This window comes from Mycobacterium sp. NGS49, from assembly GCF_059812565.1.
In genome coordinates this window covers 1-57671 of the sequence record NZ_JCALCX010000022.1, presented here as the reverse complement: position 1 = coordinate 57671, position 57671 = coordinate 1, and the positions used below count along the sequence as shown (strand labels likewise).

Annotated in this window: 54 protein-coding genes, 2 pseudogenes and 2 riboswitches (1 of these 58 running past the window's edge); of the genes and pseudogenes, 38 read left to right on the top strand and 18 right to left on the bottom strand. The window is 67.1% G+C overall.

Annotation, left to right across the window (positions count from 1 at the left end; translation table 11 throughout):
- The 3 genes from AC5Y7D_RS21730 to AC5Y7D_RS21720 all read left to right on the top strand — a co-directional run.
- Window positions 1-249 carry the final stretch of a PPE family protein gene (locus AC5Y7D_RS21730; RefSeq protein WP_499927577.1) on the top strand. The gene continues 1158 nt to the left of window position 1, outside the view, so only the last 249 of its 1407 coding nucleotides appear in the window; its start codon lies off the left edge, out of view; its stop codon occupies window positions 247-249.
- Entirely contained in the window at window positions 246-572 is a 327-nt protein-coding gene (locus AC5Y7D_RS21725; RefSeq protein ID WP_499927575.1) for a DUF732 domain-containing protein, read from the top strand. Before AC5Y7D_RS21730 ends, AC5Y7D_RS21725 begins: the two co-directional genes overlap by 4 nt.
- Window positions 573-659: 87 nt before the next feature.
- The gene (locus AC5Y7D_RS21720; RefSeq protein WP_499927574.1) at window positions 660-1385 is read left to right on the top strand and encodes an MgtC/SapB family protein; all 726 of its coding nucleotides are present in this window, start codon (window positions 660-662) and stop codon (window positions 1383-1385) included.
- Here the strand turns inward: AC5Y7D_RS21720 and AC5Y7D_RS21715 are convergent, their stop codons facing one another.
- Together AC5Y7D_RS21715 and AC5Y7D_RS21710 are read right to left on the bottom strand one after the other, a co-directional pair.
- On the bottom strand, window positions 1386-2552 hold the full coding sequence (locus AC5Y7D_RS21715; protein WP_499927645.1) for an NAD(P)/FAD-dependent oxidoreductase: 1167 nt from the start codon (window positions 2550-2552) through the stop codon (window positions 1386-1388).
- An 8-nt stretch (window positions 2553-2560) separates the two neighbouring features.
- A complete protein-coding gene (locus tag AC5Y7D_RS21710; protein WP_499927572.1) occupies window positions 2561-3460 on the bottom strand; it encodes an alpha/beta hydrolase fold domain-containing protein in 900 nt (299 codons plus the stop codon).
- Between the two features lie 81 nt (window positions 3461-3541).
- Between AC5Y7D_RS21710 and AC5Y7D_RS21705 the strand changes: the two genes are divergently transcribed.
- The 5 genes from AC5Y7D_RS21705 (at window position 3542) to AC5Y7D_RS21685 (ending at window position 8204) form a co-directional block, all read left to right on the top strand.
- A complete protein-coding gene (locus tag AC5Y7D_RS21705) occupies window positions 3542-4495 on the top strand; it encodes a sterol desaturase family protein (protein WP_499927570.1) in 954 nt (317 codons plus the stop codon).
- A gap of 103 nt (window positions 4496-4598) precedes the next feature.
- Window positions 4599-5258, top strand: coding sequence for an Rv1815 family serine proteinase (locus AC5Y7D_RS21700; protein WP_499927568.1), 660 nt, complete (start codon window positions 4599-4601; stop codon window positions 5256-5258).
- A 164-nt stretch (window positions 5259-5422) separates the two neighbouring features.
- The gene (locus AC5Y7D_RS21695; RefSeq protein WP_499927567.1) at window positions 5423-6112 is read left to right on the top strand and encodes a TetR/AcrR family transcriptional regulator; all 690 of its coding nucleotides are present in this window, start codon (window positions 5423-5425) and stop codon (window positions 6110-6112) included.
- 101 nt (window positions 6113-6213) lie between these two features.
- Window positions 6214-6714, top strand: a complete 501-nt coding sequence (locus AC5Y7D_RS21690; RefSeq protein ID WP_499927565.1) for a VOC family protein — start codon at window positions 6214-6216, stop codon at window positions 6712-6714.
- Entirely contained in the window at window positions 6711-8204 is a 1494-nt protein-coding gene (locus AC5Y7D_RS21685; protein ID WP_499927563.1) for an FAD-binding protein, read from the top strand. The genes AC5Y7D_RS21690 and AC5Y7D_RS21685 overlap by 4 nt, the downstream gene beginning before the upstream one ends.
- On the opposite strand, the gene AC5Y7D_RS21680 is transcribed toward AC5Y7D_RS21685, so the two are convergent.
- Together AC5Y7D_RS21680 and bacA are read right to left on the bottom strand one after the other, a co-directional pair.
- Window positions 8201-10870 (bottom strand): PE family protein, encoded by a 2670-nt coding sequence (locus AC5Y7D_RS21680; protein WP_499927561.1) that lies wholly within the window; start codon window positions 10868-10870, stop codon window positions 8201-8203. The genes AC5Y7D_RS21685 and AC5Y7D_RS21680 overlap by 4 nt on opposite strands.
- Before the next feature lie 180 nt (window positions 10871-11050).
- Window positions 11051-12979, bottom strand: coding sequence for a vitamin B12 ABC transporter pemease/ATP-binding protein BacA (bacA, locus tag AC5Y7D_RS21675; protein ID WP_499927559.1), 1929 nt, complete (start codon window positions 12977-12979; stop codon window positions 11051-11053).
- Window positions 12980-13084: 105 nt separating this feature from the next.
- On the opposite strand from bacA, the gene AC5Y7D_RS21670 reads away from it, so the two are divergent.
- From AC5Y7D_RS21670 to AC5Y7D_RS21610, 13 genes are all read left to right on the top strand, one after another.
- A complete protein-coding gene (locus tag AC5Y7D_RS21670; RefSeq protein ID WP_499927643.1) occupies window positions 13085-14728 on the top strand; it encodes an acetolactate synthase in 1644 nt (547 codons plus the stop codon).
- A 34-nt stretch (window positions 14729-14762) separates the two neighbouring features.
- On the top strand, window positions 14763-17099 hold the full coding sequence (gene secA2 / locus AC5Y7D_RS21665) for an accessory Sec system translocase SecA2 (RefSeq protein ID WP_499927557.1): 2337 nt from the start codon (window positions 14763-14765) through the stop codon (window positions 17097-17099).
- Window positions 17100-17229: 130 nt separating this feature from the next.
- The gene (locus AC5Y7D_RS21660) at window positions 17230-17820 is read left to right on the top strand and encodes a CDP-alcohol phosphatidyltransferase family protein (protein ID WP_499927556.1); all 591 of its coding nucleotides are present in this window, start codon (window positions 17230-17232) and stop codon (window positions 17818-17820) included.
- The gene (locus AC5Y7D_RS21655; RefSeq protein WP_499927555.1) at window positions 17813-18736 is read left to right on the top strand and encodes a DUF881 domain-containing protein; all 924 of its coding nucleotides are present in this window, start codon (window positions 17813-17815) and stop codon (window positions 18734-18736) included. The genes AC5Y7D_RS21660 and AC5Y7D_RS21655 overlap by 8 nt, the downstream gene beginning before the upstream one ends.
- On the top strand, window positions 18733-19065 hold the full coding sequence (locus AC5Y7D_RS21650; protein ID WP_083111365.1) for a small basic family protein: 333 nt from the start codon (window positions 18733-18735) through the stop codon (window positions 19063-19065). The genes AC5Y7D_RS21655 and AC5Y7D_RS21650 overlap by 4 nt, the downstream gene beginning before the upstream one ends.
- Window positions 19066-19080: 15 nt before the next feature.
- Window positions 19081-19905 (top strand): DUF881 domain-containing protein, encoded by an 825-nt coding sequence (locus tag AC5Y7D_RS21645; RefSeq protein WP_499927553.1) that lies wholly within the window; start codon window positions 19081-19083, stop codon window positions 19903-19905.
- A 25-nt stretch (window positions 19906-19930) separates the two neighbouring features.
- Entirely contained in the window at window positions 19931-20335 is a 405-nt protein-coding gene (gcvH, locus tag AC5Y7D_RS21640; protein WP_499927551.1) for a glycine cleavage system protein GcvH, read from the top strand.
- Window positions 20336-20602: 267 nt separating this feature from the next.
- The gene (gene garA / locus AC5Y7D_RS21635) at window positions 20603-21064 is read left to right on the top strand and encodes a glycogen accumulation regulator GarA (RefSeq protein WP_499927641.1); all 462 of its coding nucleotides are present in this window, start codon (window positions 20603-20605) and stop codon (window positions 21062-21064) included.
- On the top strand, window positions 21061-21798 hold the full coding sequence (gene ftsR, locus AC5Y7D_RS21630; RefSeq protein WP_499927550.1) for a transcriptional regulator FtsR: 738 nt from the start codon (window positions 21061-21063) through the stop codon (window positions 21796-21798). Before garA ends, ftsR begins: the two co-directional genes overlap by 4 nt.
- 72 nt (window positions 21799-21870) lie before the next feature.
- A complete protein-coding gene (locus AC5Y7D_RS21625; RefSeq protein ID WP_499927548.1) occupies window positions 21871-22365 on the top strand; it encodes a bifunctional nuclease family protein in 495 nt (164 codons plus the stop codon).
- A 274-nt stretch (window positions 22366-22639) separates the two neighbouring features.
- A complete protein-coding gene (locus tag AC5Y7D_RS21620; protein WP_499927547.1) occupies window positions 22640-23254 on the top strand; it encodes a MerR family transcriptional regulator in 615 nt (204 codons plus the stop codon).
- A 31-nt stretch (window positions 23255-23285) separates the two neighbouring features.
- Window positions 23286-23383: riboswitch (glycine riboswitch) on the top strand.
- A riboswitch (glycine riboswitch) is annotated at window positions 23384-23508 on the top strand.
- Window positions 23509-23539: 31 nt separating this feature from the next.
- Window positions 23540-26383 carry an aminomethyl-transferring glycine dehydrogenase gene (gene gcvP / locus AC5Y7D_RS21615; RefSeq protein WP_499927545.1) on the top strand — a complete coding sequence of 948 codons (2844 nt, stop codon included), beginning with the start codon at window positions 23540-23542 and terminating at the stop codon, window positions 26381-26383.
- A 349-nt stretch (window positions 26384-26732) separates the two neighbouring features.
- Window positions 26733-28337 (top strand): sodium bicarbonate transporter family protein, encoded by a 1605-nt coding sequence (locus AC5Y7D_RS21610; RefSeq protein WP_499927543.1) that lies wholly within the window; start codon window positions 26733-26735, stop codon window positions 28335-28337.
- Between the two features lie 70 nt (window positions 28338-28407).
- Here the strand turns inward: AC5Y7D_RS21610 and AC5Y7D_RS21605 are convergent, their stop codons facing one another.
- From AC5Y7D_RS21605 to AC5Y7D_RS21565, 9 genes are all read right to left on the bottom strand, one after another.
- Window positions 28408-29262: a haloalkane dehalogenase gene (locus AC5Y7D_RS21605; protein ID WP_499927542.1), complete on the bottom strand. Its 855-nt coding sequence runs from the start codon at window positions 29260-29262 to the stop codon at window positions 28408-28410.
- Between the two features lie 9 nt (window positions 29263-29271).
- A complete protein-coding gene (locus AC5Y7D_RS21600; protein WP_499927540.1) occupies window positions 29272-31266 on the bottom strand; it encodes a substrate-binding domain-containing protein in 1995 nt (664 codons plus the stop codon).
- A gap of 59 nt (window positions 31267-31325) precedes the next feature.
- Window positions 31326-33512: a malate synthase G gene (locus AC5Y7D_RS21595; protein WP_499927639.1), complete on the bottom strand. Its 2187-nt coding sequence runs from the start codon at window positions 33510-33512 to the stop codon at window positions 31326-31328.
- Window positions 33513-33806: 294 nt separating this feature from the next.
- Entirely contained in the window at window positions 33807-34859 is a 1053-nt protein-coding gene (locus AC5Y7D_RS21590; protein ID WP_499927538.1) for a hemolysin family protein, read from the bottom strand.
- Window positions 34856-36211 carry a hemolysin family protein gene (locus AC5Y7D_RS21585; protein ID WP_499927536.1) on the bottom strand — a complete coding sequence of 452 codons (1356 nt, stop codon included), beginning with the start codon at window positions 36209-36211 and terminating at the stop codon, window positions 34856-34858. Before AC5Y7D_RS21585 ends, AC5Y7D_RS21590 begins: the two co-directional genes overlap by 4 nt.
- A 7-nt stretch (window positions 36212-36218) precedes the next feature.
- Complete coding sequence (locus tag AC5Y7D_RS21580) at window positions 36219-37655, bottom strand: GuaB1 family IMP dehydrogenase-related protein (protein ID WP_499927534.1); 1437 nt, start codon at window positions 37653-37655, stop codon at window positions 36219-36221.
- A 9-nt stretch (window positions 37656-37664) separates the two neighbouring features.
- The gene (gnd, locus tag AC5Y7D_RS21575) at window positions 37665-39137 is read right to left on the bottom strand and encodes an NADP-dependent phosphogluconate dehydrogenase (protein ID WP_499927533.1); all 1473 of its coding nucleotides are present in this window, start codon (window positions 39135-39137) and stop codon (window positions 37665-37667) included.
- Between the two features lie 87 nt (window positions 39138-39224).
- On the bottom strand, window positions 39225-40175 hold the full coding sequence (locus AC5Y7D_RS21570; protein WP_499927531.1) for a M56 family metallopeptidase: 951 nt from the start codon (window positions 40173-40175) through the stop codon (window positions 39225-39227).
- A 14-nt stretch (window positions 40176-40189) separates the two neighbouring features.
- Window positions 40190-40606 carry a BlaI/MecI/CopY family transcriptional regulator gene (locus AC5Y7D_RS21565; RefSeq protein WP_499927529.1) on the bottom strand — a complete coding sequence of 139 codons (417 nt, stop codon included), beginning with the start codon at window positions 40604-40606 and terminating at the stop codon, window positions 40190-40192.
- A 309-nt stretch (window positions 40607-40915) separates the two neighbouring features.
- Here AC5Y7D_RS21565 and AC5Y7D_RS21560 point away from each other — a divergent pair, with 309 nt between their 5' ends.
- From AC5Y7D_RS21560 to AC5Y7D_RS21530, 7 genes are all read left to right on the top strand, one after another.
- Window positions 40916-41317 (top strand): PaaI family thioesterase, encoded by a 402-nt coding sequence (locus tag AC5Y7D_RS21560; RefSeq protein WP_499927527.1) that lies wholly within the window; start codon window positions 40916-40918, stop codon window positions 41315-41317.
- Between the two features lie 71 nt (window positions 41318-41388).
- Complete coding sequence (locus tag AC5Y7D_RS21555) at window positions 41389-41691, top strand: urease subunit gamma (protein ID WP_499927525.1); 303 nt, start codon at window positions 41389-41391, stop codon at window positions 41689-41691.
- Window positions 41688-42002: an urease subunit beta gene (locus AC5Y7D_RS21550; RefSeq protein ID WP_499927523.1), complete on the top strand. Its 315-nt coding sequence runs from the start codon at window positions 41688-41690 to the stop codon at window positions 42000-42002. Before AC5Y7D_RS21555 ends, AC5Y7D_RS21550 begins: the two co-directional genes overlap by 4 nt.
- Window positions 41999-43720 (top strand): urease subunit alpha, encoded by a 1722-nt coding sequence (locus AC5Y7D_RS21545; RefSeq protein ID WP_499927521.1) that lies wholly within the window; start codon window positions 41999-42001, stop codon window positions 43718-43720. The genes AC5Y7D_RS21550 and AC5Y7D_RS21545 overlap by 4 nt, the downstream gene beginning before the upstream one ends.
- Window positions 43720-44355, top strand: coding sequence for an urease accessory protein UreF (locus AC5Y7D_RS21540; RefSeq protein ID WP_499927520.1), 636 nt, complete (start codon window positions 43720-43722; stop codon window positions 44353-44355). Before AC5Y7D_RS21545 ends, AC5Y7D_RS21540 begins: the two co-directional genes overlap by 1 nt.
- Before the next feature lie 11 nt (window positions 44356-44366).
- On the top strand, window positions 44367-45041 hold the full coding sequence (gene ureG / locus AC5Y7D_RS21535) for an urease accessory protein UreG (protein ID WP_499927518.1): 675 nt from the start codon (window positions 44367-44369) through the stop codon (window positions 45039-45041).
- The gene (locus tag AC5Y7D_RS21530) at window positions 45041-45679 is read left to right on the top strand and encodes an urease accessory protein UreD (protein WP_499927517.1); all 639 of its coding nucleotides are present in this window, start codon (window positions 45041-45043) and stop codon (window positions 45677-45679) included. The genes ureG and AC5Y7D_RS21530 overlap by 1 nt, the downstream gene beginning before the upstream one ends.
- Here AC5Y7D_RS21530 and AC5Y7D_RS21525 read toward each other — a convergent pair.
- From AC5Y7D_RS21525 to AC5Y7D_RS21515, 3 genes are all read right to left on the bottom strand, one after another.
- A complete protein-coding gene (locus AC5Y7D_RS21525) occupies window positions 45676-47067 on the bottom strand; it encodes an NAD(P)/FAD-dependent oxidoreductase (protein WP_499927515.1) in 1392 nt (463 codons plus the stop codon). The genes AC5Y7D_RS21530 and AC5Y7D_RS21525 overlap by 4 nt on opposite strands.
- Before the next feature lie 149 nt (window positions 47068-47216).
- Window positions 47217-48137 (bottom strand): LLM class F420-dependent oxidoreductase, encoded by a 921-nt coding sequence (locus AC5Y7D_RS21520; protein ID WP_499927513.1) that lies wholly within the window; start codon window positions 48135-48137, stop codon window positions 47217-47219.
- Between the two features lie 34 nt (window positions 48138-48171).
- Entirely contained in the window at window positions 48172-48849 is a 678-nt protein-coding gene (locus AC5Y7D_RS21515) for an SDR family oxidoreductase (protein ID WP_499927511.1), read from the bottom strand.
- A 135-nt stretch (window positions 48850-48984) separates the two neighbouring features.
- Between AC5Y7D_RS21515 and modA the strand changes: the two genes are divergently transcribed.
- The 7 genes from modA (at window position 48985) to AC5Y7D_RS21480 (ending at window position 54572) form a co-directional block, all read left to right on the top strand.
- Window positions 48985-49752: a molybdate ABC transporter substrate-binding protein gene (modA, locus tag AC5Y7D_RS21510; RefSeq protein ID WP_499927509.1), complete on the top strand. Its 768-nt coding sequence runs from the start codon at window positions 48985-48987 to the stop codon at window positions 49750-49752.
- Between the two features lie 6 nt (window positions 49753-49758).
- Complete coding sequence (locus AC5Y7D_RS21505; protein ID WP_499927507.1) at window positions 49759-50553, top strand: ABC transporter permease; 795 nt, start codon at window positions 49759-49761, stop codon at window positions 50551-50553.
- A gap of 6 nt (window positions 50554-50559) precedes the next feature.
- Window positions 50560-51666, top strand: coding sequence for a sulfate/molybdate ABC transporter ATP-binding protein (locus tag AC5Y7D_RS21500; RefSeq protein ID WP_499927506.1), 1107 nt, complete (start codon window positions 50560-50562; stop codon window positions 51664-51666).
- Between the two features lie 84 nt (window positions 51667-51750).
- A complete protein-coding gene (locus tag AC5Y7D_RS21495; RefSeq protein WP_499927504.1) occupies window positions 51751-52767 on the top strand; it encodes an alanine and proline-rich secreted protein Apa in 1017 nt (338 codons plus the stop codon).
- Window positions 52768-52847: 80 nt separating this feature from the next.
- The gene (locus AC5Y7D_RS21490) at window positions 52848-53147 is read left to right on the top strand and encodes a GlsB/YeaQ/YmgE family stress response membrane protein (protein WP_499927502.1); all 300 of its coding nucleotides are present in this window, start codon (window positions 52848-52850) and stop codon (window positions 53145-53147) included.
- Between the two features lie 86 nt (window positions 53148-53233).
- Window positions 53234-53512 (top strand): GlsB/YeaQ/YmgE family stress response membrane protein, encoded by a 279-nt coding sequence (locus AC5Y7D_RS21485; protein ID WP_499927500.1) that lies wholly within the window; start codon window positions 53234-53236, stop codon window positions 53510-53512.
- Between the two features lie 31 nt (window positions 53513-53543).
- A complete protein-coding gene (locus tag AC5Y7D_RS21480; protein ID WP_499927498.1) occupies window positions 53544-54572 on the top strand; it encodes a zinc-binding alcohol dehydrogenase family protein in 1029 nt (342 codons plus the stop codon).
- Here the strand turns inward: AC5Y7D_RS21480 and AC5Y7D_RS21475 are convergent.
- Both AC5Y7D_RS21475 and AC5Y7D_RS21470 read right to left on the bottom strand, forming a co-directional pair.
- Window positions 54569-55303 (bottom strand): CPBP family intramembrane glutamic endopeptidase, encoded by a 735-nt coding sequence (locus AC5Y7D_RS21475; RefSeq protein WP_499927497.1) that lies wholly within the window; start codon window positions 55301-55303, stop codon window positions 54569-54571. The genes AC5Y7D_RS21480 and AC5Y7D_RS21475 overlap by 4 nt on opposite strands.
- Window positions 55304-55313: 10 nt before the next feature.
- A pseudogene (locus AC5Y7D_RS21470) lies at window positions 55314-55496 on the bottom strand (MOSC domain-containing protein); the annotation flags it as partial.
- Window positions 55497-55555: 59 nt separating this feature from the next.
- On the opposite strand from AC5Y7D_RS21470, the pseudogene AC5Y7D_RS21465 reads away from it, so the two are divergent.
- The 3 genes and pseudogenes from AC5Y7D_RS21465 to AC5Y7D_RS21455 all read left to right on the top strand — a co-directional run.
- Window positions 55556-55705 (top strand): annotated as a pseudogene (locus AC5Y7D_RS21465) (IS3 family transposase); the annotation flags it as partial.
- A gap of 163 nt (window positions 55706-55868) precedes the next feature.
- Complete coding sequence (locus tag AC5Y7D_RS21460) at window positions 55869-56099, top strand: integrase core domain-containing protein (protein ID WP_499927496.1); 231 nt, start codon at window positions 55869-55871, stop codon at window positions 56097-56099.
- 250 nt (window positions 56100-56349) lie between these two features.
- On the top strand, window positions 56350-57671 hold a 1322-nt coding region (locus AC5Y7D_RS21455; RefSeq protein WP_499927638.1), incomplete at its 3' end, for a beta-ketoacyl [acyl carrier protein] synthase domain-containing protein.

The following is a 57671-nucleotide window of genomic DNA, read 5'->3' as shown; positions in this document are numbered from 1 at the left end:
CTCAGCGGCAGCGGTGCCCGTGCCCGCGCCAACGGCGGGAAAGGCCACGTCGAGCCGGTCAAGCTGGACAGCGTGATCGCGAAACTGCAGAAGGAACCCGACTCGGTCAAGCACTGGAATGTCGACAAGGACGGCCTCGACGCCCTGCTCGACAAGTTGTCGAAAGAGCCCGGGATCCACGCGGTGCATGTCTCGAACAAGGACAAGCCCAAGGTGACGTTGCCCGATGCGCAGTTGGGCGGCACATGAGACCGGTGCTGGCCGTGGCCGCAGTCGTCGCCGCGATCGGTTTCGCCGCCCCGGCGCAGGCAGAGCCCGGTGGCGACGATGCCGCGTTTCTCGCCGCACTGGCCAACGCGGGCATCACCGTTCCCAACCCGCCGCAAGCCATCACGTCCGCCCAAGCGGTGTGCGGATTGATGCGCAACGGCGAAACCGGTCTGCAGGTGCTGACCGACGTGCGGAATCAGAACCCCGGGCTCACTCTGGATGGCGCCGCCCTGTTCACCGCCATCGCGTCGAACACATATTGTCCCGAGCACCTGGGTCAAAACGAGGGCGGCTACTTCTAGCGGCAACCCGGTTTGCCTGGTCGCCACTTCGTGTTAACCCGATTCTGGTTGGCTGCCGTAGCGTTCCGATTCGGAGAGGAGTTGCGCGTGCACACGCTGACCATCGCCGAATTCGCGCTGCGCCTGGCCGTCGGCGTCGGATGTGGCGCGCTGATCGGACTGGAGCGTCAGTGGCGGGCCCGCATGGCGGGATTGCGCACCAACGCCCTGGTTGCGACCGGCGCCACCCTGTTCGTGCTGTACGCCGCGGCCACCGAGGACAGCAGCCCCACCCGGGTCGCCTCGTACGTGGTGTCCGGTATCGGATTCCTCGGCGGCGGTGTCATCCTGCGCGAGGGCGCCAACGTCCGGGGGCTCAACACTGCGGCCACCCTGTGGTGCTCGGCCGCCGTGGGCGTGCTGGCGGCCTCCGGCCACCTGGTGTTTGCCCTGATCGCCACCGGCACCGTCATTGCCATCCATCTGCTGGGACGCCCGCTGGGCCGGCTCATCGACCACGACAACTCCGGCGAGGAGGACGAGGGACTCGAGCCCTACCAGGTCCAGGTCGTCTGCCGCCCCAAGTCTGCGAAGTATGCCCGCGCCCAGATCGTGCAGCACACCAGCAGCAACGACATCATCCTGCGCGGCATTCACACCGGACAGTCAGACGACAACGTCGCATTGACGGCGCACGTGCTGCTGGGCGGTCACTCGCCGGCCAAGCTGGAACGACTGGTGGCCGAATTGTCGCTGCAACCCGGCATTTACGCGGTGCACTGGTATGCCGGCGAGCAGACCGGCCCGATCATCCCGTCCGGCCAGTCCGACTGATCAGGGCCGGGCCTGTACTTTCGGTGCGGCCGCCGCCAGCAGGTCGGCACGCCGGGCCGTCAGGGGCGGGTAGATGCGCCTGGTATTGATGGTCCGCTTGGTGTCCTTGGCCCGCTCGCCTTGACTCACCACAATCCGATCCCAGCCCTCGGTGTACACCGCGCCCGCCGGCCCGAGGTCGAGAACCGTTACGTACCAAGGGATCCGGAGCGCCAGCAGCGGTTTGTCGAACAGGTCGCTGATCACGTTGTAGCCCGCATACCGGCCCATCGGCCGCCCATGCTGACACGACATCACCGACAGATGCTCGTCATCCATCCGCGCCACGGCCACGTCGCCGGCGGCGAACATCGCCGGCACCCCGATCACCCGCAGAAAGTCGTCGACCGCGACGCGCCCGAACCGGTCGCGGGTCACCGGCAACTGCTCGGTCAGCGCATTGGCCCGCATCCCGGCACACCACACCACGGCGGCGGTGTCCAACCGCTCACCCGAGGTCAGTGCGACACTGGCCGGCCCGACGGCCGTCACTCCCGTGCCGGTTCGAACCTCAACTCCGTTGTCCGACAACGCTTTCTCAATCACCGGCCGCGCCGAGGCGCCCATGTCGGAGCCGACCAGCGGGTTGTGGTCGACCAGCACCACCCGCGGCGTCAGGCCGAGGCGACGCAGCCGATGTGGCAACTCACAGGCGGTCTCGAGACCGGTCAGCCCGGCCCCGACCACCACAACGGTGGCCTCCGGCGACCCACCCGCCAACGCTTGAATATGCCGCTGCAGCCGCATGGCGCCGTCGTAGGTGTCGACATCGAACCCGTACTCGTGCAGACCCGGCAGGTCGGGTTTGTTCACCCGGCTGCCGGCGGCGAGGACCAGGCGGTCATACCGGTAGGTCACCCCGGCCGACGTGGTAACCGTGCGGGCGTCGGAGTCGATGCCGGTGACTTCGGCGGTGACATGCGCGACGCCCACCGGATCGAGCAGCTCGGCAAGCGGGATACGACAGCTACGCAGATCGTCCTCGTAGTTACGCACCCGGATGTCGTGGAACGGTTGAGTGCTGAGCACCGTGACGTCCACCGTTCCCGGCGTGACACCGAGTTCTTCGAGTCGGCGCGCAGCACCCAGCGCGGTCCACAAACCGGCAAAACCGGAGCCGATCACCAGAACCCGGGTTACGCCGACAGCACGTCGCGGATCTGGCCGATCGTCGTCTTGGCCTTGTGTCCGGGCAGGAGCATCCACGTGTGCATGCCTCCTTCGAGTTCGTACCAGCCGATGTCCAGCCCGTGAGCGCTGGCGCGCCTGCGGAAGGCTCGGGCGTCGGGGTTGAGTACATCATGGGTTCCGGTGAAGACCGTCAGTCGCGGCAGCCCCTCCAGCGGCCCCACGCAGGGGCTGAGTAGGGGAGTGTCGAGCGGATCGCCGCCGGCGTAGCGGATGCCGGCGGCACGCAGGTCGTCGAGGTTGAGGAACGGGTCGATCTTCGCGACGGCCGGCACGTCGGGGTCCGGCAGTCCGAGATGCATCCACGGGGAGAGCAGTACGGCATCGGTCGGCTGCGGCAAACCCGCGTCGCGCACGGCATGGCACAGCGCGAACGCCATCCCGCCACCGGCCGAATCGCCCATGAACGCGATCGAGCTCGGGTCTCTGGTCTCCAGGATGCGGCGGTAGAGCTGCAACAGGAATGGAAACACCTGACGGTAGTTGTGTTCGGGGGCGATCGGGTAGATCGGCACCGTGACCGTGCGCTGCAGCACGGTGGCCAACCGTGCGATGGCCGGCCAGTGGAAATGCGGCAGCAGATCCAGCACATAGGCGCCGCCGTGCAGATAAATCAGGTGCCCGGCGTGTTCGCGGGGTTCGACGTGACGCGGGCTGACCTGGTAGACGGGCCGACCGTTGAGGTCCTCGCGCACCACGTCGATCTTCTTGAGCACCAGCTTGGACGGCTGACCGCAGTAGGGCGGCCGGGGATTGGCGGCCCAGCTGGCCAGCTTCGCCGGTGGGAACATCCGATTCCGCAGGCCCGATGCCCGAAGCAGGCGCTGCGTCACATGATGTTTGCGCACCGGGCGCACCATCGTTCTCACCAGGGCCTGCCCTGGCATAACTCGGCACGGGCAGACGCGGCTATCAGTAATCTGTCTGGTGTGAGTGCTATGACGGGCTTCTTTGCGGGGCTCCCCCCGGAACTGCGGGATCCGGTACTGTTCGCCATTCCCTTCTTCCTCTTACTGTTGAGCCTGGAGTGGACCGCGGCCCGCAAGCTGGAGAAGCTCGATGCCGCTGCTGCCAAGACCGCGCCGCAGGACAGGCCGTCGTCTGGCGCCTACCTCACCCGCGATTCCATGGCGAGCATCTCGATGGGTTTGGTGTCGATTGCCACGACTGCCGCCTGGAAGACGTTGGCGCTGTTGGGATATGCCGCAATATATGCCTACGTTGCTCCGTGGCACCTCCCTGCGACCAAGTGGTACACGTGGGTCGTCGCGATCGTGGGTGTCGACTTGCTTTACTACGTCTACCACCGCGTCGCCCACCGCATCCGGCTCATTTGGGCTACCCACCAGGCGCATCACTCAAGCCAATATTTCAATTTCGCCACCGCGCTGCGCCAGAAATGGAACAACAGCGGCGAGATCCTGATGTGGTTGCCGTTGCCGCTGCTGGGGCTGCCGCCTTGGATGATCTTCTTCAGCTGGTCGCTGAACCTGATCTACCAGTTCTGGGTGCATACCGAGCGCATCGACAAGCTGCCGCGGTGGTACGAATTCATCTTCAACACCCCGTCGCACCACCGGGTGCACCACGGCATGGACAAGATGTACCTGGACAGAAACTACGGCGGCATCTTCATCATCTTCGACCGCATGTTCGGCAGCTTCCAGAAGGAACTGTTCCGTCCGCACTACGGGCTGACCAAGCAGGTGGACACCTTCAACATCTGGAAGCTGCAGACCCGCGAGTACCTGGCGATCGCCCGCGACGTCCGGTCCGCCACCCGGCTGCGTGACCGGCTGGGATATATCTTCGGGCCACCCGGTTGGGCACCGCGAAACGCCAGTCAAACCGAGGAGATCGCGCCTGTCACGGCGTCGCGGTAACGCGGCGGCCACCCGGCGCGAAATCCTCTACGGGGTTATCAATCCGTAACCTCGATAGGGGAGGTCGGCACTGTGTCGGCCCGAGACGGATCGGAGTCCGATAATGCGCCGGCCGGTGTTGCGTTCAGTTGCCGCATCCCTGATGTTCGCGGCGTCGGTTTCGGCGCTGGCGCCGGCAACCGCCGGCGCGGATCCCACGGTGGTCTACCCCGGCATGGAGATTCACCAGGACAACCGGGTCTGCACGCTGGGATTCGTCGATGTCCGGACACACATGGCGTACACCGCAGGGCACTGCCGGGGCGGCGGCACCGTAACGGATCAGGCCAACAACGTCATCGGACACATGACCGCCTTCCGCGACAACACGCCGACGGGTTCGACCGTCGCCACCGATCAGATAATCGCCGACTACGAGGCGATCGCTTTGGCCGACAACGTCACGGTGAGCAACGTTCTGCCGGGTGGACGCCAATTGCGCTCCGGCCCGGGCACGGTATCCCAGGGACAGGCCGTCTGCCATTTCGGCATCATCACCGGCGAGAGCTGTGGAACGGTGCAGAGCGTCAACAACGGTTGGTTCACCATGACCAACAGTGTCCAGACCCAGCAGGGTGACTCGGGGGGGCCGATCTACCTGGCCGGAGAAGGCTCCGGCCAGATCGTCGGGATCTTCAACAGCGTGTGGGGCACCCTGCCCGCTGCGGTTTCCTGGCAGTCCGTCAGCCAACAGGTTCGCGAGGACGCGGGATTCAATCCCTAGCGCGTCACGTCTACGCCGAACCCCCGCTGACCGTAATCAAATTCTGAATTGTTTCAGCCGCAAACGCCTTACCTGACTGCCGGGGAATTCTGGCGATGACGGGGCTCCCTAACGCATCAGCCGTAAGGCAAGAGCGGTGATCTCGCCCGTGCCAGAATTGCCGCGTGGGTAAACGCCACGAGTCGCGCGAGCAGATCGAGGAAAAGATTCTCGAACTCGGGCGTCGCCATCTTATTGAGCGCGGCGCGGCCGGTTTATCGTTACGCGCTATTGCCCGGGAGCTGGGCCTGGTTTCCTCGGCCGTCTACCGGTACGTGGCAAATCGGGACGAACTGCTGACCCTGCTGCGCGTCGATGCTTATTCGGACCTGGCCGAGGCGGTGCGACGCACCCGGGAGAACACCGGCGGCGACACCTGGTCCGACGATGTCCTGGCCATCACGCACGCGGTGCGCGCCTGGGCGGTCGCCAACTCCGCGCGCTGGGCGTTGCTGTACGGCAGTCCGATCCCCGGATATCACGCGCCGCCCGACCGCACGCTGGGAGTCGGCACTCGCGTGGTCGCCGATCTGTTCGACGCGATCGCGGCGGGCATCACCACGGGCGACATCATGCTCACCAGTGATGCGGCGCCGCAGCCGATGGCGTCGGATTTTGAACGGATCCGGCACGAGTTCGGCTTTCCCGGCGACGACCGGGTGATGGCCAGATGTTTCCTGTTGTGGGCGGGTGTGCTGGGTGCCATCAGCATGGAAGTGTTCGGCCAGTACGGCGCCGATACGGTGACCGACCCCAAAAGCGTGTTCGACACCCAGGTGCGGCTGCTGATCGACCTGTTCGCTCCGCCGAACTAGAACATGTTCACCCGGTCGCGACCGACCGGTCCGGCCAGTGCAGCGGCAAAGTGTTTCCCCGTTCTTTCTGCCGGACGCGAGCTGCGATAGTCTGCCAGACGATGAACGTTGTCGTTGCGTCACCGATCCAGATCGCCTGGGTTACGCCAGACCTCGACGCCACAGAAATGGCTCTCACCGGGCTATTAGGAGCTCGCAAGTGGGTGCGGATACCTGATGTGCACTTCGGCCCGGAATCGTGTCTGCTACGCGGGGAACCCGCCGATTTCGTTGCGAGCATTTCGCTGAGCTATCTCGGAGACATGCAGCTCGAGCTGATTGCTCCGGTCCGCGGAGAGAATATCTATAGTGAATTTCTGCGTGATCACGGCCCGGGTCTGCACCACATCTGCATGGAGGCCGAAACGCCGGAGCGGTTCGAGGCCGCACTGACCGACGCGGCCGAACACGGGGCCCAGGTGGTGCAACGGGGCGTGATGCCCGGCGGAATCCATTTCGGCTACATCAGCGCGCCCCAGGCAGGCATTCCGTTCGTGGAGATCGCGTACCTCTCACCAGAGATCAAGGCGTTCTACGACTACATAAAGCAGGAGCAGCAGTGAGCACCGAAATCCCGCCGACGGCCAATGCGGACACGGTGCGGTCGTGGTCGGACGAGGTCGACGTGCTCGTTGTCGGCTTCGGTATCGCCGGCGGATGTGCGGCGGTCAGTGCGGCCGCCGCCGGCGCCCGGGTCCTGGTGCTGGAACGGGCCGCCGCGGCGGGTGGTACCACGTCGATGGCAGGAGGCCACTTTTACTTGGGTGGCGGCACCGCGGTTCAGCAGGCCACCGGTCACTCCGACTCGCCGGAGGAGATGTACAAGTACTTGGTCGCGGTGTCCCGCGAACCCGAACTCGAGAAGATCCGCCGCTATTGCGAGGGCAGTGTCGAGCACTTCAACTGGCTTGAGGCACTTGGCTTTCAGTTCGAGCGGAGTTTTTACCCGGGCAAGGTGGTGGTGCCGCCGGGCACCGAGGGCCTGAGCTACACCGGTAACGAAAAAGTGTGGCCGTTCTGCGAGCAGGCCAGGCCCGCGCCGCGCGGGCATTCCGTGCCGGTACCCGGCGAGTTGGGCGGTGCCGCCATGGTGATCGACCTGCTGGTCAAACGCGCCGACGAACTCGGCGTGCAGGTCCACTACGAGACGGGTGTCACCCACCTGATCGTGGACGACAACGCGGCGGTCGTCGGCGCGGGCTGGAAGCGTTTCTCCGACACCGGAGCCGTGCGGGCGAAGGCCGTCGTCATCGCGGCCGGTGGCTTCGCGATGAATCCCGAGATGGTCGCCGAGCACACACCGGCGCTGGGACAGCCGCGACGCACCAAGCATCACGGTCTGGTGGCGCCGTACATCCTCGGTAACCCCCACGACGACGGGCTCGGCATCCGGTTGGGCATGTCGGCCGGCGGCGCCACGAAGAACCTGGACGAGCTGTTCATCACCGCGGCGGCCTATCCGCCGGAGATCCTGCTGACCGGGGTCATCGTCAACAAAAAGGGCAAACGGTTTGTTGCGGAGGACTCGTACCACTCACGCACCTCGGCGTTCGTGCTGGAGCAGCCGGAGCAGACCGCATATCTGATCGTCGACGAATCGCACATGCAGATGCCCGAAATGCCGCTCATCAAATTTCTGGACGGATACGAGACCATCGCCGAGATGGAGACGGCCCTGGGTATCCCCGCGGGCAATCTCGCCGAAACGCTGAAACGCTACAACGATTCCGCGGGCAAGGGCGAAGATCCGGATTTCCACAAGCAACCGGAATATCTTGCGCCACAAGATAAGAGCCCCTGGGCGGTGTTCGATCTGTCGCTGGGACGGGCAATGTACTCGGGCTTCACCATGGGCGGGCTGACGGTCACCCTCGACGGCCAGGTGCAGCGCGCTGACGGCAGCGTCATTCCCGGGTTGTACGCGGCCGGGGCGTGCGCCTCCAACATCGCTCAGGACGGCAAGGGGTACGCGAGCGGGACGCAACTCGGTGAGGGGTCCTTCTTCGGCCGACTCGCCGGAGCGCACGCGGCCCGGCGGGCCGTGGGCGGCTAAGTCTTACCCGTCAGCCCGTCGTTCCCGAACAGCAGCCCGGCGGCGCCGCCGACGCCGGCGGTTCCCGCAGTCAGGCCGAGCCCGGCGTTGCCGCCATTGCCGCCATCGCCGACCACGACGCCATTGCCGCCGTCGCCGGCGTTTCCACCCTTGCTGCCCGCGCCCGTGGAGGTGCTGGTCCCGCCGGCTCCGCCGTCACCGCCCGAGCCGAACAGCCCGGCCTTGCCGCCAGCCCCGCCCGCCCCGCCCGTGCTGGTGATACCTTCGAAAGCCCCACTGGCACCACCGATCCCGCCAGCGCCACCGGAGCCGGAGAGCAAGCCGGCGTCGCCGCCGGCACCGCCAGACCCACCGCCGGTGAAGCCGAACCCGCCGGCTCCGCCGCCACCGCCGCTACCGAATAGCAGTCCAGCGCTGCCGCCAGCACCGCCAGACCCACCGCCGGTGAAGCCGAACCCGCCGGCTGCGCCGCCACCGCCGTGGCCGAAGAGCAGCCCGGCGTCCCCGCCGGCCCCGCCGGCCCCTCCCAGCCCGTTAAAAGAAGCCCCGCCGGGCCCGCCGGGCCCGCCCGCGCCGACAAGCACGCTGAAACCGCCGGCGCCGCCCGATCCGCCCGTCGCGCCGGACGCGGTGGCTAGCCCGCCGGAGCCGCCGGCGCCACCGGCAACGAACAGCGCACTGCCCCCGGCGCCCCCGGTCCCGCCGGTGGCGCCAGCTCCTCCGGCGCCGGCGGCGCCGGCCAGAAACACCCCGGTGCCGCCGGCCCCGCCAGTGCCCCCGCCCCCGGTCCCGCCGAAGCCGCCGCGACCACCCGCGCCGCCGCCACCCAACAGCCCACCAGCCCCGCCCAGCCCGCCTGACCCGCCGGTCAAACCCGCGGCGCTCAGCCCACCAGCGCCGCCAGCACCACCGCTGCCCGACAGCAACCCACCGGTCCCTCCGGTCCCGCCGGCCCCGCCGGCGACCGTGCTCGTATTCCCGCCGGCACCGCCAGCCCCGCCGAGGCCGAACAGCCCGGCCGTGCCGCCAGGCCCGCCGGGCAGGCCGGGCAGGCCCGACCCCCCCGCCCCGCCGTTACCCAGCAACAGTCCACCGGCCCCCCCGGGGGCTCCGGATCCCGGGGCCGCGTTGGCGCCGTTGCCGATCAACGGACGCCCGACCAACGCCTGAACCGGCGCATTGATCAAGTCGAACGCAGGCTGCAGCGGTGACGGCCCGCCATTGATACCGGGAATTCCGGCGTTGAGCCCCAGTCCCGCGTTGCCGCCATTGCCAGCACTGCCGAGCAGCACGGCGGTACCCCCCATTCCGCCGGCGCCGCCGATGCTGCCCGCACTCGTGGTGGTACTGGTCCCGCCGGCCCCGCCGTCACCACCGGTGCCGATAAGCCCCGCCTTGCCGCCAGCGCCACCGGCCCCGCCCGTTGTCACACCCGCGCCGAATGACCCGGCGGCCCCACCGGCCCCACCGGCCCCGCCGGAGCCGAAGAACAAACCCGCGTTGCCACCGGCCCCGCCAGCCCCGGCGTGGTCGGCGGCATCCCCGCCAATGCCGCCGGCGCCGCCGCCACCGGTGAGCAGGCCGCCGGCGCCGCCGGGCCCGCCGGCCCCGCCAGTAATGCCGAAGCCTCCGGCGCCTCCGCTGCCGCCGTTGCCGAAGAGCATGCCGCCAGCTCCGCCGGGCCCGCCTGCCCCACCGGTGTTGCCCACCCCGCCATCGCCGCCGGTCCCGCCAGCGCCGAAGAGAATGCCACCCTGCCCGCCCGTCCCGCCGACTCCGCCGGCAATTTGGAGACCAGCACCGCCTGCGCCGCCGTTGCCGCCCACGCCGAACAACACATTGCCGCCGGCCCCCCCGGACCCACCGGCGTCACCGAACCCGCCGACGCCGCCGCCCCCGGCCATGAAAACCCCAGCGCCGCCACTCCCGCCGACCCCGCCGAGCCCTTTAGCTACCGCGGCGGTCCCGCCGACTCCGCCCATACCGCCCGCACCGAACAGCCCGCCTGACCCGCCCGCCCCGCCGGCGCCTCCGGTCATCCCGGTGACGGTGGTCAGCCCGCCGGGACCACCGGCCCCGCCATCGCCCCACAGCAGCCCGCCGGTCCCGCCGGCCCCGCCGGCGCCGCCAGAGGCCGCGTTAGAGTCCCCGCCCGCGCCGCCCGCACCGCCGGCGCCGAACAGCCCGGCTGCCCCTCCGGCACCGCCCGTCCCGCCCGGTGCTCCGGATCCGCCGGCCCCGCCGTTGCCCCACAACAGTCCCCCGGCCCCCCCGGCCGCCCCGCTGCCCGGAGCCCCGCTGGCGCCGTTGCCGATCAACGGCCGCCCCAACAACGACTGAAATGGCGCGTTGACCACATCGAGCACACCCTGCAGCGGCGCGGCCGCAGCCGACTCCGCAACCGCATAGGCCGCCGCCCCCGCAGTCAGAGTCTGCACGAACTCACCGTGCAAGCCTGCCGCCCGCAGACTCTGCGCCTGATAGGCCTGACCATGCCGAGAGAACACCGCCGCAATTGCCGACGACACCTCATCGCCACCCGCCGCCACCAGACCCGTCGTGGCAGCCGCCGCGGCCGCGTTCGTTGCTGCAACAGCCGAACCGATACCAGCCAACTCCTGCGCCGCCGCCGCCAGCAGCTCCGGCGCCACGAACACGAACGACATCTGACACTCCTGTCGAGTCAGCACCGGCCACGTCGTCGCGCAGCCGAAAGCGACAACGCCGCCGTGACATTACGCGCCCTTTTTTACGTTTATGTAAGCGGATTCGGTCGGCCGACACGTCAGATGATGCATGCTCGACACAGCGCCGAAACGCACGCGGCGGCAGCCGCGGGCCCGCTGCTAAGGGCGGTCGGAGGTCACGGCCTTCGTCTCCACCGGCCCCAGCCGCCACTGCGCTTCGCCGAGCAGTTCCAGGTGCCGCTCGTGGTGTTGTTCCACGGCTGGACGGTGGCTGACGCTGACCACGATGGTGTCCGGCAGCTCGCTGCGCACCAACTGGTACAGCGCGTACTCCAGTCCCGGATCCAATGCCGAGGTGGACTCGTCGAGGAAAACCGCCTTGGGCCTGGTGAGCAGAATCCGCGCGAACGCGACCCGCTGCTGTTCGCCCGGAGACAGCACCTTGGCCCAGTCCTGATCTTCATCCAACCGCGAAATCAGAGGCGCCAGAGCCACTTTGGTCAACACCTCGTGCAGCTCGCCGTCTGTGACGTCCTCGGTGGCCAGCGGGTAGCACACCACCGAACGCAGGTCACCCAGCGGAACATAGGGCAACTGGGAAAGGAACATCGTTTCGTTGTCGCCGCCCGGGCGGTGCAGAGTGCCGGTGGCGAACGGCCACAATTCGGCGAGACTGCGCAACAGGGTGGTCTTGCCGGAGCCGGAGCGCCCGGTGATCACCAGCGATTGTCCCGTTTCCAACCGCACGTCCAGTGGGTCGATCAACCGGTCGCCATCGGGCTTGCGAACTTCCACATTGTCGATCTGCACCGAACCGTCGGTGCTCGCCAGGGCGAGCACCGACGGCAGCGCGCGGCCCTGTTCGTTGGCTTCGACCAGGCCGTACAGTCGGATGATCGCGGCGCGGTAGGACGCGAATTGATCGTAGGCGTTGCGGAAGAACGACAGCGAGTCTGAGATATTGCCGAACGAGGACGCCGTCTGGCTGACGTCACCGAAATCGATCGCCCCGGCAAACAACCGCGGCGCCTGGATCAGCCACGGCAACGGCACGATCGCCTGACTCACCGCCAGGTTCCAGCCGTAAAAGCCGACACTGCGGTTGACGTACTTCAGGTAGTTGTCGATGACCGGCGCGAATCGTTTGCGCAACTGGGCCCGTTCGGCGCGCTCACCGCGGTAGAAGCCGACCGCCTCGGCGGCATCGCGCAGGCGCACCAGCGCGTACCGGAATGCGGCGTTGAGCTTCTCGTTGCGGAAGCTCAGCCAAATCAGGGGACGCCCGATGATGAACGAGATGATGGTGGCGATCAGCACGTAGATGATGACCGTCCAGAACATCACGCGCGGGAAGGAGATCCCGAAGAAGGTCAGCGTGCCGGAGAGGTTCCAGAGGATCGCGGTGAAGGAAACCACCGAGATGACCGACTGCACCGCGCCGAACAACAGGATGCTTCCGGTTCCGGTGCCCGGCTGATTCGGGCCGGCACCCGTGCCGGCGGTGAAGATGTCGATGTCCTGCTGGATGCGCTGATCGGGGTTGTCGATCGTTTCGTCGATGAACAGGTCCCGGTAGTAGGCCCGGCCGTCCAGCCAGTCACCGGTGAGGTGGTCCGTCAGCCACACCCGCCAGGCGACGATGAATCGTTGCGTCAGGTAGATGTCGGCCATCACCCGGGCGACGTGGATCACCGCCATGATGCTGAAGATCCCGATGGACATCCAAAAGCCGTGCACCCCAGAGTTTTTGACGGCATCATTGTCACCGGCGGCACCCTGGAAGGCCTTCTGCAGGGCGGTGTACATGTCGTTGCCCTGATAGCTGAACAACACGTTCAGCCGAACCGCCATCACCACGGACAGCAGCAGGACGCCGAACATCAGCCACACCCGGACGCTGTGCCGACCGGTGAAGTATCGCCCGGTGATCCGCCAGAACTGCCGGCCCCACGGGGTCAGGAACCGAAACAGCACCAGCGCGGCCAGGACACAGAACGCGCTGATCGTCCACGCGATGGCGGTCCACCGCAGCGAATCCACCAGCGCGTGGGACCAGTCGATCGACGGTGTAAAGGGCTTCGGACCCACGGCCTTGTCTCCTCACAGTCGAGGTGTTCTGAGCGACGGAGCAACAGAAATCCTCCGGCGAAGGTACCCGAAGCGGGATGGCTAGGCTTTTTCGATATGACCGAGATGACCCCGCCAGCCGCCCCTACCGAAACCATGCACGCCGGCCGGCTCATCGCCCGTCGGCTCAAGGCCAGCGGCATCGACACGCTCTTCACGTTGTCGGGTGGCCACTTGTTCTCGATCTACGACGGCTGTCGCGAAGAGGGCGTCCGGTTGATCGACACCCGCCATGAACAGACCGCGACGTTCGCCGCCGAAGGCTGGTCCAAGGTGACCCGGGTGCCCGGTGTGGCCGCCCTGACCGCCGGCCCGGGGATCACCAACGGGATGAGCGCCATGGCGGCGGCACAACAGAACCAATCCCCACTGGTGGTGCTCGGCGGCCGGGCGCCGGCGCTGCGCTGGGGGATGGGTTCGCTGCAGGAGATCGACCATGTGCCGTTCGTGGCGCCGCTGACCCGCTTCGCCGCCACCGCACAATCCGCCCACGACGCGGGCGTGCTTGTCGACCGGGCCCTGCAGGCGTCGGTCGGTGCCCCGTCGGGCGTGGGATTCGTCGACTTCCCAATGGATCACGTGTTTTCGCTGTCCGACGACGACGGCCGGCCCGGCGCACTGCGCGAGCTCCCGAAGCCGCCCACCGTCGATGCCGATGCGCTGGACCGCGCAGTCGACCTGTTGACCAGGGCCCAGCGACCGGTGATCATGGCCGGCACCAACGTGTGGTGGGGACGAGGCGAGACCGCGTTGCTCGGACTTGCCGAGCAGTTGAGCATCCCGGTGCTGATGAACGGGATGGCGCGCGGTGCGGTGCCGGCCGATCACCCGCTGGCCTTCTCCCGGGCCCGCTCGAAAGCACTGGGCGGAGCCGACGTGGCGCTAATCGTGGGGGTACCGATGGACTTCCGGCTCGGCTTCGGCGGGGTTTTCGGGGCGGACACCCAGCTCATCGCGATCGACCGGGCCCGCCCCGAACGGGCCCATCCGCGTCCGGTAGCGGCCGAGCTCTACGGCGACCTCACCGAGATCCTGTCGGGGCTGGCTGCATCGGGTACGTCCGAACATCAGGAGTGGCTCGATGGGCTTCGGGCGGTCGAGACGTCCGCGCGCGATCAGGAGAAGGCCGAACTCGCCGAGGACCGCATCCCGCTGCATCCGATGCGCGTGTACGCCGAGCTGGCTCCGCTGCTCGACCGCGACGCCATCGTCGTCATCGACGCCGGCGACTTCGGGTCCTACGCCGGCCGGGTGATCGACAGCTACCAGCCGGGGTGCTGGTTGGACAGCGGCCCGTTCGGCTGCCTCGGTTCGGGTCCCGGCTATGCACTGGCGGCCAAACTCGCACGGCCGGAACGCCAGGTGGTTCTGCTGCAGGGCGACGGCGCATTCGGCTTCAGCGGCATGGAGTGGGACACCTTGGTGCGGCACCAGGTGCCGGTGGTGTCGGTAGTGGGCAACAACGGCATCTGGGGGCTGGAGAAACACCCCATGGAGGCGTTGTACGGATACTCGGTCGTCGCCGACCTGCGCCCGGGCACGCGCTACGACGAGGTGGCACGCGCGCTGGGCGGCCACGGCGAGTTGGTGTCGGCGCCGGCCGAGCTCCGCCCAGCGCTCGAACGCGCCTTCGCCAGCGGGCTGCCGGCCGTGGTCAACGTCCTCACCGACCCGGCCGTCGCCTACCCGCGCCGATCAAACCTGGCCTGATCGGACCGGTCCGCAGTTCGCGTACCGTTGGGCTGTGCCGAAGACCACCCGCTCCCAGCCCGGACGGCTGAGCAGCCGCTTTTGGCGCCTGCTCGGTGCCACCACCGAAAAGAACCGCAGCCGCTCGATGGCCGTGGTCACCGATTCGGAAGAGTACGAGAAGGAAGCCGCGGATCTCAGCGACGAGAAGCTGAGGAAGGCCGCCGGGCTGCTCAATCTGGACGATCTGGCCGACTCCGCCGACATTCCGCAGTTCCTCGCGATCGCGCGCGAAGCGGCCGAGCGCGCGACCGGACTGCGACCGTTCGATGTGCAGTTGCTCGGGGCGCTGCGCATGCTGGCCGGCGACGTGATCGAGATGGCCACCGGTGAAGGCAAGACGCTGGCCGGCGCGATCGCGGCCGCGGGCTACGCGCTGGCCGGCCGGCACGTGCACGTGGTGACCATCAACGACTACCTGGCCCGCCGCGACGCGGAGTGGATGGGGCCGCTGATCGAGGCGATGGGACTCACGGTCGGCTGGATCACCGCCGAGTCGACGAGTGAGGACCGCCGGGCGGCCTACGACTGCGACGTCACCTACGCATCGGTGAACGAGATCGGTTTCGACGTGCTGCGCGACCAGCTGGTTACCGACGTCGAGGACCTGGTGTCGCCGAACCCGGATGTCGCGTTGATCGACGAGGCCGACTCGGTGCTGGTCGACGAGGCCCTGGTACCGCTGGTACTCGCCGGCACCACACACCGGGAGACCCCGCGGCTGGAGATCATCAAGCTGGTCGGCCAGCTCGTCAACCACAAGAACGCCGAGGACTACTTCGCCACTGACGCCGACAGCCGCAACGTCCACCTGACCGAACTCGGCGCCCGCAAGCTCGAGAAGGCGCTCGGCGGCATCGACCTGTACTCCGAGGAACACGTCGGCACCACGCTCACCGAGGTCAACGTGGCCCTGCACGCCCATGTGCTGCTGCAGCGCGACGTCCATTACATCGTGCGCGACGACGCGGTGCACCTGATCAATGCGTCCCGCGGCCGTATCGCCCAGTTGCAGCGCTGGCCGGACGGCCTGCAGGCCGCCGTCGAGGCCAAGGAGGGCATCGAGACCACCGAAACCGGCGAGGTGCTCGACACCATCACGGTGCAGGCGCTGATCAACCGCTACACCACGGTGTGCGGCATGACCGGCACCGCGTTGGCCGCCGGCGAGCAGCTGCGGCAGTTCTACAAGTTGGGGGTCTCGCCGATCCCGCCGAACACCCCCAATATTCGCGAGGACGAGTCCGACCGCGTCTACATCACCGCCGCCGCCAAGAACGACGCGATCGTCGAGCACATCGCCGAGGTGCACGAGACCGGCCAGCCGGTGCTCGTCGGGACCCGTGACGTCGCGGAATCCGAAGAACTGTACGAGCGGCTGACGCGCCGCGGCGTTCCGGCGGTGCTGCTGAACGCGAAGAACGACGCCGAGGAGGCCGAGGTGATCGCCGAGGCCGGTACCTACGGCTCGGTCACCGTTTCGACCCAGATGGCCGGGCGCGGCACCGACATCAGGCTGGGCGGGTCCGACGAATCCGACCACGACCGGGTCGCCGAACTGGGCGGGCTGCATGTGGTCGGCACCGGCCGGCATCACACCGAGCGACTGGATAACCAGCTGCGCGGACGGGCGGGACGCCAGGGCGACCCCGGTTCGTCGGTGTTCTTCTCGAGTTGGGAAGACGACGTGGTCGCGGCCAATCTCGACAGCAACAAGCTGCCCACCGAAACCGACGAGGACGGCCGGATCCTCAGCCCAAAGACAGATGGCCTGCTCGACCACGCGCAGCGCGTCGCCGAAGGCCGACTGCTCGATGTGCACGCCAACACCTGGCGTTACAACCAGCTGATCGCCCAGCAGCGCGCAATTATCGTCGATAGGCGAAACACCCTGCTGCGCACCGCGACTGCGCGCGAAGAGCTGGAGGAACTGGCCCCCAAGCGCTATAAGGAACTGCGCGAGGAGCTTTCTGAGGAACGGCTGGAGGAGATCTGCCGGCTGATCATGCTGTACCACCTGGACCGTGGTTGGGCCGATCACCTGGCTTACCTGGCCGACATCCGGGAAAGCATCCACCTGCGCGCGCTGGGCCGGCAGAACCCCCTCGACGAGTTCCACCGGATGGCCGTGGACGCGTTCGCATCGCTGGCCGCGGACGCTATCGAGGCCGCTCAGCAGACGTTCGAGACGGCGAACCTGCTCGAGGACGAGCCGGGTCTGGACCTGTCCAAATTGGCGCGCCCGACGTCGACATGGACCTACATGGTCAACGACAACCCATTGTCCGACGACACGTTGTCCACCCTGAGCCTGCCCGGCGTGTTCCGCTGAGTCGTCGTCACCGACGGTGAAGCCAGCTTCACGCTCGCGTCCGACGGTGAAGCCAGCTTCACGCTCGACCGGATTCCTGCGCCGCTCCCGTTGTGCGGAGCACCCGGTCATCCGGCTAATGTCACGGCACATGGAGCCAGTGCTCACGCAGAACCGGGTGCTGACGGTGCCCAACGTGCTGAGTGTCATCCGCCTTGGGCTCATTCCGGTGTTGGTCTACCTGATGCTGGTGACCCACACCTACAGCTGGGCGGTGGCGATCCTGATGTTCAGCGGCGTTTCGGACTGGGCGGACGGCAAGATCGCCCGCCTGCTGAATCAGCAGTCGCGGCTGGGCATGCTGCTCGATCCTGCGGTCGACCGGCTCTACATGGTCACGGTGCCGATCGTCTTCGCGATCAGCGACATCGCTCCGTGGTGGTTCGTGCTGACTCTGCTGGCCCGCGACGCGGCACTGGCCGGGACGCTGCCGCTGCTGTGGAGCCGCGGCCTGTCGGCGCTGCCGGTCACCTATGTGGGCAAGGCTGCGACTTTTGCGCTGATGTCCGGATTTCCGCTGGTCTTACTGGGCCAGTGGGACGCCCTGTGGAGCCGCTTGGTGCTGGCCTGCGGCTGGGCGTTTCTGATCTGGGGCATGTACATGTACCTGTGGGCGTTCGTGCTGTACGTCGTGCAGATGGTCCTGGTGATGCGCCGGATGCCGAAGGTCGGGCATGGCTGATCCGGATCGGATGCTCGGCGGGTATGACCCCAACGCCGGCTACAGCACGCACGCGGCCCGCCCACAGCGCATCCCGGTGCCCTCGCTGTTGCGGGCGCTGCTGTCCGAGCATCTCGACCCCGGGTACGCCGCGGCGGCCGCCGAACGCCGGGCCCGCACCGCGCCGCCGAGCGGACGCGACCGGGCCCTTGGCTGGATGTGGCAGGCGCTGGCCGCGACCTTGGTGGCGGCCGTGTTCGCAGCTGCGTTAGCGCAGGCACGCTCGGTCGCTCCCGGCGTACGCTCCGCGCAGCAACTGCTGGCCACCAACGTGCGCCTGACCGAGGCTACGGCCACCCGGCTGGCCCAGCAGCGCAGCGCGTTGTCGGCGAAGGTCGACGAGGTACAGCGGCGGGCCCTGGCTGAGAATGCCGAGGGCCAGCGCCTGCTGAACCTTCTGGATGCACTCAGCCTCGCGGCGGCCAGCACCCCGGTGAGCGGCCCCGGACTCACGGTGACCGTGACCGATCCGGGCGCCGGCCCCAATCTCTCCGACGCCTCCAAGCAACGGGTCAGCGGCAGTCAGCAGATCATTCTCGACCGCGACCTGCAGCTCGTCGTCAATTCGCTGTGGGCCAGCGGCGCCGAGGCCGTCTCGGTGGACGGCGCCAGGATCGGGCCCAACGTCACCATCCGGCAGGCCGGCGGAGCGATCCTGGTCGACAACAATCCGACCACCAGTCCGTACACCATTCTTGCGGTTGGTCCGCCCAAGTCGATGCGCGACGCCTTCGATCGCAGTCCCGGATTGCGTCGGCTTAGGCTGCTGGAGGCCTCCTACGGGGTGGGCGTCAGCGTCGACCCGGGCGACAGTCTGGTTTTGCCCGCGGGAGCGAATCGGGACGTCAAGTTCGCCAGAGAGATTGGGCCCAAGTGATCGGAATCGCCGCACTGGCCATCGGCATCGTCCTGGGTCTGGTGTTCCATCCCAGCGTCCCCGAGGTCATCCAGCCCTATCTGCCGATCGCGGTGGTTGCCGCACTGGATGCGGTGTTCGGCGGGCTGCGCGCTTACCTGGAACGCATTTTCGACCCGAAGGTGTTCGTCGTGTCGTTTGTCTTCAATGTTCTGGTCGCGGCTTTGATCGTTTACGTCGGCGACCAACTCGGCGTCGGCACCCAATTGTCGACCGCGATCATCGTCGTGCTGGGAATCCGGATCTTCGGCAACGCCGCCGCGCTGCGGCGCCGGCTGTTCGGAGCCTGACGGAATGAGGTGCAGGTGACCCAGGATTCCCCGGAACCGCCGGCAGCGAAGCCTGCGCAGCGCGGCCGGCATGAACTGCCGGGGAACCGGCCGCGTCCGGGCATCAGGCCATTGCGCCGGACCGGCCTGCGGGCGATGTTGAGCGGCGGCAGGTCCCGGCTGATATTCGGCACCCTGGCGGCGTTGCTGTGCCTGGTGTTGGGTGTCGCGATCGTCACCCAGGTGCGGCAGAACGAGTCCGGCGACTCCCTGGAGACCGCTCGCCCCGCAGACCTGCTGGTCCTGCTGGATTCGCTCCGGCAGCGCGAAGCGACATTGAGCACCGAAGTCGCCGACCTGCAGAACACCATTAATGCGTTGCAGGCGTCGGGCAACACCGATCAGGCCGCCATCGAAAGCGCACAGGCCCGACTGGCCGCGTTGTCCATTCTGGCCGGGGTGGTCGGGGCAACCGGCCCAGGTGTCACGGTGAAGATCGAGGACCCCGGACCGGGAGTGGCGCCGGAGGTGTTGCTCGACGTGATCAACGAGTTGCGCGCCGCCGGCGCCGAGGCGATCGAAATCGACGATGCCCGCCAGTCCGTGCGCGTCGGAGTGGACACCTGGGTGACCGGTTCGGCGGGTGCCTTGACCATCGACAGCAAGGCGTTCGCGCCGCCGTATTCGCTTCTGGCGATTGGTGATCCGCCCACGCTCGCCGCGGCCATGAACATCCCCGGTGGCGCGGAGGACAGCGTCAAGCGGGTGGGTGGACGCATGACGGTGCAACAGGCCGACCGCCTCGAGGTGACCACCTTGCGACAACTGAAACCGCACCAATACGCTCAGCCCGGCAAGTGAACGACGCGACCAGAACAGGATCACCGTGACCGATATCCCGTCCGATCTGCACTACACCGCCGAACACGAGTGGGTTCGCCGCAGCGCGGAAGACACCGTCCGGGTCGGGATCACCGATTTCGCTCAGTCGGCGCTCGGCGACGTCGTATTCGTGCAGCTGCCCGACGTGGGCACCGAGGTCAGCGCCGGCGATTCCTTCGGCGAAGTCGAATCGACGAAATCCGTGTCGGATCTCTACGCCCCGGTGTCGGGCAAGGTGTCGGCCGTCAACGCAGATCTGGACAGCACTCCGCAGCTGTTGAACTCCGATCCGTACGGCGCAGGCTGGTTGCTGGAGCTGCAGGTCGACGGCGCCGATGCCGCCGCACTCGATGAAGCGCTCGCGGGCCTGCTCGACGCGCAGGCGTACCGCGGCACGCTGACCGAATGACGATTGCTAAGGTCCCGAAAGCGTTGCGTGGCACGATGCGCGACCGCGTGGGGGATCCGGCATGGCTATAGGAGAAGCCGGGATGTCGGGCTTAGGATCCTGCAGTGGTCGGCACACGGCCGACACGTGCGCGGTACGGTCAAGACATCGGTTATTTCAAGCAGTGGGCAGCAGCGCAGTAGCAGCGGTAGATCCGAGTGGGCGGCCGGCCGAACGGCCCGGTCAGACAACGCCACAGCGGCCAGTGAGGAGCAGCGGGTGACGGGAATGGATAACGACCAGAATGACGAAGTCACCGTGGAGACGACCTCAGTCTTCCGCGCCGACTTCCTCAACGAACTGGACGCGCCCGCTCAGTCGGGCAGCGAGAGCTCCGTGTCCGGGGTGGAGGGACTCCCGGCGGGTTCGGCGTTGCTGGTCGTCAAACGCGGACCCAACGCCGGGTCCCGCTTCCTGCTGGATCAGGCCATCACCTCCGCCGGTCGGCATCCCGACAGCGACATCTTCCTCGACGACGTGACGGTCAGCCGTCGGCACGCCGAATTCCGTTTGGAAGGCGGCGAGTTCAACGTCGTCGACGTCGGTAGCCTCAACGGCACCTACGTCAATCGTGAACCGGTCGATTCGGCCGTGCTGGCCAACGGCGACGAGGTGCAGATCGGTAAGTTCCGTCTGGTCTTCCTCACCGGCCCCAAGGGTGACGACGACGGGGGATCCGGGGGCCAGTGAGCGCGCCCGATAGCCCCGCGCTCGCCGGGATGTCGATCGGGGCGGTCCTGGATCTGCTGCGACCGGACTTTCCCGACGTCACAATCTCCAAGATTCGTTTCCTGGAGGCCGAGGGGCTGGTGACGCCGCAACGGGCGGCGTCGGGTTATCGGAGGTTCACGGCGTACGACTGTGCGCGACTGCGCTTCATTCTCACCGCTCAGCGGGACCATTACCTGCCCCTGAAGGTGATCAGGGCTCAGCTGGACGCCCTGCCCGATGGGGAGCTGCCGGCATTCGGATCTCCCTACGGGGTACCGCGATTGGTGTCGGTGTCCGACGGCGCCGGATCCGAAGCCGGCTCCGAATCGGTGGCACCGACTCGCATCCGGCTCAGTCGCGAGGACCTACTGGAACGCTCCGGAGTCGACGACGAGTTGCTGACCGCCCTGCTGAAGGCGGGCGTGATCACCACCGGGCCGGCGGGGTTCTTCGACGAACACGCCGTGGTGATCCTGCAGTGTGCGAGGGCGCTGGCCGACTACGGCGTCGAACCCAGGCACCTGCGGGCGTTCCGTTCTGCGGCCGACCGGCAGTCGGACCTGATCGCCCAGATCGCCGGGCCTCTGGTCAAGGCGGACAAGGCCGGTGCGCGCGACCGTGCCGACGACTTGGCGCGAGAGGTCGCCGCGCTCGCAATCACGTTGCACACCTCACTGATCAAGTCCGCCGTTCGCGACGTTCTGCACCGCTGAGGACTAGACTTCCTTCGACAGCTGGTATCCGGCGGAACGAGTCAAAGCAGCGCGTGCGGAGGGCAGACGCAGATGGGTGAAGTTCGTGTTGTCGGCATTCGCGTCGAGCAGCCGCAGAACCAGCCGGTGTTGTTGCTGCGCGAGGCAAATGGTGACCGCTACCTGCCGATCTGGATCGGCCAGTCGGAGGCCGCGGCGATCGCGCTCGAGCAGCAAGGGGTAGAGCCGCCCCGGCCGCTGACTCACGACTTGATCAGGGATCTCATTGCCGCGCTTGGGCATTCGCTCAAGGAGGTGCGAATCGTGGATCTGCAGGAAGGCACCTTCTACGCGGACCTGATCTTCGATCGCGACATCAAGGTGTCCGCCCGGCCTTCGGATTCGGTGGCGATCGCGCTGCGGGTAGGGGTGCCGATCTACGTCGAGGAGGCAGTGCTCGCCCAGGCCGGTCTGCTGATTCCGGACGAGAGCGACGAAGAATCCGGCAGTGCCGTCCGCGAAGACGAGGTGGAGAAATTCAAGGAATTTCTTGACAGCGTCTCACCGGACGACTTCAAGGCGACCTGAATCGAACTCCTGGTCCGGTACGGCCGCGCACAACTACCCGGTCCGGGTCACGGATGCGTCTCATATCACACAACGGATTGTCGACACGCCTGGCAGATATCACCCACTGACCAAGCCGCCAGCCATACTTTGGTGACGAGTTGATGATCGACCCAGAGCACGGCAGCCACCGAACAGCGTATGCTCTCTAACACTCGCAGCTGAGATAACGTGGCTGTTGGGGCAGCCAATGCCGCAGCTACTGACAACAGCGCGATCGGCGAGAGGAAGCACCGTGAGCGAGCAGCCACGTCAAGGACAGCTGGATCTTGCTGACCACCCGGCCACCGCGCCGAAAGGCGTGCCCGATCCTGTGCAGCCCGGCCTGTTCCCCGACGATTCCGTGCCCGACGAGCTGGTGGGTTACCGCGGACCGAGCGCCTGTCAGATCGCCGGCATCACCTACCGCCAGCTGGACTACTGGGCCCGCACCTCGTTGGTGGTGCCCTCCATCCGCAGCGCGGCGGGATCGGGCAGTCAGCGCCTCTACTCCTTCAAGGACATCCTGGTCCTCAAGATCGTCAAGCGGTTGCTGGACACCGGGATCTCGCTGCACAACATCCGGGTCGCGGTTGACCACCTGCGCCAGCGGGGGGTCCAGGACCTGGCCAACATCACCCTGTTCTCCGACGGCACCAGCGTCTATGAGTGCACGTCGGCCGAAGAGGTCGTCGACCTGCTGCAGGGCGGCCAGGGTGTGTTCGGCATCGCCGTGTCGGGAGCGATGCGCGAGCTGACTGGCGTCATCGCCGACTTCCCCGGTGAGCGGGCCGACGGGGGCGAGTCGATCGCCGCGCCGGAGGACGAGCTGGCCTCGCGCCGCAAGCACCGCGACCGCAAGATCGGCTGACTCGACAGCAGAGGTAAACTGGACCGCGCATCGCACTCGCGCGGGAGAGTTCCGTGGCCGCCAGCTACGGACGCCGAAGGAGCAATACCTCTCCGTCAACCTCTCAGGCACCCGGACCGCCCGAGACAACGATGCCTCTGGAAAGTGGCTCGACCGGGCACCGGTCATGAAACACAGCCCGCCGATGGGGAAAGGCGCTTCGCGCGCCGAATCTCTCAGGCGCCCGTTGCACGGGTGAAGACAGAGGGAGAGGACCCGTCGTCCTCTCATGTCAGGAGTAGCTCCGTGTCCGACCATTCCACGTTCGCACACCGGCACATAGGTTTGGACAGCTCCGCCGTTGCGACCATGCTCGACGTCATCGGCGTCGACTCGCTCGACGATCTGGCGGCCAAGGCGTTACCCTCCGGCATCCTCGACAGGCTGACCGGCACCGGTATCGCCCCGGGCCTGGACCGGCTGCCGCTTGCCGCCAGTGAAGCCGAGGCGCTGGCCGAGCTGCGCGCGCTGGCGGACAGCAACTCCGTCGCGGTGTCGATGATCGGGCAGGGCTACTACGACACGCTGACCCCGCCGGTCCTGCTGCGCAACATCATGGAGAACCCGGCCTGGTACACCGCCTACACGCCGTACCAGCCCGAGATCAGCCAGGGCCGGCTGGAAGCGCTGTTGAATTTTCAGACGATGGTCACCGACCTCACCGGCCTCGAAGTCGCCAACGCGTCGATGCTCGACGAGGGAACGGCCGCCGCCGAGGCGATGACGCTGATGCACCGCGCCTTCCGCGGGAAAGGTGCCGGCGGCCGCCTGGTCGTCGACGAAGACGTATTCGCCCAGACCGCCGCGATCCTGTCCACCCGGGCCACGCCGCTGGGCATCGAGATCGTCACCGCCGACCTGCGCTGCGGTCTTCCGGATCTGCCGGACGGAGGCGACTTCTTCGGGGTGATCGCTCAATTGCCCGGTGCCAGCGGTCGGATCACCGACTGGAGCGCGCTGGTGCGCCAGGCGCACGATCGTGGGGCGCTGGTGGCCATCGGGGCCGACCTGCTGGCGCTGACGTTGCTGACCCCGCCCGGCGAAATCGGCGCCGACGTGGCGTTCGGCACCACCCAACGGTTCGGCGTGCCAATGGGATTCGGCGGCCCACACGCCGGATACCTGGCGGTGCACACCAAGCACGCCCGGCAGCTGCCCGGGCGGCTGGTCGGGGTATCGGTGGACAGTGACGGCACGCCGGCCTACCGCCTGGCATTGCAGACCCGCGAACAGCACATCCGCCGCGACAAGGCGACCAGCAACATCTGCACCGCGCAGGTGCTGCTGGCGGTGATGGCCGCCATGTACGCCAGCTACCACGGTGCCGAGGGTCTGACCGACATCGCGCGCCGGGTGCATTCCCACGCCGAGACGATCGCCGGCGCGCTGGGTGAGGCGCTGGTGCACGACACCTATTTCGACACCGTGCTGGCGCACGTTCCCGGCCGCGCCGACGCGGTGGTGGCCGCGGCTAAGGCCGCTGGAATCAACCTCTGGCGAGTCGACGCCGACCACGTCTCGGTGGCGTGCGACGAAACGACGACCGACGCCCACGTCGCGGCGGTACTGGACGCCTTCGGGGTGTCGGCGGTTGAGCCTGCACACGCCGAAATCCATTCGCGCACATCGGATTTCTTGACGCATCCGGCGTTTCACCGGTATCGCACCGAGACATCGATGATGCGCTACCTGCGCATGCTGGCGGACAAGGACATCGCCTTGGACCGCAGCATGATTCCGCTCGGCTCCTGCACGATGAAGCTCAATGCCGCCGCTGAGATGGAATCGATCACCTGGCCGGAGTTCGGGCGCCAGCACCCGTTCGCCCCGGCCTCCGACACCCCCGGCCTGCGCCGGTTGATCGCTGACCTGGAAGGTTGGCTGGTCGCCATCACCGGCTACGACGCCGTCTCGCTGCAACCCAACGCGGGTTCGCAGGGCGAGTACGCGGGCCTGCTCGCGATCCACGACTACCACGCCAGCCGCGGCGAACCGCACCGGGACATCTGCCTGATCCCGTCCAGCGCGCACGGCACCAACGCCGCCTCGGCGGCGCTGGCCGGGATGCGGGTGGTGGTGGTGGGCTGCCTGGAGAACGGCGACGTCGACCTCGCCGACCTGCGCGCCAAGGTCAGCGAACACGCAGACCGGCTGTCGGCGCTGATGATCACCTACCCGTCCACCCACGGCGTCTACGAGCACGATATCGCCGAAATCTGCGCCGCCGTACACGACGCCGGCGGACAGGTCTACGTCGACGGCGCCAACCTCAACGCACTAGTCGGCCTGGCCCGGCCGGGCAAGTTCGGCGGCGACGTCAGCCATCTGAACCTGCACAAGACGTTCTGCATCCCGCACGGCGGCGGCGGTCCGGGCGTCGGGCCGGTGGCGGTGCGCTCACACCTGGCGGAGTTCCTGCCCGGCCACGTGTACGCACCCGAGTTGCCGCAGGGACACCCGGTGTCCGCCGCGCCCTACGGGTCGGCGTCGATCCTGCCGATCAGCTGGGCCTACATCAGGATGATGGGCGGCGAGGGCCTGCGGGCCGCGTCTCTGACCGCGATCGCCTCGGCCAACTACATTGCCCGGCGCCTCGACGAGTACTTCCCGGTGCTCTACACCGGGGAGAACGGCATGGTCGCCCACGAGTGCATCCTGGACTTGCGCGGTATCACCAAAGCAACCGGTGTGACGGTCGACGACGTGGCAAAGCGACTGGCAGACTACGGCTTTCACGCACCGACCATGAGCTTCCCGGTGGCCGGCACGCTGATGGTGGAGCCCACCGAGAGTGAGAGCCTGGCCGAGGTGGACGCGTTCTGTGACGCGATGATCGGGATTCGGGGCGAGATCGATCGCGTCGGGTCCGGGCAGTGGCCGGTGGACGACAACCCGTTGCGCGGGGCACCCCACACCGCCGAGTGCCTGGTGACCTCGGAGTGGAGTCACCCGTATACGCGGGAGGAAGCCGCCTACCCGTTGGGCAAGGCATTCCGGCCCAAGGTGTGGCCGCCGGTGCGTCGCATCGACGGCGCGTACGGCGACCGCAACCTGGTCTGCTCGTGCCCGCCCGCGGAGGCGTTCGCATGAGATCCCTATGTCAAGCCGCCTGCGCTTCGAGGATGCTTAGTCGGCGTAACTCGGGGTGATAAGTCGTGTGATGGTGCCGGCACCGCCACCGGACCCTGGTTCAAGCTGGGCGAGAGATCCTTGCCTGCTACGAGTGGTCTCGTCTTGCGAATAGGTTCCACCGCAACGAGATTCGCGGCTCGCTGGGATTTCGTAGTGCAGGGTTGCCGGCACGGGCGCTGTAACGGATCGGCGATCGGCAGGCGCACTCGTCCTCACCCGTTCAGGCATCGAAGACTTACCTGAAAGTCGCTGAGTGCTCCTCACTGTGTCGAATAGGGTGGAAAACGTGTCACACAAACGGAGCAGCGTGTCGGACGCCCCACAAGCGCAGGAGGTCGGCCTCCTGACCTACACCGGCCGATTGGGCGGCGGTCTTCGGGCGGATGTGCAGCGGAAGCTGCCTTTCTACGTCAGCGACTTCAAGGACGGGCTGCATTCGAAAGTCGTAGCGTCGGTGAGTTTTCTTTTTTTCGCCTGCCTTGCGAATGCTATTGCCTTCGGTGGCCTCACCAGTGTCATGACCCACGGTGAGATCGGCATCGTGGAAATGATTGTGGCAACCGCCTTGGGCGGAATCCTGTTCGCGCTTTTCTCCGCCCAACCCCTGACAATCTTGGGCGGCACCGGCCCCATCGTCATCTTCACCGGCCTGCTGTACACAATGTGCCAGCGTTTCGACCTTCCCTTTTTGCCGGTCTATGCCTGGGTAGGTGTCTGGTCGGGCATTCTCATGCTCGTCCTCGCTGTGACCGATGCCAGCGCGCTCATGAAGTTCTTCACCCGCTTCGTCGACGAGATCTTCGCCGTCCTCATCGCCGTCATCTTCATCTTCGAAGCAGCGCGCTCCGTGGTGTCGCCCTTCACCGCGTCACCGCGTAACGACGCGACCGCCCTGATGACCGTGGTCCTGGCACTGGGGACATTCCTGTTGGCCCGCACCTTCAAGACTTTCCTGCAGACCAGGTATGTCCAGCGCAGGTTCCGGGAATTCGTGGCAGATTTCGGGCCCACCATCGCCATAGCGCTGATGACAATATTCGCGTTGGCGTTGCCGGAGGTCAAGGTGGCGGACGTGGCCATTCCTGACCATCTGGGCACCACCACCGGCCGGTCCTGGCTCGTCGACATGTTCTCGGTGCCCGTCTGGCTGATTTTCGCCTGCCTCGCGCCGGCTATCCTGGTCACCGTTCTGCTGTTTCTCGACCAGAATATTACGACTCGTCTGGTCAACAATCCTTCGCATGCCCTCCGAAAAGGTGGCGGCTATCACCTGGACCTGGCTGTCGTCGGCGTCATCACCGCGGTGTGCTCGGTGTTCGGTTTGCCCTGGATTGTCGCGGCCACCGTCCATTCCCTCAACCACGTCAAGAGTCTGGCGACCACCAGACGACCTACCGACACCTATGTGTCACAGGGACTTGGTGGAAACCAGTCGCAAGACGACGATTCCGGCGCCGAGCGCATCCTGGCTGTCCGAGAAAATCGAGTCTCCGCGCTCGCCATTCACATCCTGATCGCGGCCTCGCTTTTCATGTTGCCGCTCATCAAGAAAATTCCGATTGAGGTACTTTTCGGCCTGTTCCTGTTCATGGGTTTCGCCACCCTCAACGGGACGGACTTCTATGCGCGGTTGAAACTGTGGTTGACGGACCGCAACCTGTATCCCAACACCCACTACGTTCGTCATGTTCCCTGGAAGGTCATCCACCTCTTCACCTTGGTCCAGCTTCTCTGTCTGGTGGTGTTGTGGATCCTCAAGAGCAGCCCGGCGGGGATCTTATTCCCCTTGTTCATCGCGATGCTGGTGCCGCTGCGCCTCCTGCTCAACAAGTGGTTCCAGCCACAGCACCTGGCATTGCTCGACACCGACGAGGAAGCCGACGATGACAGCATGGGGGACTTCCGGCTCTGAGCTTGAGTTTTTCAGGTCTGACCGGCGTCGATCGCACGCCTGTGTACCACCGACGGTCTACCAGTGAGTTTTAGCCGAACCGGTCGAGGATCGCGGCGGCGATCTCCTGGGGCGCGTCCTCCTGGATGAAGTGGTTGGCGGTCGGCAACTCGACCAGCACGTGATCCGGGAACGCCGCGCGCAGGTGCGGCAGCGACGGTCCGGGCCGGAAGGCGAAATCCTTCATGCCCCATACGAACAGGGCCGGTTTGGCGCCGAGCTTGGCCGGCACCTCCCGGCCGAGCCGTTCGAGCAGGGGATGGGCGGCCATGATCTGCTTGGGCATCTCGGCGACGCCCTTACGCGCTTGCGCGTTCGGCTGCACCGCCCGATAGTGCTCCATCACGGCCGGGCTGAGCCGCCGCGTCGTGCCGGCCGGAATCATCCGCTCGACAAAGAAATTGCGCTGCACGATCGCGTATTGCATTGGTGGACTGGACATCACCCAACTGAAGATCTTGGTGGTCAACACGTCCGTGGGCCAGAACCAGGTGTTGCCCAGTACGACCCCGCGCACCCGGTCGGCACGCTCGACCGCCACGGCCATTCCTATCGGACCGCCCCAGTCCTGGCCCATGGTCAGGTATCCGTCGAGACCGAGGTGATCGACGAACTCGCCGACCACAGCCGCATGCTGGTCTATCTTGTACCCGAATCCGGCGGGGCGCTCGGAGAGCCCGAAGCCCAGGTAATCCGGTGCGATGCAACGAAACTCATTTCGCAGCGCCACAATGATGTCGCGGTACAGGAAGCTCCAGGTGGGATTGCCGTGGCAGAACAGGATCGGCGGCCCGTCCCCCTCGTCGATGTAGTGGATACGGCCCCGTGTGCTGTCGAACCAGTGGGACTCGAAGGGGTACAGCCTGGGATCCGGGGTGAACGGCACGTGCGAGCCCTAACTCAAGAAATTGCTGACCGCGCTGGCAAGATCGGGGGAGGCCGAGGTCGAGAGGTTCTGGTAACCGCCGCCGCTGAGCCGGGCGACCGCTTCCCACGTCGCCCGGTCCGGATCGCCACCGAAGTCGATGACGTTGACCGCGATGGGTTTGGCCGGGTCAGTGCTGTTCTTGATGAAGTCCTGCAGCCCGGGGCCGTCCAGACTCTGGTCGGTATGCGGCCCGGCGGTGATCACCAGAATGGAATTCTCTTGGCCGGCGCGGTAATTGGCCTGCATTTCCTGGTAGATCATGCGCAGGGTGGTGAAGGATACGGCACCGCCGCCCGATGAGTACTGCTTGTCCAGTGCCGCCGACAATGCCGCGGTGCGTGGCTGGCCGTTGACCTGGTCGGACAGCGGCCCGGCCGGCACTTCGGCTCGGCCCTCACGGCCATCGAAGGTCCACAGTCCGATGACCGCACTCGGCGGTAATGCCTTGATCTGGTTCTCGAGGGCCGAAATCACGTTGGACAGCCGGGTCTTGCCGCCGCCGTCGTCATTGGGCAGCGACTGGTCGAGCATGATCGTTGCGGCGACCCCGGTGGCCGGTGTGGCCATGGTGTCGGCCAGGGTTGCCCGCATGGACTCGTCTCCGACCGAAAGGGTCGAGGGCAGCGCCGCGAAGCTGGTCACCGGGCTGCTCGGTGGCTTGACACCGTTGACCCGGAATCCCGCATTGGCCAGCTTCGCCAATTGCTCGGGGGTGTGCATGTACCGGGCGAACGCGCTGGCGGCGGTGGTCTGTTCCTGCTTCAGCCACGAGCCGCTCAGCAGCACGGTCGGGTAGTCGGCCACCGCGACCGGCCCCGGCGGAGTCCAGGATGCCAGTTTGCTCTTCGCGTCGGGGATCGACTGGCCACGCGCAAACAACTGCTGCTCGGTGGTGACCACGGCATGCACCGGCGCCGCTGTCACCTCCTCGGCCTTGGTGCCCGGCTTGAGCAATGCGTTCATCGCCTCGGTCAAGGAGTCGTCAGCGAGTTTGGGTTGCCCGCCGATCAGGGTGCGGACCGCACCGATGCCGGCCATCGGCGGCGCACCGGCGGGCGCCGACGCCGCGGCAATCGCCTCACCGGCCAGGAACGACGCGTCACCGTTGCCGGTGACCGGCAGGGCCAGCCGCAACGATCCCCAATTCCCCAGCGACGCCGGGTTCGACTGCAGGCCGGGCAGGGCCGCCCAGTTCTGCGTCGATAACTGCTGGCTGAACTCGGGCCGGATGGCCAGCAACACCGGCGAGCTCACCAGCGATCGGCTGTCGCTGATGATCTTCTGACCCGCTGCACCGGACAGCCTGGCCGCGGAGATCGAGCTACCGGGAATCCACAGGCCTGGCTGGGCACCCAGATCGGCTGGCCATTTGCCGATGAACCCGCTGATGACGGCATCGGAATTGGCCGCTTTGACGGTCACGTCCACACAGCGGTCACCGACGGGGCCGGCCTGCTTGTTGTAGCCGTCGGCAAGCTCCTTGACCTGGTCGGCGATCGACGGGTCGGCCAGCACGGCGACGGCGTCCTTGCCTCCCGCGCAGGTCGCCGCGGCCGTGTGCGAACGATGCGACAACGCGTCACCGAAGAACTGCCAGACGATCACCCCGGCAACCACCACGACGACGGTGACCAGCGCGACGATCACCCCGATGCTGACTCCGCGGCGGCCACCGGCGCTGCGGTGACCGCCCTGCCAGTCCCGCAGCCCGCGGTGACTGGCCCGAAACGGCGGCGGTGGGGGAGTTGCCACCGGCTCAGCGACCGGTGGCTCACCGACCGAGGGCTCCCACGCGGCCCGCGGCTCGGGGTCGGCCGGACGGAAACCGAAGTCGGGATAGTCATCGACGGCGGGTTGCTCGTATTCGTCGCTGAATCGCGGCTCATCGACAGACTCGTCGAACGGCTCGGGCTCGCGGTCGGGCAGGGAATCCCCGGGGTCGGGCTTGCTGTGCCTACCCATGCCGGTGTCCGCGTCCTCTCCGTCGAATCGTGTTCAGGTAGCTGCCCCGCAGCGCCGGATCAGGCACCCGCGCGTGCTTTGAACTCCCGGCGACGCCGATGCAGGATCGGCTCGGTGTAGCCGTTGGGCTGTTGGCCACCGGCCAGAATCAACTCCTGTGCGGCAAGGAAGGCGATGCTGTCGTCGAAGTTGGGCGCCATCGGCCGGTAGGTCCGGTCGCCTTCGTTCTGCTTGTCGACCAGCGGCGCCATCCGTTCCAGGCTGGCCCGGACGTCCTCGCTGGTGATCACGCCGTGGCGCAACCAGTTGGCCAGCAGCTGGCTGGAGATGCGCAGCGTGGCGCGGTCCTCCATGAGCGCGACGTTGTGGATGTCGGGAACCTTCGAACAACCGACGCCCTGTTCCACCCAGCGCACCACGTAGCCGAGGATGGACTGGCAGTTGTTGTCGACCTCTTCGCGGATCTCCTCCGGCGCCCAGGCCAGTTCCTTGGACAGCGGGATGGTCAGCAGTTCGTCGAGGGTGGTCCGCTTCTTGCCCGCCAGTTCGTCCTGGACGGCGGCCACGTCCACCTGGTGGTAATGCATGGCGTGCAGGGTTGCGGCCGTCGGAGACGGCACCCACGCGGTGGTGGCGCCGGCCCTGGGCTGGCCGATCTTCTGCTCGACCATGTCGGCCATCAGCTCGGTCATCGCCCACATGCCCTTACCGATCTGGGCCTTGCCCTTGAAGCCGGCAGCCAGACCGGTGTCGACGTTGGCGTCCTCGTAGGCCTTGATCCAGGTGCTGTTCTTCATCGCGCCCTTGCGGATCATCGGGCCGGCTTCCATCGAGGTGTGGATCTCGTCGCCGGTGCGGTCCAGGAACCCGGTGTTGATGAACACGACGCGGTCGGCGGCGGCCTTGATGCACGCCTTGAGGTTGACGGTGGTGCGCCGCTCCTCGTCCATGATGCCGACCTTGAGGGTGGCCTGCGGCAACCCCAGCACGTCCTCGACGCGGCTGAACAGTTCGCAGGTGAACGCCACCTCGTCGGGGCCGTGCATTTTCGGCTTGACGATGTACACCGAACCCGTGCGGCTGTTCTGCAGCGGACCGTTGTGCTCACCTGTGCGCAATCCGTGGATGGCGATCAGACCGGTGAACAACGCGTCCTGGATGCCCTCCGGCACCTCGTTACCTTCGGCATCGACGATGGCGTCGTTGGTCATCAAGTGCCCGACGTTGCGCACGAACAGCAGGCTGCGGCCGGGCAGCGTCAGCTCCCCGCCCTCAGGGGTGGTGTAGGTGCGGTCCGGGTTGAGCACGCGGGTGAACGACTTGCCGTCCTTGCTCACCTCCTCGGCCAGGTCGCCCCGGTTCAGGCCGAGCCAGTTGCGGTAGCCGAGCACCTTGTCGTCGGCGTCGACGGCGGTCACCGAGTCCTCGAAGTCCATGATGGTGGTGATCGCGGACTCGAGAACCACGTCCTTGATGCCGGCCGCGTCGGTCTGGCCGATCGGCGACTGCGGGTCGATCAGGATCTCGATGTGCAAACCGTGGTTGACCAGCAGCACCGACCAGCTGGGCGAGCCGAGCTCACCGGCGTAACCGACGAACTTCTCCGGGCTGGCCAGACCGGTCGAGTGCGACCCGAGCGCCACCTGCAGCCGTCCGTCCTCGATGCTCAGGCCCGTCGCGTCCGCCCAGGAGCCCGACGCCAGCGGCACGGCGCCGTCGAGGAACTTACGGGCGTAGCCGATGACCTTGTCACCGCGCACCTTGTTGTAGCCCGAGCCCTTCACTGCTCCGTCGTCCTCGGGTATGACGTCGGTGCCGTAGAGCGCGTCATACAGCGAGCCCCACCGCGCGTTGGCAGCATTGAGCGCGAACCGGGCGTTCAGCACCGGCACCACGAGCTGCGGGCCCGCGGTGGTGGTGATCTCGTCGTCGACACCGGAAGTGGTGATGGTGAAGTCGTCGGGTTCGGGGCGCAGGTAGCCGATCTCGGTGAGGAACTCCCGATAAGCCTCTTGGTCGACCGGTGCGATCACCCGCTGCTTGTGCCACTTGTCGATCTGGGCCTGCAGGTCGTCGCGAATCGCCAGCAGCTCCTGGTTGCGCGGGGTGAGGTCGGTGACCACCTTGTCTACACCGGCCCAGAAGCTGTCCGGGTCGATACCGGTGCCGGGCAGTGCCTCGTTGTTCACGAAGTCGTAGAGCACCCGCGCCACGCGCAAATTGCCTTCAGGCACCCGATCAGTCACCCGATCAGTCATTGTTCTCCTCCGTAATGGCCTTTCTGGCCCCTCACCAGCGTCACCGAACCACTGCAAACCCGCCGACTGGCTACCGTCAGACTACCGAGAGGTAGTCCGACCAGCCGCGACGAGCCTAGCCCGGCCGATCCTGAACGCCAGGTCACGGCGCGCTGACAGCTTTGCCCGCTGCAACGCGGCGGGCCGTGTGAATCGCTTCCTGGCAACGCGGGCACATGGGATTTCCTTCCCCACAGCACTTGACCGGTACCCGCGGCCGCTCAGATCATACGGGCTTGTCGATCAACCGCGGGGAGCCCCGTCGCGCATGCTGCCGACCAGGTCCTCGACCAGATCCTCCAGCGCCACCAGGGCGACCACCGTGCCGTCGCCGTCGGTCACCAGGGCCAGATGGCTGTTGCTGCGGCGCATCCGCGACAACGCGTCGGGCAATCCCAGGGACTGGGGAATCGTCGGCAGTGGACGCACCAGCGATCGGTCGATGACCGTGTGCGGGTCGTCTCCGAGCGCGAGCACGTCCTTGATGTGCAGGTAGCCGACGTAGTTCCCGTCTCGGTCCACCACCGGGAAACGGGAGTAGCCGGTCTGCGCCAGCGCCTGCTCCACCGCGCCGATCGTGGGCCCGGCGCCGGCCGATGCCACCGAAACCGCGTGCACCTTCGCGAGCGGCACCGCGACGTCTCCGACCACCCGGGTACGTACTCGCAGTGCACGGGTCAACCGCACGTGCTCCTCCTGGTCGAGCAGACCCTGGGAAAGCGAATCGGCGATCATCTCCGAGAGTTCTTTGGTGGACACCGTGATGTCGAGTTCGTCCTTGGGCTGGACGCCGAGCAGCCGCAGTATCCCGTTCGCGCACTTGTTGTAGAACACGATGACGGGGCGCGCGGCACGCACGTAGGGCAGATACGCGGGGACCAGCAACATCGCGGTGCGCTCCGGACCGGCCAGCGCGATATTCTTCGGCACCATCTCACCCAGCAGCACATGCAGCGTCACCACCAAGCCCAGCGCGATGATGAACGACAGTGTGTGCAGCACGGTGGAATGCACGCCGCTCAGCTCGAACGACGACTCGAGCAACGAGGCGAACGCCGGTTCGGCGATCCGCCCGAGCAGCAGCGACGTCACGGTGACACCCAGTTGAGCGCCGGCCAGCATCGCGGGCAGCTGTTCGCCGGCACGGATGACGGTGACCGCGCTGGCCCGGCCCTGTTCGGCCAGTGCCTCGAGGCGGTCGCGGCGGGCCGAGATCAGGGCGAACTCGGCGCCGACGAAGAAGCCGTTGACCGCGATCAGCACGATCGTCAGCAACACCGCCACGATGGAGTTCATCGCTCACCCCGGTCCAGCGGGGGCAGTTCCCTGAGCTCCAGCAGGTCCAGCCGGCGCCCGTCCAGCCGCACCACCTTGGCCTGCCAGCGCATCGTCTCGTCCGGCAGGCCGTCCCGGTTCAGGGCGGGCAGCTCGACGGTCTCACCGGCGACCGGGATATGCCCGAGTTGGCGCAGCACCAGGCCGCCGATCGTCTCGTACGGACCTTCCGGCGCCCGGTAACCGATGGCGGTCTGCACCTCGTCGATGCGCAGCAAGCCCGAGACCCGCCATCCACTGCCGTACGCCACCACATCCGGCGTCGCGTCGTCGTGCTCGTCGCGGACGTCGCCGACGATCTCCTCGATCAGATCCTCGATGGTGACCATGCCGGCGGTGCCGCCGTACTCGTCCACCACCATCGCCGTCTGCAGGGCATTGGCCCTGATCTGGGCCATCACGGCGTCGCCGTCCAGGGTGGAGGGCACCACCGCGACGGGTTTGACCACCATCCGCAACACCGTATGCGCCCGGTCCGCCGCGGGCACCTGGAAGGCCTGCTTGACGTGCACGATGCCCACGGTCTCGTCCAGGTCACCGTGCACGACCGGGAAACGCGAGAACCCCGAAGCGGCGACCGCGGCGACCAGATCGGCGACGGTGTCGTCGGTCTGCAGGGCGACGATCTTGGACCGCGGCGTCATCAGCTCCTCGGCGGTCAGCGTGCCGAACTGCAGCGAGCGGTGCATCAGCGACGCGGTGACGTCGTCCAGCGAGCCGCGCCGCGCCGAGGTCCGAACCAGCGACACCAGCTCCTGGGGGGTGCGCGCCGACCGCAGTTCTTCGGCCGGCTCGATGCCGAGCCGGCGCACGATCCAGTTCGCCGCCCCGTTTGTCATCCGGATGGCCGGCGTGAACACCACCGAGAACAACCACTGCGGCACGACCACCGCACGGGCGGTCCGCAGTGGCCGCGCGACACCCAGGTACTTGGGCACCAGCTCGCCGAAGACCATCGACACCGACGTCACGATCACCAGGGCCAGCGCGGTGGTGACGGTGTCGGCCAACTTGTCGGAGAACCCGATCGCGTCCAGCCACGGGTGGGGCAGGGCCGCAACCAGCGGCTCGGTGAGGTAGCCCGTGCCCAGTGTGGTGATCGAGATCCCCAGCTGCGCGCCTGAGAGGTGGAACGACAGCCGGCGGTGGGCCCGGCGGATGAAGCGGTCGCGGGCGTCTCCGTCGCGGGCGTTGGCCTCCACCGTGCTGCGGTCCAACGCGGTCAACGAGAACTCCGCGGCGACGAACAAGGCGGTGCCGAAGGTCAGCGCCAGGATGGCCAGCACGCTGAGCAGGGTGCCGGAGTGATTCATAGGGCCTTCACCAGCCGGTGGGCAAGGGATGCCCTTCGGCGAAACCGGCGGCCGACTGCACCCCTACCACCGCCCGCGCATGCAACTCTTCCAGGTTGGCCGCGCCCACGTAGGTGCAGGTGCTGCGTACGCCGGAGGTGATGTGGTCGATCAGGTCCTCCACGCCGCCCCGGTCGGGGTCCAGACCCATCCGCGAGGTGGAGATGCCTTCTTCGAACAGCGCCTTGCGGGCCCGGTCGAACAGGCTTTCCGCGCCGGAGCGGGCGACCACCGCACGCTTGGACGCCATGCCGTAGCTCTCCTTGTACGGCTGGTTGTCCCGGTCGCGCATCAGATCGCCCGGGGACTCGTAGGTGCCGGCGAACCATGACCCGATCATCACGTTCGACGCACCGGCGGCCAGTGCCAGGGCGACGTCGCGCGGATGGCGAATGCCGCCGTCTGCCCACACGTGTCCTCCCAGTTCCCTTGCGGCGGAAGCACATTCGACCACCGCGGAGAACTGCGGGCGGCCCACGCCGGTCATCATCCGGGTGGTGCACATGGCACCGGGGCCGACCCCGACCTTGACGATGCCGGCGCCGGCCTCGATCAGGTCCCGGGTGCCCTGGGCCGACACCACATTTCCGGCCACCAGCGGCAGGCCAAGGTCCAGCGAGGCGACCATCTTGATCGCGTCCAGCGTCTTGACCTGGTGTCCGTGCGCGGTGTCGATGACCAGAACGTCGACCCCGGCCTCGGCCAGTGCCTGCGCCTTGGCTGCCACGTCGCCGTTGATGCCGACGGCCGCTCCGATCCGCAGCCGGCCCGAGTGGTCGACGGCCGGGCTGTAGATGCCGGTGCGGATGGCACCGGTGCGCGTGAGCACTCCGGCCAGGGTGCCGTCGGGGTGGGTCAGCACCGCGACGTCGATCGGCGCGTGTTCGAGCAGGTCGAAGATCTTGCGCGGTTCGGTGCCCGCCGGTGCGGTGACGAAATCGGTGGCGGCGATGTCGCGTACCCGGGTGAACCGGTCCACGCCCACGCACGACGACTCGCGCACCAGGCCGATCGGCCGGCCTTCGAACAACACCACCGCGGCTCCGTGGGCGCGCTTGTGGATCAGCGCGGTCGCATCGGACACCGAGTCGTCGGGCGCCAGCGTCACCGGGGTGTCGAGCACCAAATCACGGCTCTTGACGAATTGGACCATCTGCTGGACGGCCGGTATCGGCAGGTCCTGCGGAAGGATCACGATGCCGCCGCGGCGGGCCACCGTCTCGGCCATCCGCCGGCCGGCCACCGCGGTCATGTTGGCGACGACCACCGGGATGGTGGTCCCCGAGCCGTCGAGCGTAGACAGGTCGACGTCGAACCGCGACGCGACATCGGATTGGTTCGGCACGATGAACACGTCGTTATAGGTCAGGTCGAACCCGGGCCGGTGCCCGTCCAGGAACTTCATCGTCTCTCGCTAGGCAGGAACTTCGCTTCGGTCTCCGCTCCACAGGGTGTGGAACTTCTTGCCCGGGTCCTCATCGATGCGCCCGTAGGTGTGTGCGCCGAAGAAATCGCGCAGGCCCTGGGTGAGCGCGGCCGGCAGCCGTTCGGTGCGCAGCCCGTCGTAGTAGGACAACGCCGAAGAGAACCCCGGAATCGGGATACCCAATTGTGTAGCGGTCACCACCACGCGCCGCCAACTGTCGATGGCCGCCTCGATCGCGCTGCGGAAGTAGGGTGCCACGATCAGCGTCGGCAGGTCCGGGTCCTCGTCGTACGCCTCTTTGATCCGGTTGAGAAACTTGGCCCGGATGATGCAGCCGCCGCGCCAGATGGTCGCCAGGTCGCCAGGCGTGATGGCCCAGTCGTATTCGGCGCTGCCGGCCTGAATCTGGTTGAAGCCCTGGGCGTAGGCGATGATCTTCGACGCGTAGAGAGCCTGACGCACGTCCTCGGTGAATTGAGTTGCGGCTGCAGAGCCAGCGGGGCTTATGCGCCCCTGAAGGTCACCGGATGCCAATCCGGTCGTCGCCTTGCGCTGCGCCACCGAGCCCGAGAGCGCCCGCGCGAAGACGGCCTCGGCGATGCCGGTGACCGGAACGCCGAGGTCCAGGGCCGACTTCACCGTCCAACGGCCGGTGCCCTTCTGTTCGGCCTCGTCGACGATGACGTCGACCAGCGGCTTGCCGGTCTTGGCGTCGGTCTGGCGCAGCACCTGCGCCGTGATCTCGACCAGGAAGCTGTCCAGGTCGCCGGTGTTCCACTCCTCGAACACGTCGGCGATCTCACCCGCCGTCTTACCCAGCGCGTCGCGCAGCAACTGGTAGGCCTCGCCGATCAGTTGCATGTCGGAGTACTCGATGCCGTTGTGCACCATCTTGACGAAGTGGCCGGCGCCGTCGGGGCCGATGTGGGTGCAGCACGGCACGCCGTCGACGTGCGCGGAGATCTCTTCGAGCAGCGGACCCAGCGACTCGTAGGATTCGGCGGGGCCGCCGGGCATGATCGACGGTCCGTTCAGGGCGCCTTCCTCGCCGCCGGAGATCCCGGCGCCGACGAAGTGCAGCCCGCGCTCGCGTATCGCCTTCTCCCGGCGGATGGTGTCGGTGTAGAGCGCGTTGCCGCCGTCGATGATGATGTCGCCTTCCTCCATGGCGTCGGCGAGCTCGTTGATGACGGCGTCGGTGGGGTCGCCGGCCTTGACCATGATGATCACGCGGCGCGGCTTCTCCAGTGCGGCCAGGAACTCCGGAATCGTCTCAGTGCGCACGAAGCTGCCGTCGGAGCCGTGCTCGGCCAGCAGCGCGTCGGTCTTGGCCACCGACCGGTTGTGCAGCGCCACGGTGTACCCGTGGCGGGCGAAGTTGCGGGCCAGGTTCGAGCCCATCACGGCCAGCCCGGTGACCCCGATCTGGGCGGTCGCAGTCTTCGAATCCGACGAACTCATGTCCTGCCTCTCAGTGTCCGGGAACAGCCGTCCGTGAAACACCTTGGCACAAGGGCCACCCGGGCGCTCCACGGTGCTCGCCTGATGTCAGGCCGTGACCAACCGGTGTAGCTCCGTGAGCCACGGTACGGCCAGCGCGATGGTGGGCACCACCAGCACGGCCGCGGCTCCCAGGTAGGCGCACGCGGACAGCAGCGGGCTGTTGCCCCGGCCGGACAACCGTCGCACCCGCAACACGGTGCTGGTTCCGCCGGCGGCCAGTGCACCCGATGGCGCGCGGCCGGACGCGCAGGCCACCAGGGCCCGGGCCAGGGGAGTGCGCCCCGCGGTGCGTACCGCGGCGTCATCGGCCAGCAGCTCCACCAGGAGTTGCACCGCGCCCAGCGCGTTGGCGCTGCGCACCAGCCGCGGGAACGCGGCATGGACCGCGGTGAACGCTTCCAGAACCAGATCGTGGCGTGCCCGCAGATGTGCCCGCTCGTGGGACAGGATGGCCGCGACCTCGGCATCGGCCAGCGTGTTGAGCGCCCCTTCGCTGACCACAACCCGGCTGCGCACCCCGGGCAGGCAGTAGGCGAGCGGTTGTGCGACCTCGAGGACCCGTAGATCCCGGGTGCCGGTACACCGCTGGGTGCGCGCCGAATCGTGTCCGACCCCGACCAGGTCGACGACCATGCGGTGATGTGCCCGCCGTCGTCGAGTCGCGACGCCCACCCGAACGACGGCCACCATCAACCGCACACCGACCAGCACGGTCAGCGCGAAGACGGCGACATAGGCCGCCCACAGCGGCCAGCCCAGCCGACTTTCGGCGTCGACGATTCCGGCGGTGGGCCGTCCGTCCGGACCGGGCATCAGCAGCCGGCTGGCGATGGCGATACCTGCGCTGAAAGTGGACAGGACGGCGGCAAGGGCGACCGCCTGCCAGAGCACCATCGCAGCGCGGGGAGCGCGCAGCGGCCACCGGGCTCGGGCCAGCGCTGCCGGTGTCGGCCCAGCCAGCAGCACCGCAAGGAGGGTGAAGGCCAGCGCGGACACGCCGTTAGTCTCCCTTAGTCGTCGGCCGGAGGTCCAGCAGATGGCGAATTGCGTTGACTTGCCTCTAATTCGGCAAGCGCGCGGCGCAACGCGTCAGCCTCGTCGGCGCCGACCCGCTCCACGAAGTGCACCAGCGCGGCCTGGCGGCCACCGGAGTCCTCGGCCTGGGCCAGGGCGTCGACCATCAGCCCGGCAACCAGTTCGTCGCGGCCGTGCACCGGCGCGTAGCGGTGCGCCCGATCGTCTCTGAGCTGGGAAACCAGGTTTTTCTTCGCCAACCGCTGCAAAACGGTCATCACGGTCGTGTAGGCGAGGTCGCGTCGCGCGGACAACGCTTCGTGGACCTGGCGAACAGTCTGCGGTTCCGGCATGGACCACAAATGGTCCATAACGGCGCGTTCCAAATCCCCCAGCCGCGTCAGCTTGGCCATAATTCATCTCCCTGAGCGTTGAAACCAGCGTACCCCGGCTTACTACCGAGTGTCGTACCCATCTCGCAGTCAGTTCACCCGTGAAATCGCGGCCCGGGACAAGCCGGGCGCACATCGCAGACTACGCAACGGATGCTTGCAAAATTAGGGCAGCCTTGCCTATGCTGATTTCGGTCGAGCGAAGACGGCTTGCGGAGAGTCCTGAGGGCTGCAGCGACCCCGCGCCTACTCGATCGGCGGGCCCCGTGCGATGCGTGCGGGGCCCGCCTGTATCTGTGGACGCCGTCGCGCATGGTGTAGACACAAAGCGTGTCGTCAGCGCCTGACCCGGAATTCGATGCTCCGTTCGACAGTGAACTCGGTCTGCAATTCACCGAACTGACCCCCGACGGGGCCCGCGCGCATCTCGAGGTCAAGCCGAAGCTGCTGCAGCCGATGGGCCTGGTGCACGGCGGCGTCTACTGCTCAATGATCGAGAGCATGGCCAGCGTGGCGGCCTACACCTGGCTCGCCTCCAACGGCGGGGGAAACGTGGTCGGGGTCAACAACAACACCGACTTCCTGCGCGCCATCAAGTCGGGCACGGTGTACGGCAGAGCCGAGCCGATCCACCGCGGCCGCCGCCAGCAGCTGTGGCTGGTCACGATCACCGACGACGACGAGCGATTGGTGGCGCGCGGCCAGGTGCGTCTGCAGAACCTCGAGGCGTGATCGCCAAGGCACTGCCGGGGTGACCACGGCGGAGATGTCAGGATCGCCATCTCATGGCAGGATCCCGGGTCATGCGTCTGACGCCGCACGAGCAGGAGCGACTGCTGTTGTCCTACGCCGCCGAGCTGGCCCGTCGCCGCCGGGCCCGGGGATTGCGGCTGAATCACCCCGAAGCGGTCGCGGTGATCGCCGATCACATTCTTGAAGGAGCACGCGACGGCCGCACCGTCGCCGAACTGATGGCCAGCGGATGCGACGTGCTGAGCCGGGACGACGTCATGGAGGGGGTGCCGGAGATGCTGGACGGCGTGCAGGTGGAAGCGACCTTCCCGGACGGCACCAAACTCGTCACGGTCCATCACCCCATCACATGATTCCCGGCGAAATCTTCTACGCCAGTGGCGATATCGAGATCAACGCGCACGCGCCGCGGATCGAGATCGACATCGTCAACACCGGCGATCGTCCGGTCCAGGTCGGTAGCCATGTCCACCTGGCGCAGGCCAATTCGTCGTTGTCGTTCGACCGCACCATGGCTTTCGGCCATCGGCTGGATGTCCCGGCGGCCACCGCGGTGCGCTTCGAACCCGGGGTTGCGCAGCGCGTCACGCTGGTCCCGTTGGGAGGCGAACGCGAGGTGCACGGCCTGACCCTGCCGCCTCCCGGTCGTTTGGACCGAGCATGACCTCGCTGTCCAGGGATCGCTACGCCCAGTTGTACGGACCCACGACCGGGGACCGGATCAGGCTGGCCGACACCGACCTGCTGGTGGAAATCACCGAAGACCGCAGCGGTGGGCCGGGACTCGCGGGCGACGAGGCGGTGTTCGGCGGTGGCAAGGTACTGCGCGAGTCGATGGGACAGGGACGCACGACCCGGGCCGAGGGGGCGCCCGATACGGTGATCACCGGCGCGGTGATCATCGACCACTGGGGAATAATCAAGGCAGACATAGGGATTCGCGACGGGCGCATCGTCGGCATCGGCAAGGCCGGTAACCCCGACATCATGCACGGCGTCCACCAGGACCTGGTGGTAGGCCCGTCCACCGAAATCATCGGCGGCAATGGGCGAATCGTCACCGCAGGCGCGATCGACTGCCATGTCCACCTGATCTGTCCGCAACTGTTGACCGAGGCCTTGGGTGCCGGCATCACCACGGTCATCGGCGGCGGCACCGGACCCGCCGAGGGCAGTAAGGCCACCACCGTCACTCCCGGATCCTGGCATCTGGCCCGGATGCTCGAGGCGCTGGACGGGTGGCCGTTGAATTTCGCCCTGCTGGGCAAGGGAAACACCGTCAACCCCGAGGGCCTGTGGGAGCAATTGCGCGGCGGCGCATCGGGCTTCAAGCTGCACGAGGACTGGGGTTCTACCCCGGCGGCGATCGACACCTGCCTTACTGTCGCCGACGCCGCCGGAGTCCAGGTCGCGCTGCACACCGACACCCTCAACGAGATGGGATTCGTGGAAAGCACCCTGGCCGCCATAGCCGGCCGGTCGATCCACACCTACCACACCGAGGGCGCGGGCGGTGGGCACGCACCGGACATCATCTCCGTCGCTTCGCACCCGAATGTGTTGCCCAGTTCCACCAATCCGACCCGACCGCACACGGTCAACACGCTGGACGAGCATCTCGACATGCTGATGGTGTGCCACCATCTCAACCCGGCGGTGCCCGAGGACCTGGCCTTCGCGGAAAGCCGGATTCGGCCGTCGACGATGGCAGCCGAGGACCTCCTGCACGACCTGGGCGCAATCTCGATGATCGGCAGCGATTCCCAGGCGATGGGCCGGATCGGCGAAGTGGTGCTGCGGACATGGCAGACCGCGCACGTGATGAAGCGCCGTCGCGGAGCGCTGCCCGGTGATGGTGCCGCCGACAACATGAGGGCACGGCGCTACGTCGCCAAGTACACGATCTGTCCGGCAGTTGCGCACGGTATGGACCACCTTGTCGGCTCGGTGGAAGTCGGCAAGCTGGCGGATCTGGTGCTGTGGGAGCCGGCGTTCTTCGGAGTGCGTCCACATGCGGTGCTGAAGGGCGGTGTCATCGCCTGGGCGGCAATGGGCGATGCGAACGCGTCGATCCCGACGCCTCAGCCCGTGTTGCCGCGGCCGATGTTCGGTGCCGCCCCGGTCGCTGCGGCCGCGTCCTCCGTGCACTTCGTCGCGCCATCGGCCATCGACGCCCGGCTGGCCGACCGGCTCGCGATCAACCGACCGCTGGCGGCGGTGGCCGATGTCCGCGCGGTCGGCAAGGCGGATCTGCCGCTCAACGATGCGATGCCTGGCATCGAGGTAGACCCCGATACCTTCACCGTCCGCATCGACGGTCAGGTCTGGCAACCGCTGCCAGCGACTGAACTTCCGATGGCACAGCGGTATTTCCTGTTCTGATGTCTTCTCTCGCAACGCTTCTCGCACTCGCCGATTCCCGGCTGCCCACTGGCGCGCACGTGCACTCCGGTGGCCTCGAAGAAGCGGTCAGCAGCGGGCTGGTGGCCGATCTGGCCACGTTGGCGGCGTTTCTGAGGCGACGAATCCGCACCCACGGGCTGGTCACGGCATCGATTGCCGTCGCGGTACAGCAGGGACGCCTGTCGCTCGCGGATGCCGATCGCGAAACGGACGCTCGCACACCGGCTCCCGCGGCCCGGGAGGCGTCACGCAAACAGGGCCGCGGGCTGGCACGGCTGGCCAGACTGGTCTGGCCCGACCCGGCCTGGGACCGGCTGGGTCGGCAGCCGCATCTGGCGGTGGCCGCCGGCCGCGTCGGCGTACACAGTGGGATTCCTGCCGAACACAATGCGCTGCAGTTGGTGTATACCACGATGACCGGCTCGGCGACCGCCGCACAGCGATTGCTTGCCCTGGACCCCGCCGAGGTGGCCGGGCTGACGATCCGCCTGTCCGACCTGTGCGAGCACATCGCCGACGAGGCGATGCTGGGACTGGCCGACTTGTCCGACCCGTTGCTGGACGCGCTTGCACAACAGCACGCTCAACGCGACCGACCCTTGTTCGCCTCCTGAAAGGTCATCGAATGCCGACAGCGCATACCCACACCCACTCGCACGGCCACACCGAGCGGCCCAGGCGGGCCCGTCAGCAGGGTGAGCCGCTGCGCATCGGTATCGGCGGCCCGGTCGGCTCGGGTAAGACGGCACTGGTCGCGGCCCTCTGTCGGCAATTGCGCGACGAACTTTCGCTGGCAGTGCTGACCAATGACATCTACACCACCGAAGACGCCGATTTCCTGCGTCGGCATGCCGTACTGCCGGACGACCGGATCACCGCCGTCCAGACGGGCGGCTGCCCGCACACCGCGATTCGCGACGACATCACCGCGAACCTGGACGCCATCGACGATCTGCAGGCCGCCCATGAACCGCTGGACCTGATCCTGGTCGAGTCCGGCGGCGACAATCTCACGGCGACCTTCTCCTCGGGTCTGGTTGACGTACAGATCTTCGTGATCGACGTCGCCGGGGGCGACAAGGTACCTCGTAAGGGAGGTCCCGGCGTCACCTACTCGGATCTGTTGGTGATCAACAAGACTGACCTGGCGCCGCTGGTGGGCGCCGACCTGCAAGTGATGTCCCGGGATGCGGATGCCGTGCGGGCCGGCCGTCCCACCGTGCTGCAATCGCTCACCGAGGACCCAACTGCGGCCCAGGTGCTGACCTGGGTCCGCGACCAACTGGTGGTTGCGCGCTGATGGAATCCCGGGTGCTCCTGGTCGCGTCGCGAAATCGATTGCCGCGCATCGAATGTCGCGGCGGCATCCAGGCCAGGCGCACCACGGCTGATACCGTGCATCTGATATCGACCGCAGCCGTCCCGCTCGGCGGTGACACGATCGACATTCGGGTGATCGTCGAGGACGGCGCTCGACTTCGGCTGCGCAGCGCCGCCGCCGCCGTGGCGTTGCCCGGCCCGGAAACCGACTCTTCGCACGCCAGTTGGGAGATCGACGTGAGCGGGGACTTGGATGTGGACCTAGAACCGACGGTCGTTGCCGCCGCGGCCCGGCATCTGTCGGCGGTCACCCTGCGCCTGCACGATGCTGGCCGGATCCGCTTCCGGGAGCGCGTGCAGATCGGCCGGTGCAACGAGGATCAAGGCTTCTGGTCGGGCCGCCTGCAGGCCGACCGGCACGCTCAACCCATGCTGCGCCACCGGGTGGAGTTGGGCGCCGGATCGCCCGCGGACGACGAGCTGTCCGCGCCGCGGGCGATCATCTCCGAACTCCGTTATCCCACATCGGATTTTGCCGTCGAGACGGGTTCGACGGTGTTGGCGCTGGCCGGTGGCGGAACGCTGACCACCTGGCAGGCCGACCGGCTGGCCGGCTAACTGGCCTTTCGGGCGACGGCGCCGGAGCTCTGCGCCTCGGCGGCCGCTTCGGCGAGCTGTTCGAGCCGCGTTCGTGCGAATGCCTGCTGGTCGGTGATGGTCAGCTGACCACGACGGGTGCTCAGGAAGGTCACCATCCACGACAGCAGCGTGGCGACCTTGGTCTTGAACCCCACCAGGTAGACCAGGTGCAGTACCAGCCACATCAGCCAGGCGATGAACCCGCTGAACTCCAGCGGACCGATCTTGGCGACCGCGGAGAACCGCGACACGGTAGCCATCGAGCCCTTGTCGAAATACTGGAACGGCTCCCGCTCGGCCGGGTCCGCGCCGGCCAGCTCGGCCTTGATGTTGTTGGCGACGTACTTGCCGCCCTGGATGGCACCCTGCGCCACGCCGGGGACACCCTCGACCGCGGCCATGTCACCGATGACGAAGACGTTGGGATGCCCGGGGATGGAAAGGTCTGGTAGCACCTGGACCCGGCCGGCCCGGTCGAGTTCAACGTCGGATTGTTCGGCGAGATCGCGGCCCAGGCGGCTCGCGGACACACCGGCGGACCACACCTTGCAGGCAGACTCGATGCGCCGCTCGGTGCCGTCAGCGTCCTTCACCGTGATGCCGTTGCGGTCGACGTCGGTGACCATCGCGCCCAACTGGATCTCCACGCCAAGCTTCTCCAGCCGCGCGGCTGCCCGTGCGCCCAGTTTTTCACCGAACGGTGGCAACACCGCGGGCGCGGCATCGAGCAGGATTACCCGCGCCCTGGTCGAATCGATATGGCGGAAGGCGCCTTTCAACGTGTGCTCGGCCAGTTCGGCAATCTGGCCGGCCATCTCGACACCGGTGGGTCCCGCGCCCACGACGGTGAAGGTGAGTAGCTTGGCGCGGCGTTCCGGGTCACTGGACCGTTCGGCCTGCTCGAAGGCGCTGAGGATCCGGCCACGCAGCTCCAGGGCGTCGTCGATGGTCTTCATTCCGGGGGCGAACTCGGCGAACTGGTCGTTGCCGAAGTAGGACTGGCCGGCACCGGCAGCGACGATCAGGCTGTCGTACGGGGTTTCGTAGGTGTGGCCGAGCAACTCGGAGATGACCACCTGACGGGACAGATCGATGTGCGTGACGTTGCCCAGCAGCACCTGCACGTTGCGCTGCTTGCGCAGAATGACGCGGGTGGGGGGCGCGATCTCACCCTCGGAGATGATTCCGGTGGCCACCTGGTACAGCAAAGGCTGGAACAAGTGGTGAGTGGTACGGGCGATCAACTTGATGTCGACGTCCGCGCGCTTGAGCTTCTTTGCGGCATTGAGTCCGCCGAACCCGGATCCAATGATCACGACGCGATGCCGACGACGCGGTTCAGCTGTGGGTTCTTCGTGGGGGCTCATGTTCCGCTGCTCCTGACGGGTCTCCTCGGCGGGCGAACTGCAGTTAGCTAGTACCCATTTGAGCCTAGTCAACCCACCCTCTCAAACCCAGTCGCCAGCCTGTGTAATTAGCCACACTCAGCGAATTGCGTTCCGCGGCCGGACTTTCGTTAAGCGGCGAGCAAAGGCCGCAGGGCCTCCGCGACGCTGGTGATGACACCCGGAACGTGACTGTTCGGGATGTTGATGATCGCGCCGTCCAGGCCGGCGGCCAGCACCTTGGCCTGCACCTGATCGGCGATCTGCGCGGGGCCGCCGACCGCCATCCGTGCAGTCATGTTCTCCGGCAGCCGTTCGGGTTCGGTGTTCTCGTCGAGCAGTACCGTCAGCATCATGCTGGTCTCCAGCGTGGCCGGGTCGCGGCCCACCTCTTCGCAGCGGGCCCTGACCGCATCCATCTTGCGCGGCAGTTCGTCGAAGGCCGCGACGATGTTGAGATGGTCGGCGTATCGGGCGGCGATGCCGAACGTCTTCTTCTCCCCGCCGCCGCCGATCATCAGCGGGATGCGATCGCGGTAACGCGGTTCGGCCATCGCCGATTCGCTGGTGTACCACTGGCCGGAGAAAGTCGGGCGCTCGCCCTTGATCATCGGGTCGATGATCTGCAGCGCCTCCTCGAGGCGGTTGAACCGGTCGGTGTACGTGCCGAATTCGAAGCCCAGTTGCCGGTGTTCGAGCTCGTACCAGCCGGCGCCGAGGCCAAGCACAGCGCGGCCCCCGCTGACCACGTCCAAGGTGGTGATCACCTTGGCCAGCAGGGCCGGGTTGCGGTAGGTGTTGCCGGTCACCAGCGTGCCCAGTTGCATCCGCTCGGTAGCGGTCGCCAACGCACCCAATGCCGTATAGGCCTCCAGCATCGGCTGATCCGGTGTGCCCAGCATCGGCAGTTGATAGAAGTGGTCCATGACGAAAAGGGAGTCATAGCCGGCCGCTTCGGCTTCTCTGGCCTGAGCGACGACGGTGGGAAACAGGTTTTCTACGCCGGTCCCGTAGGAGAAATTCGGGATCTGAAATCCAAGCCGGATAGCCACGGTGTCCACCGTAGTCGCGGCCGGAATCCCCGCCTCAGGCGAACTGGGCGAGTGCGCCGTGGCTGACGTGCAACGTCTGGCCGGTGATGTGACGCGCCGCGGGCGTGGTCAGGAACAGCGACAACCGCGCGATCTCCGCCGCCACGGGTGCCGGCGTGCGCGACAGGCCGTCGTAGCCGGCCTGCACGCTGCGGCCGGTTGCGACGGCGTTGACGGTGATGCCGCGGGTGCCGTAGACCTCGGCCTGTCCGCTCACCCAGCTGGACACGGCGGCCTTGATCGAGGCGTCGACGCTGCCCGCCGGCGGGTTCTCGGCGAGCACGGTGATGATGTGACCGCCCGAGCGCAGGTGGTCGCCCACACACTGCACCGTGAGGACCGCGGAAAGCAGCGTCGCGTCCAGCGTTCGGCGCCAAGCGGTCGCGGTGTCGGACAGTGAGTACGTGCGCGGATCCCCGGCGACCCAGGTGGGTGCGGGAATGTTGACGATGGTGTCGAGGTGGTGGGGGAACAGCGCCCGTGCTTCGGTGAGGCTGGCCGGGTCGGTGGTGTCGCAGACGATCGCGTCGACGTCCAGTTCCTTGGCGACGACCTCCAAGTCACCGCTGCGGGCCCCCACCAAGGTGACCTTGTGCCCGTCGTCGCGAAAACTTTCGGCTACCGCCCGGCCCAGATCGGTGTCTCCGCCGGTGACCACAACCTCCACTGCCACGACCTCCTCGTGCTATGGCGTCCTGGTGGTACATGTTACTGGACAGTAGCTATTCGGCGAAACCACGCGCCGCGGCGACGCGCTGACGATTTGCATAACTATTCGGCCGCCCTGTGACGGCGCTAGGTTTGACCGATGTTGCGCAGTCGGGTGCCGGCCGGTCTGGCGACGACCTTGCTGCTCGGCTGCCTGACGGCGTGTGGGCCGGCGTCCGTGCCCGGCCAGGACGCGACGTCAATCGTGGTCTTCGCCGCCGCCTCGCTGCGGGCCGTCTTCACCTCGATCGGCGAGCAATTCAGGGCCGACAACCCGGGTGCTGCCGTCACGTTCAGTTTCGCGGGTTCCTCGGAGTTGGCGACGCAGTTGCTTCAGGGTGCGCACGCCGATGTGTTCGCTTCGGCCGATACCGCGCAACTGGACAGGGTGGCCAAGGCGGGCATGTTGGCCGGTGACGCGACTACGTTCGCCGCCAACACTCTGGTCATCGTCACAGCGCCGGGAAATCCGAAGAACGTACGCTCATTCGCCGATCTCGCCAGGCCGGGGGTCAGCGTGGTGGTCTGCCAACAGCCGGTGCCGTGTGGGTCAGCAACCCACCGCATCGAGGACGCCACCGGAGTGCAGCTGCATCCGGTCAGCGAGGAGCCGAGTGTCAGCGATGCGCTGAGCAAGGTGACGACCGGGCAAGCCGATGCGGCACTCGTCTATCTCACCGACGCGTCCGAAGCCGGAGCCAAGGTGGCGACGGTCAAGTTCCCGGAATCCGCGCAGGCGGTGAACACGTACCCGATCGCGGTGCTCAAGAACGCGTCACAAGCCTCACTGGCCCGGCAGTTCCAGGCGACGGTGACCGGTGCGGCCGGGCGAAAGATCCTGGACCGCGCAGGCTTCGCCCGACCCTGAGCTCCGATGCCGACGCCATCCCACCTACCTCGCTGGATCTACCTGCCGGCCACGGTGGGCATGCTGTTCGTCGGATTCCCGCTGCTCGCGATGGCGATCAAGGTCGATTGGCCCCACTTCTGGGCGCTGATCAGCAGCAAATCCTCGGTCACGGCGTTCCTGCTGAGCCTGCGAACCGCCGCGGCGAGCACCGGGCTGTGCCTGGTGGTGGGTGTGCCGATGGCGCTGGTGCTGGCCCGCAGTCGGCTGCGCCTGGTGCGGTTGCTGCGACCGGTCATCCTGTTGCCCCTGGTGCTGCCTCCGGTGGTCGGCGGGATCGCGCTGCTCTATGCCTTCGGCAGGCTGGGGCTTATCGGACGTCACCTCGAAACGGCGGGTATCGACATCGCGTTCACCACTACTGCCGTCGTCCTGGCACAAACCTTCGTCTCACTGCCGTTTCTGGTGATCTCACTGGAAGGTGCGGCACGCAGCGCGGGTGCCGACTACGAAGTGGTGGCGGCGACGCTCGGAGCCCGGCCGACCAGGATCTGGTGGCGGGTCACGCTGCCGCTGCTGATGCCGGGCCTGGCCTCCGGGGCGGTGTTGGCGTTCGCGCGGTCGCTGGGTGAGTTCGGGGCGACGTTGACCTTCGCCGGCTCGTTGCAGGGCGTAACTCGCACGCTGCCATTGGAGATCTACCTGCAGCGGGTGGGTGACCCGGATGCGGCTGTGGCGCTGTCGCTGCTGCTCGTGGTGGTGGCGGCGCTGGTGGTGCTGGGGCTGGGAGCGCGCCGGCTGACCGGGCCGGACGTGAGGTAGCCGACGATGAGCGATCTACAGCTGCGGGCGGTGGTGCGGGATCGCGGCCTGGACGTGGATTTCGCCGTGCGCGCCGGCGAGGTGCTGGCCGTTCTCGGCCCCAACGGCGCGGGCAAGTCGACGGCTCTGCATGTCATCGCCGGGCTGGTGCGGCCGGATTCGGGCGTGGTGCGGCTGGGCGACCGTGTGTTGACCGACACCGCGGCCGGCGTTGACGTGGCGACCCACGATCGGCGGGTGGGGTTGCTGCTGCAGAAGCCGTTACTGTTCCCCCACCTCAGCGTGGCCGCCAACGTAGCGTTCGGGCCACGGAGCCTGGCCGGCATGTTCCGGTCCGGGCGGGCCCGAGACACAGCGCTGCGCTGGCTGCGGGAAGTCGATGCCGAGGAGTTGGCCGACCGCAGGCCGCGGCAGCTGTCGGGAGGCCAGGCCCAGCGGGTGGCCATCGCGCGGGCGTTGGCCGCCGAGCCGGAACTGTTGCTGCTCGATGAACCGCTGACCGGACTCGATGTCGCAGCGGCGGCATCGATTCGGGCACTGCTGCGCGGCGTGGTCGGCCGCAGCGGCCGTGCGGTCGTCGTGGTCACCCATGACCTGCTTGACGTGTTCGCCTTGGCCGATCGGGTGGTGGTGCTCGAAGCCGGCAAGATCGCCGAGATCGGCCAGGCCGCCGAGGTGCTGGCCGCACCGCGGAGTCAGTTCGGAGCCCGGATCGCGGGCGTCAACCTGGTCAGCGGCACGATCGGGCCGGATGGCGCTCTGGACGCCCGGGGAGGCCGGCGGTGGTACGGAAAAGCGGCTACGCGGCTCAATACCGGGCAGGCGGCGGTTGCGGTGTTCGCTCCGGCGAGTGTGGCTGTGTACCAGGCCGAGCCACACGGCAGCCCGCGCAATACCGTGGAGGTGACCGTGGCGGAATTGGATGCCCACGGCTCGGCGGTGTTGGTGCGCGGCGCGGACCAGGCCGACATGGCGCCCGGCCCGGCAGCCAGCATCACGATGGAGGCCGCGGCGGAATTGCAGCTCACGCCGGGGGACCGGGTGTGGTTCAGCGTAAAAGCTGCCGAAGTTGCCCTGCACCCGGCGTTCGCGCCGCCCACCCGCCATCGATGAATCGCAACGCCGCCGGGGAGACATACCATTCTGAAAAGCAAGGCCTTCCTTGCTTCACGGCGGTAACACGGTAGGTTCGTCGCCATGCAACAGGTGGAACCAAACCCGTCACGCCGCAAGGGGCTTGTGGCGTCGCTGGCTATTGCCGCGGCGACCGTCGTCACCATTGCGTTGCCGGCAACCTCTCGCGCCGAACCCGAGCCGACGCCGTCGCCGACCCCGACTGTCGCGCCGCCTGCCTCGCCTGCGTCGCCTGCTCCGGCGTCGCCGACCCCGGCTCCGGGTGCTTCTCCGGCTACCCCCAGCCCGTCGCCTGCGCCGGGGGCCAGCCCCACGCCGAACGCCCAGCCCAACGACCCCAATGCGGCGCCGCCGCCTGCCGACCCGAATGCGCCACCCCCGCCGGATCCCGAACTCGGGCGAGTGACCAACGCCGTCGGCGGATTCAGCTTCGTCGTCCCGCCCGGTTGGGTGGAGTCCGACGCGTCCCGCCTGGACTACGGCTCGGCGCTGCTGAGCAAGTCGGCCGGCGAGGCTCCGATGCCCGGCCAGGCGCAGCCGGTAGCCAACGACACGCGCATCGTGCTGGGCCGGCTCGACCAGAAGTTGTATGCCAGTGCCGAGGCCACCAACCCGAAGGCCGCGGTCCGGCTGGGCTCGGACATGGGCGAGTTCTTCATGCCCTACCCCGGCACCCGGGTCAACCAGGAGACGGTTCCCCTCAACGCCAACGGTGTCTCGGGTAGCGCGTCGTACTACGAGGTGAAGTTCAGCGACACCACCAAGCCGAACGGGCAGATCTGGACCGGTGTAGTGGGCACACCCGCGGGGACGACACCTACGGCCGGACCGCCGCAGCGCTGGTTCGTGGTGTGGCTGGGCACCTCAAACAACCCGGTGGACAAGAACGCGGCCAAGGCGCTCGCCGAGTCGATCCGGCCCTGGAGTGCTCCCGCTGCCCCCGCTCCAGAAGCGGTCCCCGGCGCTCCGGCCCCCGCCCCGGCTGCTCCCGGCGAACCGGGTGCGCCGGCTCCCGCACCGGCGCAGGCACCGGCCGCCGGCACGCCGGCAGCGACACAGCCGCGCAGTCAACCGGCCTGAGCGAGCGCAACCCCGTCGATAGGCGTATACCGATAGCACGGTCCAGTAAACGAAACTGGCGGCGCTAGAGGAGGCCTTTGATGGATGTCACGGCGACTACCCGATATTTGGCGTTCGCTCCGCCCACTGCGGTGAGTTGGGTTGCCTACATCATCATCGGCGGCTTTGCCGGCTGGATCGCGGGCAAGATCGTCAAAGGCGGCGGCGCCGGCATTCTGCTCAACATCGTGATCGGCGTGGTCGGCGGATTCATCGGCGGGATGCTGCTGTCCTGGCTGCATGTCGACGTCGAACACGGGCGCAAATGGTTCACGTTCTTCGTCTCGCTGCTGGGCGCGGTGATCCTGCTCTGGGTTGTCAGTTTGGTCCGCCGCCGCTGACTGTTAGCCGATTCGTGCGGTTGGCAACATGCGCGACGGGTATTACTTCGAGGTCCTGGCCGACAATTAGTTAGAAGGAGCTGGTGATGGTCCTGCACATCCTGGGAATGATCGTTCTTGGATTGATCGTCGGGCTGCTCGCGCGGCTCATCGTGCCGGGCAGGCAAGCGATGGGCTGGATAGCCACCGCGTTGCTCGGCATCGTCGGAGCGTACGTCGGCGGCACTCTGGGCAGCGTCATCTTTCCACCGCACAAATTCACGATCACTCCGCCCATCAACCACTCGTTCCTCGGGGCTCTGGTCGGGGCGGTCCTGCTACTGCTGATCTACAAGTTCGTCACGTCCCGCACCCGCACCCTGTAGGTGAGCGCACCCGCAGCGGCATGATGGGGGGATGGTCGCCCAAGTAACCGGCACCACCATGACCGCATGGCAGGTGCGGCAACCCGGGCCGATGCAGAGCAAGCCGCTGGAGCGCGTCACCACCGACGTCCCGCGGCCCGGTCCGGCCGATTTGTTGGTCGCCGTGTCGGCGTGTGGGGTATGCCGGACCGACCTGCACGTTACCGAGGGTGACCTGCCCGTCCACCGCGACCGGGTGACGCCGGGACACGAGGTGGTCGGGGAAGTCGTCGAAGTCGGCGGCGATGCCGGCAAGGAGTTCCGTGTCGGAGACCGGGTGGGAATCGCCTGGCTGCGCCACACCTGCGGACTATGCAAGTACTGCCTGCGGGGCGACGAGAACTTGTGCCCCGATTCCCGCTACACGGGCTGGGACGCTGACGGCGGGTACGCCGAATTCACAACGGTCCCTGCGGCTTTCGCGCACCCGCTGCCGGCCGGCTACAGCGACAGCGAGTTGGCGCCGCTGCTGTGTGCCGGGATCATCGGCTACCGGTCCCTGTTGCGGGCCGAGCTGCCCTCCGGTGGCCGGCTGGGTCTGTACGGTTTCGGCGGAAGCGCCCACATCACCGCCCAGGTCGCGTTGGCGCAGGGCGCGGAGGTGCATGTGATGACCCGGGGCGCCCGGGCGCGTGAACTGGCGATGGAGCTCGGCGCGGCGTCCGCGCAGGGCGCCGCCGAGCCACCACCGGTACCGCTGGACGCGGCGATATTGTTCGCCCCCGTCGGCGATCTGGTGCTGCCGGCGCTGGCGGCCCTGGACCGGGGCGGGACGCTGGCGGTGGCGGGTATCCACCTCAGTGATATTCCGGCGCTCAACTACCAGCGGCATCTGTTTCAGGAGCGCCAGATCAGGTCGGTCACATCCAACACCCGGGCGGATGCCCGTGCCTTCCTGGACTTCGCCGGCCGCCATCACATCGAGGTCACCACACCGGAATACCCGCTGGCCGAAGCCGACCGCGCGTTGACCGACCTCAGTTCCGGCGAGATCGCCGGCGCCGCCGTGCTTTTGGTCTAGGTCGAAAGATGCCAGACCACCGCGGCGGCCAGGGCGCCGACGCCGTTCAGCGACCAGTGCAAGGCGATGGGCGCGATCAGGCTCCCGCTGCGCCGGCGCAGCCAACTGAACACGAACCCGGCGGCACCGGTGGCCAGCACGGCCATCGTCACGCCGGCCAGCATGCCGAACACCCCTCCGCCGAACAGGCGGGTGAATCCGACGTTGTTGCTCGTCAGGCCCAGCGAGGTGGCGATGTGCCACAGCCCGAACAGCAGCGACCCGGCCAGGGCCACCCCGCGGAAACCCCAGGCCCGGTGCAGCGCGCCATGCAGCACGCCGCGGAAAACGAGTTCCTCGGGAATCACCGTCTGCAGCGGGATGATGACCATCGAGGCGATCAGCGCGCCGGAGATGGTCGCGTAGTGGTTGTTCAGGAACATCGGGCGAGTGGCCGGCAGTGCGACACCGACCGCGATCACCGACACCACCAGCGCCACGGCGGCCAGTGCATAGCCCATGCCGGACTTCCAGTGCTCGCGGCCGAGCCCGAGTTCGGCCCAGTCCAGACCGCGCCATCGAACCAGAAGTACCAGGCCGACGGCCGCTGCCGGGACCGTCGCGATGCTCGCCCAGGCCGTGGTGAAGTGCGCGACCAGGTTGGTCAGCACCAGGACGGCGACGACCACCGCAATGTCGACGTGCGGACGGAACCGGTCGACGCTGGGCAGGGCTGGAGCTTGGTCAGGCATCGTGGCGAGTCTAACTGCGGGTCCGCCGCTCGGCCTCCGCCTTGATCTCCGCGGACAGCGCATCAGCGGCCAGCAGTGCCGGCAACAGCTCGGGTTCGGACATGCGCGCCCGGAAGACGAGCCCGACCGTCACGTCATGGTCGGGACGGTACTCGACGATGATGTCGTCTCCGGCGCGGACAGTTCCCGGTGCTGTCGGTGTCCGAGTCGGGTTACTAGGAATGGCGACGCCGCCCACCGCCGGCGCGAGCGGTGCGCCACGCATGGCTGACCGAACAGATCCAGGCTGTACACACCGCTTCCCACGGCACCTACGGCATCATGCGGGTGCACGCCGAACTCACCCTCGGTCTGGGACTTCAGGTCGGCAACAACCAGGTGGAGCTGCTGACAGCACGTGCTGGCAGCAAGGGGCTACCGGGCAACCGGCGTCCCCGGCCACGTCACGAGACACCGACGGCGACCGATCTGGTGGAGCGGATGTTCACCCGGGAGGCCCAAATCGATTGTGGGTTAACGATATCACCGAGCATCGCACCTACGAGGGCAAGCTGTACTGCCGTCGATGGGATCGATCGGCGATTGTTACGACAACGCGATGATCGAATCCCCCTGGGGCAGAATGCAAATCGAACTGCTCAACCGCAAGCTGTGGAGGATGCGCATCGAGTTGGCCAACGCCATCTTCGAATACTTGGAGATCTGCTACAACCGCCAACGGCGTCACTCCGCCCTCGGCATGCGCACTCCGATGGAGTTCGAACTACTACAGCAATTCACCCACCCCGTGGCCTGAAACCGAGTACCGCGACCCCGTCAAACCCGGGATTATCAGGGTGCGCATAAATCCCGGGACGGTTCACCGAGCCGTCTTGTGCGTGATCCATAATTGATTCACAGTGCTTGCTTACAGACGCCTCGGGGGCGTAGTTCGCTTATCTGACTATCGACCAAGGAGTTAACGCGTGATAGCTGGTGGCGATGGACTCGGTGTTGCTGATGGGTCGGCGAGACGTGGGGGTGAGGACTTCGTCGCGATCGTGGGGATGGCGTGCCGCCTACCCGGCGTGCCGGATCTATCGGGGTTATGGCGTTTGCTGCGAGACGGTGTCAACGCTGTTGGAGCGGCTCCGCCAAGCAGGGATATCGGCGTTGAGCGGGCGGGTTTGATCGAGGGTTCCGATGAGTTTGACGCAAGGTTCTTTGGGATTTCGCCGCGAGAGGCGGCGTCGATGGATCCGCAACAGGGCTTGGCGTTGGAGTTGTGTTGGCAGGGGTTCGAGGACGCCGGGATCGTTGCTGATCGGTTGAGGCCGTCGTCGGTGGGTGTCTTTCTCGGCGTGATGGCGAATGATTTTGCGGATTTAATGGGCAATGTTCCTGACGAGCAGATCAGTCCTTATTTGCATACCGGTGTGGGTCGTAGTTTGATCGCGAATCGGGTTTCCTACGCGTTGAAATTATCGGGGCCGAGCCTGACCGTCGATACCGGCCAATCGTCGTCGTTGGTGGCGGTTCATTTGGCGTGTGAGAGTCTGCGGCGCAACGAATGTCGAGTCGCGCTGGCCGGCGGCGTGAATCTGATCTTGTCGCGGCATCACAGTCTGCGAACGGCGAAGTTCGACGCGCTGTCCCCGGACGGGCGTTGCTATGTCTTTGACTCGCGCGCGAACGGGTACGTGCGCGGCGAGGGCGGCGGGGTGGTCGTGTTGAAATCGCTGGCGGACGCCGTCAATGCGGGTGACCGCATTTACGGTGTAATCCGGGGGAGTGCGGTCAACGCGGGCAGCGGTGATGCCGGCATTACCGTTCCTTCGGAATCGGCTCAAGCCGACGTGATCCACAGCGCGTTGACCAATGCCGGGCTGGACCCCGATGAGATCGGCTATGTGGAGCTTCATGGGACAGGCACCGCGGTGGGTGATCCTGTCGAGGCGGCCGCGCTTGGCGCGGTTTACGGACGTGGCCGCGAGCATGCCGGGGCGTTAGGTGTCGGTTCGATCAAGACCAATATCGGTCACCTGGAGGGCGCGGCCGGAATCGCCGGCCTGATCAAAGCGGCACTGTGCGTCCAGAGGCAGGAACTTGTCGCCAGCCTGAACTTCTCCAAACCCAATCCGCGGATCCCGCTGGATCGACTGCGGCTAAGGGTGTTGACCGATCATGAGCGCTGGCCTGCCGACAGGGGCCAGCTGTCGGTCGGTGTGAGCTCGTTTGGTGTCGGTGGCAGCAATTGTCATGTCATCGTGTGCCCGCCGCCACAGTTCGCCGAAGCGGATGCCGCTTCGGCAACGGCCCCGGTGCTGGCTGGGCAGGGGTTCGGAGTGCCGTGGGTGGTGTCGGCGAATACCGTTGCCGCGCTTGGCGT

Bases quoted from the DNA above. Each gene is read 5' to 3' on its own strand.
- AC5Y7D_RS21725 (WP_499927575.1), top strand. From the start codon at position 246: ATGAGACCGGTGCTGGCCGTGGCCGCAGTCGTCGCCGCGATCGGTTTC.
- AC5Y7D_RS21700 (WP_499927568.1), top strand. From the start codon at position 4,599: ATGCGCCGGCCGGTGTTGCGTTCAGTTGCCGCATCCCTGATGTTCGCG.
- AC5Y7D_RS21690 (WP_499927565.1), top strand. From the start codon at position 6,214: ATGAACGTTGTCGTTGCGTCACCGATCCAGATCGCCTGGGTTACGCCA.
- AC5Y7D_RS21680 (WP_499927561.1), bottom strand. From the start codon at position 10,870: ATGTCGTTCGTGTTCGTGGCGCCGGAGCTGCTGGCGGCGGCGGCGCAG.
- AC5Y7D_RS21670 (WP_499927643.1), top strand. From the start codon at position 13,085: ATGACCCCGCCAGCCGCCCCTACCGAAACCATGCACGCCGGCCGGCTC.
- AC5Y7D_RS21660 (WP_499927556.1), top strand. From the start codon at position 17,230: ATGGAGCCAGTGCTCACGCAGAACCGGGTGCTGACGGTGCCCAACGTG.
- AC5Y7D_RS21655 (WP_499927555.1), top strand. From the start codon at position 17,813: ATGGCTGATCCGGATCGGATGCTCGGCGGGTATGACCCCAACGCCGGC.
- garA (WP_499927641.1), top strand. From the start codon at position 20,603: ATGGATAACGACCAGAATGACGAAGTCACCGTGGAGACGACCTCAGTC.
- AC5Y7D_RS21625 (WP_499927548.1), top strand. From the start codon at position 21,871: ATGGGTGAAGTTCGTGTTGTCGGCATTCGCGTCGAGCAGCCGCAGAAC.
- AC5Y7D_RS21600 (WP_499927540.1), bottom strand. From the start codon at position 31,266: ATGGGTAGGCACAGCAAGCCCGACCCCGGGGATTCCCTGCCCGACCGC.
- AC5Y7D_RS21590 (WP_499927538.1), bottom strand. From the start codon at position 34,859: ATGAACTCCATCGTGGCGGTGTTGCTGACGATCGTGCTGATCGCGGTC.
- AC5Y7D_RS21585 (WP_499927536.1), bottom strand. From the start codon at position 36,211: ATGAATCACTCCGGCACCCTGCTCAGCGTGCTGGCCATCCTGGCGCTG.
- AC5Y7D_RS21580 (WP_499927534.1), bottom strand. From the start codon at position 37,655: ATGAAGTTCCTGGACGGGCACCGGCCCGGGTTCGACCTGACCTATAAC.
- gnd (WP_499927533.1), bottom strand. From the start codon at position 39,137: ATGAGTTCGTCGGATTCGAAGACTGCGACCGCCCAGATCGGGGTCACC.
- AC5Y7D_RS21565 (WP_499927529.1), bottom strand. From the start codon at position 40,606: ATGGCCAAGCTGACGCGGCTGGGGGATTTGGAACGCGCCGTTATGGAC.
- AC5Y7D_RS21555 (WP_499927525.1), top strand. From the start codon at position 41,389: ATGCGTCTGACGCCGCACGAGCAGGAGCGACTGCTGTTGTCCTACGCC.
- AC5Y7D_RS21550 (WP_499927523.1), top strand. From the start codon at position 41,688: ATGATTCCCGGCGAAATCTTCTACGCCAGTGGCGATATCGAGATCAAC.
- AC5Y7D_RS21545 (WP_499927521.1), top strand. From the start codon at position 41,999: ATGACCTCGCTGTCCAGGGATCGCTACGCCCAGTTGTACGGACCCACG.
- AC5Y7D_RS21540 (WP_499927520.1), top strand. From the start codon at position 43,720: ATGTCTTCTCTCGCAACGCTTCTCGCACTCGCCGATTCCCGGCTGCCC.
- ureG (WP_499927518.1), top strand. From the start codon at position 44,367: ATGCCGACAGCGCATACCCACACCCACTCGCACGGCCACACCGAGCGG.
- AC5Y7D_RS21530 (WP_499927517.1), top strand. From the start codon at position 45,041: ATGGAATCCCGGGTGCTCCTGGTCGCGTCGCGAAATCGATTGCCGCGC.
- AC5Y7D_RS21525 (WP_499927515.1), bottom strand. From the start codon at position 47,067: ATGAGCCCCCACGAAGAACCCACAGCTGAACCGCGTCGTCGGCATCGC.
- modA (WP_499927509.1), top strand. From the start codon at position 48,985: ATGTTGCGCAGTCGGGTGCCGGCCGGTCTGGCGACGACCTTGCTGCTC.
- AC5Y7D_RS21505 (WP_499927507.1), top strand. From the start codon at position 49,759: ATGCCGACGCCATCCCACCTACCTCGCTGGATCTACCTGCCGGCCACG.
- AC5Y7D_RS21500 (WP_499927506.1), top strand. From the start codon at position 50,560: ATGAGCGATCTACAGCTGCGGGCGGTGGTGCGGGATCGCGGCCTGGAC.
- AC5Y7D_RS21495 (WP_499927504.1), top strand. From the start codon at position 51,751: ATGCAACAGGTGGAACCAAACCCGTCACGCCGCAAGGGGCTTGTGGCG.
- AC5Y7D_RS21490 (WP_499927502.1), top strand. From the start codon at position 52,848: ATGGATGTCACGGCGACTACCCGATATTTGGCGTTCGCTCCGCCCACT.
- AC5Y7D_RS21485 (WP_499927500.1), top strand. From the start codon at position 53,234: ATGGTCCTGCACATCCTGGGAATGATCGTTCTTGGATTGATCGTCGGG.
- AC5Y7D_RS21480 (WP_499927498.1), top strand. From the start codon at position 53,544: ATGGTCGCCCAAGTAACCGGCACCACCATGACCGCATGGCAGGTGCGG.
- AC5Y7D_RS21475 (WP_499927497.1), bottom strand. From the start codon at position 55,303: ATGCCTGACCAAGCTCCAGCCCTGCCCAGCGTCGACCGGTTCCGTCCG.
- AC5Y7D_RS21460 (WP_499927496.1), top strand. From the start codon at position 55,869: ATGGGATCGATCGGCGATTGTTACGACAACGCGATGATCGAATCCCCC.